62 protein-coding genes (1 of these 62 cut by a window edge) are annotated in these 54,475 nt (G+C 60.6%); 35 read left to right on the top strand and 27 right to left on the bottom strand.

The features are described 5' to 3' along the window. Window positions 1–70 carry the 3' portion of a hypothetical protein gene (locus tag RQI43_RS08180; RefSeq protein WP_311274837.1) on the top strand. 80 nt of this gene lie to the left of the window's left edge, so the window shows 70 of its 150 coding nt (coding positions 81–150); its start codon lies beyond the left edge, outside the window; it ends in the stop codon at window positions 68–70. Between the two features lie 40 nt (window positions 71–110). On the opposite strand, the gene RQI43_RS08175 is transcribed toward RQI43_RS08180, so the two are convergent. Beyond that, on the bottom strand, window positions 111–851 hold the full coding sequence (locus RQI43_RS08175; protein ID WP_311274836.1) for a hypothetical protein: 741 nt from the start codon (window positions 849–851) through the stop codon (window positions 111–113). A gap of 105 nt (window positions 852–956) precedes the next feature. On the opposite strand from RQI43_RS08175, the gene RQI43_RS08170 reads away from it, so the two are divergent. After that, complete coding sequence (locus RQI43_RS08170; protein WP_311274835.1) at window positions 957–1,337, top strand: hypothetical protein; 381 nt, start codon at window positions 957–959, stop codon at window positions 1,335–1,337. Here the strand turns inward: RQI43_RS08170 and RQI43_RS08165 are convergent. Further along, a complete protein-coding gene (locus RQI43_RS08165; RefSeq protein WP_311274834.1) occupies window positions 1,241–1,492 on the bottom strand; it encodes a DUF4113 domain-containing protein in 252 nt (83 codons plus the stop codon). The two genes, RQI43_RS08170 and RQI43_RS08165, sit on opposite strands and share 97 nt — an antisense overlap. A 253-nt stretch (window positions 1,493–1,745) precedes the next feature. Here RQI43_RS08165 and RQI43_RS08160 point away from each other — a divergent pair, with 253 nt between their 5' ends. Next, complete coding sequence (locus RQI43_RS08160; protein ID WP_311274833.1) at window positions 1,746–2,279, top strand: MucR family transcriptional regulator; 534 nt, start codon at window positions 1,746–1,748, stop codon at window positions 2,277–2,279. Window positions 2,280–2,852: 573 nt separating this feature from the next. Next, the gene (locus RQI43_RS08155; protein ID WP_156467678.1) at window positions 2,853–3,077 is read left to right on the top strand and encodes a hypothetical protein; all 225 of its coding nucleotides are present in this window, start codon (window positions 2,853–2,855) and stop codon (window positions 3,075–3,077) included. A gap of 388 nt (window positions 3,078–3,465) precedes the next feature. On the opposite strand, the gene RQI43_RS08150 is transcribed toward RQI43_RS08155, so the two are convergent. After that, window positions 3,466–3,684, bottom strand: a complete 219-nt coding sequence (locus RQI43_RS08150; protein WP_311274832.1) for a hypothetical protein — start codon at window positions 3,682–3,684, stop codon at window positions 3,466–3,468. A 178-nt stretch (window positions 3,685–3,862) separates the two neighbouring features. On the opposite strand from RQI43_RS08150, the gene RQI43_RS08145 reads away from it, so the two are divergent. Next, complete coding sequence (locus tag RQI43_RS08145; protein ID WP_311274831.1) at window positions 3,863–4,015, top strand: hypothetical protein; 153 nt, start codon at window positions 3,863–3,865, stop codon at window positions 4,013–4,015. Between the two features lie 61 nt (window positions 4,016–4,076). Here the strand turns inward: RQI43_RS08145 and RQI43_RS08140 are convergent, their stop codons facing one another. The 7 genes from RQI43_RS08140 to RQI43_RS08110 all read right to left on the bottom strand — a co-directional run bounded on the left by RQI43_RS08140 (window position 4,077) and on the right by RQI43_RS08110 (window position 8,877). After that, window positions 4,077–4,349: a hypothetical protein gene (locus tag RQI43_RS08140; RefSeq protein ID WP_311274830.1), complete on the bottom strand. Its 273-nt coding sequence runs from the start codon at window positions 4,347–4,349 to the stop codon at window positions 4,077–4,079. Between the two features lie 171 nt (window positions 4,350–4,520). Next, window positions 4,521–5,105, bottom strand: coding sequence for a hypothetical protein (locus RQI43_RS08135; protein ID WP_311274829.1), 585 nt, complete (start codon window positions 5,103–5,105; stop codon window positions 4,521–4,523). Beyond that, window positions 5,102–5,392, bottom strand: coding sequence for a hypothetical protein (locus RQI43_RS08130; RefSeq protein WP_311274828.1), 291 nt, complete (start codon window positions 5,390–5,392; stop codon window positions 5,102–5,104). Before RQI43_RS08130 ends, RQI43_RS08135 begins: the two co-directional genes overlap by 4 nt. Window positions 5,393–5,409: 17 nt before the next feature. Then, complete coding sequence (locus tag RQI43_RS08125) at window positions 5,410–5,811, bottom strand: hypothetical protein (RefSeq protein ID WP_311274827.1); 402 nt, start codon at window positions 5,809–5,811, stop codon at window positions 5,410–5,412. 3 nt (window positions 5,812–5,814) lie between these two features. Then, window positions 5,815–6,357, bottom strand: a complete 543-nt coding sequence (locus tag RQI43_RS08120) for a hypothetical protein (RefSeq protein WP_311274826.1) — start codon at window positions 6,355–6,357, stop codon at window positions 5,815–5,817. Window positions 6,358–6,653: 296 nt separating this feature from the next. Continuing rightward, window positions 6,654–8,279 carry a terminase gpA endonuclease subunit gene (locus tag RQI43_RS08115; protein WP_311274825.1) on the bottom strand — a complete coding sequence of 542 codons (1,626 nt, stop codon included), beginning with the start codon at window positions 8,277–8,279 and terminating at the stop codon, window positions 6,654–6,656. Continuing rightward, the gene (locus RQI43_RS08110; RefSeq protein WP_311274824.1) at window positions 8,221–8,877 is read right to left on the bottom strand and encodes a hypothetical protein; all 657 of its coding nucleotides are present in this window, start codon (window positions 8,875–8,877) and stop codon (window positions 8,221–8,223) included. The genes RQI43_RS08115 and RQI43_RS08110 overlap by 59 nt, the downstream gene beginning before the upstream one ends. 277 nt (window positions 8,878–9,154) lie before the next feature. Between RQI43_RS08110 and RQI43_RS08105 the strand changes: the two genes are divergently transcribed. After that, window positions 9,155–9,796, top strand: a complete 642-nt coding sequence (locus RQI43_RS08105; RefSeq protein WP_311274823.1) for a hypothetical protein — start codon at window positions 9,155–9,157, stop codon at window positions 9,794–9,796. A 262-nt stretch (window positions 9,797–10,058) separates the two neighbouring features. Continuing rightward, on the top strand, window positions 10,059–10,265 hold the full coding sequence (locus RQI43_RS08100; RefSeq protein WP_311274822.1) for a hypothetical protein: 207 nt from the start codon (window positions 10,059–10,061) through the stop codon (window positions 10,263–10,265). Window positions 10,266–10,376: 111 nt separating this feature from the next. Here RQI43_RS08100 and RQI43_RS08095 read toward each other — a convergent pair whose 3' ends face one another. Beyond that, the gene (locus RQI43_RS08095; protein ID WP_311274821.1) at window positions 10,377–10,622 is read right to left on the bottom strand and encodes a hypothetical protein; all 246 of its coding nucleotides are present in this window, start codon (window positions 10,620–10,622) and stop codon (window positions 10,377–10,379) included. Window positions 10,623–11,143: 521 nt separating this feature from the next. Here RQI43_RS08095 and RQI43_RS08090 point away from each other — a divergent pair. Both RQI43_RS08090 and RQI43_RS08085 read left to right on the top strand, forming a co-directional pair. Further along, window positions 11,144–11,899 (top strand): hypothetical protein, encoded by a 756-nt coding sequence (locus RQI43_RS08090; RefSeq protein WP_311274820.1) that lies wholly within the window; start codon window positions 11,144–11,146, stop codon window positions 11,897–11,899. Between the two features lie 221 nt (window positions 11,900–12,120). After that, on the top strand, window positions 12,121–12,276 hold the full coding sequence (locus tag RQI43_RS08085) for a hypothetical protein (protein WP_311274819.1): 156 nt from the start codon (window positions 12,121–12,123) through the stop codon (window positions 12,274–12,276). A 244-nt stretch (window positions 12,277–12,520) separates the two neighbouring features. Here the strand turns inward: RQI43_RS08085 and RQI43_RS08080 are convergent, their stop codons facing one another. The 7 genes from RQI43_RS08080 to RQI43_RS08050 all read right to left on the bottom strand — a co-directional run bounded on the left by RQI43_RS08080 (window position 12,521) and on the right by RQI43_RS08050 (window position 17,447). Then, window positions 12,521–13,234 carry a transcription termination/antitermination NusG family protein gene (locus tag RQI43_RS08080; RefSeq protein WP_311274818.1) on the bottom strand — a complete coding sequence of 238 codons (714 nt, stop codon included), beginning with the start codon at window positions 13,232–13,234 and terminating at the stop codon, window positions 12,521–12,523. Window positions 13,235–13,273: 39 nt separating this feature from the next. Then, on the bottom strand, window positions 13,274–14,815 hold the full coding sequence (locus tag RQI43_RS08075) for a DnaB-like helicase C-terminal domain-containing protein (protein WP_311274817.1): 1,542 nt from the start codon (window positions 14,813–14,815) through the stop codon (window positions 13,274–13,276). A gap of 207 nt (window positions 14,816–15,022) precedes the next feature. Then, window positions 15,023–15,799, bottom strand: a complete 777-nt coding sequence (locus RQI43_RS08070) for a hypothetical protein (RefSeq protein ID WP_311274816.1) — start codon at window positions 15,797–15,799, stop codon at window positions 15,023–15,025. Beyond that, window positions 15,796–16,251 (bottom strand): hypothetical protein, encoded by a 456-nt coding sequence (locus RQI43_RS08065; protein WP_311274815.1) that lies wholly within the window; start codon window positions 16,249–16,251, stop codon window positions 15,796–15,798. Before RQI43_RS08065 ends, RQI43_RS08070 begins: the two co-directional genes overlap by 4 nt. Beyond that, complete coding sequence (locus RQI43_RS08060) at window positions 16,248–16,520, bottom strand: DUF837 domain-containing protein (RefSeq protein ID WP_311274814.1); 273 nt, start codon at window positions 16,518–16,520, stop codon at window positions 16,248–16,250. Before RQI43_RS08060 ends, RQI43_RS08065 begins: the two co-directional genes overlap by 4 nt. Before the next feature lie 116 nt (window positions 16,521–16,636). Further along, window positions 16,637–17,065 (bottom strand): hypothetical protein, encoded by a 429-nt coding sequence (locus RQI43_RS08055; RefSeq protein ID WP_311274813.1) that lies wholly within the window; start codon window positions 17,063–17,065, stop codon window positions 16,637–16,639. Between the two features lie 157 nt (window positions 17,066–17,222). After that, window positions 17,223–17,447 carry a hypothetical protein gene (locus RQI43_RS08050; RefSeq protein ID WP_056424110.1) on the bottom strand — a complete coding sequence of 75 codons (225 nt, stop codon included), beginning with the start codon at window positions 17,445–17,447 and terminating at the stop codon, window positions 17,223–17,225. Window positions 17,448–17,542: 95 nt separating this feature from the next. Between RQI43_RS08050 and RQI43_RS08045 the strand changes: the two genes are divergently transcribed. The 10 genes from RQI43_RS08045 (at window position 17,543) to RQI43_RS08000 (ending at window position 23,010) form a co-directional block, all read left to right on the top strand. Beyond that, entirely contained in the window at window positions 17,543–17,788 is a 246-nt protein-coding gene (locus RQI43_RS08045; protein WP_311274812.1) for a hypothetical protein, read from the top strand. A 63-nt stretch (window positions 17,789–17,851) separates the two neighbouring features. Then, window positions 17,852–17,998: a hypothetical protein gene (locus RQI43_RS08040; protein ID WP_311274811.1), complete on the top strand. Its 147-nt coding sequence runs from the start codon at window positions 17,852–17,854 to the stop codon at window positions 17,996–17,998. 11 nt (window positions 17,999–18,009) lie between these two features. Next, on the top strand, window positions 18,010–18,636 hold the full coding sequence (locus tag RQI43_RS08035) for a hypothetical protein (protein ID WP_311274810.1): 627 nt from the start codon (window positions 18,010–18,012) through the stop codon (window positions 18,634–18,636). Further along, window positions 18,633–19,106: a hypothetical protein gene (locus RQI43_RS08030; protein ID WP_311274809.1), complete on the top strand. Its 474-nt coding sequence runs from the start codon at window positions 18,633–18,635 to the stop codon at window positions 19,104–19,106. Before RQI43_RS08035 ends, RQI43_RS08030 begins: the two co-directional genes overlap by 4 nt. After that, on the top strand, window positions 19,103–19,306 hold the full coding sequence (locus tag RQI43_RS08025; protein WP_311274808.1) for a hypothetical protein: 204 nt from the start codon (window positions 19,103–19,105) through the stop codon (window positions 19,304–19,306). The genes RQI43_RS08030 and RQI43_RS08025 overlap by 4 nt, the downstream gene beginning before the upstream one ends. Further along, a complete protein-coding gene (locus RQI43_RS08020; protein ID WP_311274807.1) occupies window positions 19,303–19,761 on the top strand; it encodes a hypothetical protein in 459 nt (152 codons plus the stop codon). Before RQI43_RS08025 ends, RQI43_RS08020 begins: the two co-directional genes overlap by 4 nt. Then, window positions 19,758–20,285, top strand: a complete 528-nt coding sequence (locus RQI43_RS08015) for a hypothetical protein (RefSeq protein WP_311274806.1) — start codon at window positions 19,758–19,760, stop codon at window positions 20,283–20,285. The genes RQI43_RS08020 and RQI43_RS08015 overlap by 4 nt, the downstream gene beginning before the upstream one ends. 23 nt (window positions 20,286–20,308) lie before the next feature. Then, window positions 20,309–20,929, top strand: coding sequence for a hypothetical protein (locus RQI43_RS08010; RefSeq protein ID WP_311274805.1), 621 nt, complete (start codon window positions 20,309–20,311; stop codon window positions 20,927–20,929). Further along, window positions 20,926–21,222 (top strand): hypothetical protein, encoded by a 297-nt coding sequence (locus RQI43_RS08005; RefSeq protein ID WP_311274804.1) that lies wholly within the window; start codon window positions 20,926–20,928, stop codon window positions 21,220–21,222. Before RQI43_RS08010 ends, RQI43_RS08005 begins: the two co-directional genes overlap by 4 nt. Window positions 21,223–21,636: 414 nt before the next feature. Beyond that, window positions 21,637–23,010, top strand: a complete 1,374-nt coding sequence (locus RQI43_RS08000; RefSeq protein WP_311274803.1) for a calcium-binding protein — start codon at window positions 21,637–21,639, stop codon at window positions 23,008–23,010. Here RQI43_RS08000 and RQI43_RS07995 read toward each other — a convergent pair. Beyond that, on the bottom strand, window positions 23,000–23,848 hold the full coding sequence (locus tag RQI43_RS07995; protein ID WP_311274802.1) for a tyrosine-type recombinase/integrase: 849 nt from the start codon (window positions 23,846–23,848) through the stop codon (window positions 23,000–23,002). The two genes, RQI43_RS08000 and RQI43_RS07995, sit on opposite strands and share 11 nt — an antisense overlap. Window positions 23,849–24,181: 333 nt before the next feature. Then, a complete protein-coding gene (locus RQI43_RS07990) occupies window positions 24,182–25,465 on the bottom strand; it encodes an AAA family ATPase (RefSeq protein ID WP_311274801.1) in 1,284 nt (427 codons plus the stop codon). On the opposite strand from RQI43_RS07990, the gene RQI43_RS07985 reads away from it, so the two are divergent. After that, on the top strand, window positions 25,464–27,080 hold the full coding sequence (locus RQI43_RS07985; protein ID WP_311274800.1) for a hypothetical protein: 1,617 nt from the start codon (window positions 25,464–25,466) through the stop codon (window positions 27,078–27,080). The genes RQI43_RS07990 and RQI43_RS07985 overlap by 2 nt on opposite strands. 63 nt (window positions 27,081–27,143) lie before the next feature. Next, complete coding sequence (locus RQI43_RS07980; protein ID WP_311274799.1) at window positions 27,144–28,163, top strand: hypothetical protein; 1,020 nt, start codon at window positions 27,144–27,146, stop codon at window positions 28,161–28,163. Window positions 28,164–28,324: 161 nt separating this feature from the next. Here RQI43_RS07980 and RQI43_RS07975 read toward each other — a convergent pair whose 3' ends face one another. Then, window positions 28,325–29,815: a calcium-binding protein gene (locus RQI43_RS07975; protein ID WP_311274798.1), complete on the bottom strand. Its 1,491-nt coding sequence runs from the start codon at window positions 29,813–29,815 to the stop codon at window positions 28,325–28,327. A gap of 1,006 nt (window positions 29,816–30,821) precedes the next feature. On the opposite strand from RQI43_RS07975, the gene RQI43_RS07970 reads away from it, so the two are divergent. The 4 genes from RQI43_RS07970 (at window position 30,822) to RQI43_RS07955 (ending at window position 35,233) form a co-directional block, all read left to right on the top strand. Then, window positions 30,822–31,922 carry a N4-gp56 family major capsid protein gene (locus RQI43_RS07970; RefSeq protein WP_311274797.1) on the top strand — a complete coding sequence of 367 codons (1,101 nt, stop codon included), beginning with the start codon at window positions 30,822–30,824 and terminating at the stop codon, window positions 31,920–31,922. Between the two features lie 82 nt (window positions 31,923–32,004). Further along, window positions 32,005–32,397: a hypothetical protein gene (locus RQI43_RS07965; protein ID WP_311274796.1), complete on the top strand. Its 393-nt coding sequence runs from the start codon at window positions 32,005–32,007 to the stop codon at window positions 32,395–32,397. A gap of 96 nt (window positions 32,398–32,493) precedes the next feature. Beyond that, window positions 32,494–32,784, top strand: a complete 291-nt coding sequence (locus tag RQI43_RS07960; RefSeq protein ID WP_311274795.1) for a hypothetical protein — start codon at window positions 32,494–32,496, stop codon at window positions 32,782–32,784. Next, window positions 32,738–35,233, top strand: coding sequence for a hypothetical protein (locus tag RQI43_RS07955; RefSeq protein ID WP_311274794.1), 2,496 nt, complete (start codon window positions 32,738–32,740; stop codon window positions 35,231–35,233). The genes RQI43_RS07960 and RQI43_RS07955 overlap by 47 nt, the downstream gene beginning before the upstream one ends. A gap of 670 nt (window positions 35,234–35,903) precedes the next feature. On the opposite strand, the gene RQI43_RS07950 is transcribed toward RQI43_RS07955, so the two are convergent. Then, a complete protein-coding gene (locus RQI43_RS07950) occupies window positions 35,904–37,550 on the bottom strand; it encodes a polysaccharide pyruvyl transferase family protein (RefSeq protein WP_311274793.1) in 1,647 nt (548 codons plus the stop codon). A 353-nt stretch (window positions 37,551–37,903) separates the two neighbouring features. On the opposite strand from RQI43_RS07950, the gene RQI43_RS07945 reads away from it, so the two are divergent. The 4 genes from RQI43_RS07945 (at window position 37,904) to RQI43_RS07930 (ending at window position 43,692) form a co-directional block, all read left to right on the top strand. Then, window positions 37,904–38,629, top strand: a complete 726-nt coding sequence (locus RQI43_RS07945) for a hypothetical protein (RefSeq protein WP_311274792.1) — start codon at window positions 37,904–37,906, stop codon at window positions 38,627–38,629. Between the two features lie 90 nt (window positions 38,630–38,719). Continuing rightward, a complete protein-coding gene (locus RQI43_RS07940) occupies window positions 38,720–39,991 on the top strand; it encodes a tail fiber protein (protein ID WP_311274791.1) in 1,272 nt (423 codons plus the stop codon). A gap of 64 nt (window positions 39,992–40,055) precedes the next feature. After that, on the top strand, window positions 40,056–42,437 hold the full coding sequence (locus RQI43_RS07935; protein WP_311274790.1) for a hypothetical protein: 2,382 nt from the start codon (window positions 40,056–40,058) through the stop codon (window positions 42,435–42,437). Window positions 42,438–42,579: 142 nt separating this feature from the next. After that, complete coding sequence (locus RQI43_RS07930; RefSeq protein WP_311274789.1) at window positions 42,580–43,692, top strand: hypothetical protein; 1,113 nt, start codon at window positions 42,580–42,582, stop codon at window positions 43,690–43,692. Window positions 43,693–43,755: 63 nt separating this feature from the next. Here the strand turns inward: RQI43_RS07930 and RQI43_RS07925 are convergent, their stop codons facing one another. Beyond that, the gene (locus tag RQI43_RS07925) at window positions 43,756–44,940 is read right to left on the bottom strand and encodes a GSCFA domain-containing protein (RefSeq protein WP_311274788.1); all 1,185 of its coding nucleotides are present in this window, start codon (window positions 44,938–44,940) and stop codon (window positions 43,756–43,758) included. 221 nt (window positions 44,941–45,161) lie between these two features. Next, entirely contained in the window at window positions 45,162–46,439 is a 1,278-nt protein-coding gene (locus RQI43_RS07920) for a GSCFA domain-containing protein (protein WP_311274787.1), read from the bottom strand. Between the two features lie 266 nt (window positions 46,440–46,705). Here RQI43_RS07920 and RQI43_RS07915 point away from each other — a divergent pair, with 266 nt between their 5' ends. From RQI43_RS07915 to RQI43_RS07900, 4 genes are all read left to right on the top strand, one after another. Next, window positions 46,706–47,350: a lysozyme gene (locus RQI43_RS07915; RefSeq protein ID WP_311274786.1), complete on the top strand. Its 645-nt coding sequence runs from the start codon at window positions 46,706–46,708 to the stop codon at window positions 47,348–47,350. Beyond that, complete coding sequence (locus RQI43_RS07910; RefSeq protein WP_056428909.1) at window positions 47,350–47,607, top strand: hypothetical protein; 258 nt, start codon at window positions 47,350–47,352, stop codon at window positions 47,605–47,607. The genes RQI43_RS07915 and RQI43_RS07910 overlap by 1 nt, the downstream gene beginning before the upstream one ends. Then, on the top strand, window positions 47,607–48,017 hold the full coding sequence (locus RQI43_RS07905) for a hypothetical protein (RefSeq protein WP_311274785.1): 411 nt from the start codon (window positions 47,607–47,609) through the stop codon (window positions 48,015–48,017). Before RQI43_RS07910 ends, RQI43_RS07905 begins: the two co-directional genes overlap by 1 nt. A gap of 85 nt (window positions 48,018–48,102) precedes the next feature. After that, window positions 48,103–48,462: a hypothetical protein gene (locus RQI43_RS07900; protein WP_311274784.1), complete on the top strand. Its 360-nt coding sequence runs from the start codon at window positions 48,103–48,105 to the stop codon at window positions 48,460–48,462. Window positions 48,463–48,577: 115 nt separating this feature from the next. Here the strand turns inward: RQI43_RS07900 and RQI43_RS07895 are convergent, their stop codons facing one another. Both RQI43_RS07895 and RQI43_RS07890 read right to left on the bottom strand, forming a co-directional pair. Beyond that, window positions 48,578–49,141, bottom strand: a complete 564-nt coding sequence (locus tag RQI43_RS07895) for a hypothetical protein (RefSeq protein WP_311274783.1) — start codon at window positions 49,139–49,141, stop codon at window positions 48,578–48,580. A gap of 165 nt (window positions 49,142–49,306) precedes the next feature. Then, entirely contained in the window at window positions 49,307–49,561 is a 255-nt protein-coding gene (locus RQI43_RS07890; RefSeq protein ID WP_311274782.1) for a hypothetical protein, read from the bottom strand. Between the two features lie 593 nt (window positions 49,562–50,154). Here RQI43_RS07890 and RQI43_RS07885 point away from each other — a divergent pair. Together RQI43_RS07885 and RQI43_RS07880 are read left to right on the top strand one after the other, a co-directional pair. Continuing rightward, entirely contained in the window at window positions 50,155–51,816 is a 1,662-nt protein-coding gene (locus tag RQI43_RS07885; protein WP_311274781.1) for a calcium-binding protein, read from the top strand. 1,244 nt (window positions 51,817–53,060) lie between these two features. Next, window positions 53,061–53,873: an IS5 family transposase gene (locus RQI43_RS07880; RefSeq protein WP_311274780.1), complete on the top strand. Its 813-nt coding sequence runs from the start codon at window positions 53,061–53,063 to the stop codon at window positions 53,871–53,873. Window positions 53,874–54,236: 363 nt separating this feature from the next. Here RQI43_RS07880 and RQI43_RS07875 read toward each other — a convergent pair. Further along, window positions 54,237–54,475: hypothetical protein (locus RQI43_RS07875; protein WP_311274779.1), on the bottom strand; the 239-nt coding region annotated here is incomplete at its 5' end.

Below are 54,475 nucleotides of genomic sequence, written 5' to 3'. Positions count from 1 at the left end.
TCAGGTTGGGGTGTATGCTGAGGCGCTGAAGGCCTTGGCCGAGAAGATGGAGAGGGAGAAGGCCAAATGAAAAGGCTAGGGCTTTCGACGAGATAAAGCTAAGTCGTTTGCTATTTCTTGCAGCCTTCCTTACTTATTTCGCGTATCATCTCGGCAAAATAAGCTGAGTTGGCGTCATAATGCCTGCATAGCAGCGGACTTCTTTTAAATATGCCTACAAAACTTTTTCTCCAATTAATTCTTGTTACTTCGTTTTGTGGTGTAGTATCGACATCCTCGGAGTAAAAATCCATAACAGCTGCAAAATAATCAATCATCAATGTCGCTATGGCTGATGCTTTCTCAAAATTTACGTCAGCATCATTTATATCTACATTGCTATAGAAATATTTTTGCATATGAGGTTCAGCAATAAATACTTTATTAACCTCTAGACTCTGAGTGACGATGGCAGCCCAGATGGTTCCATTGATTGCTCTATTACTTGTATCTAAGCTCTCTGATATTTTTTTAGTTTGATAAAGTGAGATGAGAAAAGATGCGCCGATTATAATAAACGTTAATGTTTCAATGATTGCCTTGGCTCTGCCGCCATGTTGATGGGCCGCATTATCGCTATGCTTGTCCAATGTTTGCGCGTCCTTGTTAAATAATTTGATTGACATCAATAAATGCATCGATAGTCGCTCGACAAGTGTCGGCGCCAGACTTAACTTCGTTCTGCGGGTACGTTTAGCACAGTTGTTGTATGGTACGTAAAGGAAATAATCATCAACCGCAAAGGCCTTCGAAGACTTGCTATTGCTAGTTTTAAGCGCGTGCAACTCTAAACCTGCCGCTCCATTGGTCAAGTCGCATGTCCCACCCCAAGATGCCGAGCGGCTTCGTTTCACCCCCTCGCCGCCTGTGGCATCCCAGACATAGCGACGGGGCTCGCCCTCCCCTATCCCGTGGCGATGTCAGCTTCGCCCGCCTTCAAGATCGAACCGAACTCGCCCCAGGCATGGCGTGAAGCCTTCCTGAACCTGAAGCCGAGCGTGGTGCCATGCTCTGGCCTGACGCCTACCACTTGGCCGGCCATTCACGCTGCGTCCCTCCACTTCCTCGACAAGCACGCCGACGAGGCTGGGCGGCTGGGCTGGACGACGCTGCAGTTATTCGGCGTGCATCCTGACCTCGGCGTGATCCGCTCCGACTTTTGCGGGGCCATGGTTCTGAGTGGCGACCTCGTGACAGAGGTTCATCCCGACTTCATCCGCTTCGCGCGGACGCGGTATTTTCGGAACGTCCCCGGCCGGCCGATTGGCGCGGTGCCGATCTGGGCGAAGAGGCGGTAGGCCCTGGCTGTCGGCAATTCTGACACTCGCGTCGTGTAACGTGGGCGGCGCATCTCGAACTTAGTTGACCAGGTCCGCTTCTTTTCCAGACCCGCCTGGGCCGGCACGATAGCACCGCGACCGAAGCACCGATTGCACTCGTCCATCGCCGTCATCAGTGGAGCGCTGCGCCTGCGGTGGAGCTAATCGATAAGGGCGCGAGAGCCCTTTTCCGGCAGCGCAAAAGCGGTCGCGATGACGCCGGCCTTGCTGAAGCGCCGTGCCATGTCGATTTCCGCAGCTCTGACCGGAGTTGATCGCTTCAGGGAGCCGCTATCCAACAAACTACGTGAGTTCTGATCGTTAGAAATGTTGTGTTTCATACCAAACTTACTGTAAGGGGCGTCCACTGTCCTCAGAGAAAACGTTATGGCTGACAACACTCGAGATTTTCAGGCAAATTACATCGAACTCACGGCCGACATCGTCGCCGCCTACGTCTCCAACAACTCGGTCCCAGTCGGAGCGCTGGCCGACCTACTAAGCAGCGTGCACGCCGCCATCAGCGGCCTTTCCAGCGGTGGATCTAGCGCGCTGGAGGCGGACAAAATCCAGAAGGCAACGCCGGCTCAGATCAAGAAGTCGATCACGCCAGACCACCTCATCAGCTTCGAGGATGGCAAGCCCTACAGGACGATGAAGCGGCATCTAACGCTCCGCGGTCTGACCCCGGAGACTTACCGCGCGAAGCATGGCCTGCCTGCCGATTACCCGATGACCTCAGCCGGCTACTCGGCTGCAAGGTCTGCCCTGGCTAAGCAACTCGGTCTCGGGCAGCAGCGTAATGGTGCGGCCAAGTCGAAGGCTGTCGCGCCGGAAGAGGCCGTCGTTGAAAAGGCTACCCCCGTCCCAGAAAAGCCTAAGAAGGTCGCTCGGCCTCGCAAGACTGGCACTGCCAATTAACCCAGGCCATAAAAGCGGGTCGGGCGAACGTTCGCGGCGCGTACCCGACCCGTCGCGCCTCCGAATGACGGTTGAGGCGGGTCGCAGGGCAACACGGGCTGGTTCCGCTGGTCGGTTACGACAGCTGCGGCGCAATCCGCGGGCAGTATCTAAGTTTTAAAACCTGACGGAATTAATCCGGCCTAGGAGCAGTCACGCGGCCGTGGCATGGTGCGACGATGAACGAGACGTCGATCCACCCATACACTATCGAGATCCTTCCACCGAAGGCGGAGGGTGGTTCGTATCAGTGGGCGCTTCGCAAGAATGGGAAGCTTGTCCAACGCTCAGATCGTAGCTTGCCAACGGAAGCCAAGGCTCACGAGAATGCCTTGGCAACGGTCGAGAAGCTGCTTTCGGGAGCGGGAGAGCGATAACATCGCCTGTCTTATTGAGCGTAATGCTCCAACGAGCGGCAATGACCTCTGTGCAGATCCATACTTAATGGCTAAGGTTGCCCATCACCGGCCTCTACCCTTGGCTCCGATGACTGAGAGAGTCGTGCGCTCCCGCCTCCACTAGGAGAGCGATGCGATGCCCGACACACTTGGATCCCGCATGGATGCCCTTAGCGAGCGACGGCCCTCTGCCTATCGCGTGCTCCTGCTTGCAAAGACCGGAGCTGTGATTGGCATGGTTCGCATCTCCGTTCAGGATGATGACGAAGCCATCGAACGCGCAAAGGCGATGGTAGACGGTCACGCGGTCGAGCTATGGGACGGACTGAGGTTTATTGAGTTGTTCCGGCCCGTCGATTAGGGGGGCGGTGGTGTCGGGCGGCGCTACCGGAGAGTATTCGTAGTTCATCTTCAGACACGAGATTTCACGAAGGATCTCCCTCGACTCCCTTAAAAGCGCGCGGCTCTGCGCTACTCCTGCACGAATGTCGCAACGTAGTTTGACTACGTAGCAGCGGATGTCTTGAGGTGACTCTGGAAAAGGGTCTTTTCCCAGATTGGATAGACGGAACATAAGCTTACCAGATTAGTGCGGGATAAATCCGCAGCGATTTAATCACCGGTGCGTAAATTCTTCGCATTCGAAGTCGGCTTTATGAGGCCTTTCCTGATTATTTACGATCACATTAATTGTGATCGCCAATATTATTGTTGGTCAAATCAGAAACAGTGTTCCCTGATGTCTGCTTTCAGATAATCCGCGCCTCGCCCGGCTTGAGCCGCATACGCTTTACGCTCATGGCGCCGAGTGTGCCGACGATGCGAGGCTCCGTCCTGCCGGGCTCCTGCGCTTCCGCTATCTCAAGCGCGTCCGCCACCGTCTTTGCTAGGATCGCCCACACGTTGTCAGTGCCGTCCGGCTGCTGGTTCGCCACAAGGTAGGCGGTAAGGGCGGGCTTCTTCGGCATGGCCGGGGAGATGCCAGAATGCCGCAGTCCCGTGAAGGCCCCGCGTCAAAACAGAAACGGCGGCACCTGGGATGCCGCAGCAATCTATGGATTCGGGAATGCCCAGCTTAGCGGCCGCTGACACCCCTTCCCCGCCCTGACGGCGGCCGGGCTTGAGGAGAAGACGGATGGAAACCCAGTGAACCTGTACGTGGCTGCGATCATGGTTTCCACAGCAGCCGTCTACATCGGTCTGCTGGTCGTCGCACTTACCAACGACATGCCCTGGCTACTCGTGATACTGGCACTCCTCGCCGTCTACGGATTTACGCCCCGTCGCTGGTTTGATTGAAAACGAAAAACCCGCCGCGGCGTGAGCCGGGCGGGTTTATGCCTAGGCGGATGTGGTTGGCTCAGTACCCATAGCGGCGAGCGCGGCGGTAATGCTGATCCTGGCGGCGCAGGTGAGCACCATACCGACGATCCTGTAACATCTGACGGCGAACACGCTTGCGATACATGTGCTGCGGAGAATGACCATAGCCGTAGCGGTACTGAACCGTTTCGACCGCAGCAGGCTGCCCGAGAGAGGCTGCGTTAGGTGCAAGCGGCGCGGCCTGAGCCGTTGATGCCAAACCAGCGCATATGAGCGAGGCGGCAAGCGCCAGGGAACGCAGGTCTTTCATTCGATGTCCTTCCTTGTGACAGGACGCTGGCATGTAGGTCGGCAGAGCTTGTCTTCAACGAGAAAAACCCCGCTCCAGCTTTCGCCGGGCGGGATCCGGTGGCCATAGTTTCTCGGGACGCTGGACGCTATCAGGCCATATCGGTCTGTCGCCTTCCTATGTTGGGGTGGGCTACGCTGGCGATCCTCCAGGCACCCCAGCCGAGCCGGTCTGGAAGAAGTCCGAGATGTACGGCCGGGTGCGTTCGAGAAGCGGCCCGATGTCTGGACGGGTCCAGAGTAGCGCCAGGACGAGTAGGACGGCCCCTCCGAGCCCTACACCCATCGCCAGCCGGTTCTTCCTCGGGACCACACCGTCCACCGCGCCAGGGGCGCTGATGTGGAGCACGGCGGCGACCACCGACAGAAGACGGATCGGCGCGTAGATCTCGGAATTAACGAACCAAGCCGGCATCCCGGCGAGCCGGAAGACGACCGCCAAGATCGCCTGTCCGTCCGTCGAGAGCCACGCCAGGACGATCCCGACGATGAGGAAGTCCGTTCGCTTCGGCTGCTTGGCCTTCAGCGCCACCCAGGCATCCCTGCCGTAGATGTAGACTACCATCGTCGCTGCAGCCGCCTGCATGACGCCGATGGCGATGTTCATGTCCGAGTTGGGGACGAAGGCGTTGATGATGCCGTAGATGACGGCCAGGAACAGCACCGTCAGCCAGATCGCACCGCGGATCTGCTCAGGTCGGTCGTCGTTGTAGATCACGATCCTGCATCCCTACTGCGCTGGCGCTCCATGCCTCGGAGCATGTCGTCCACCAGATGGACGACCTCACTGGTTTGGCCGGTGTGGACCTTGGCCTGTTGCTCGGCTGTGCGCTGCCGAATGGAGACCTGATCGACCTTCAGCCGCTTGGTCTGGGCGTCGGCGACGCGCTGGACATCCTTGCCCGCGGAGCCGGCACGGTGCTGCGCCGAGTCGTAGCGGGCAAAGGCTGCATCGACCCGATCCGAGGGGTCGTCTCCACCAACGCGCCAGTTGAACAAGAGCATGATGCGCCTCCACCATTTCATGGGGCGCCCCCGTTTGGGTCGCGTTTGACGGCCCCGGCGATCATCGAGACGGCCTGGCTCAGGTTGGCGAGCTTGTGGCTCGCTTCCTGGCCCTGAAGCGCGATCTGATGAGAAAGCTCGCCGACAGTCTGCCCGCGAGCCTCGAGCGTCGTCTGGACGCCACGCATGGCGGCGGTCAGGCCATCCACGGCCGTCTCACCGGCCTCGATTGCCTTGATCAGGCGATCCCGGTCGGCGAGCGTCACGTCATTGAGCTTCTGAAGCTTCCGGTCCTGCGCTCGGATGACGAAGCACAGCCCGATGATAGCGAGGATGAGCAGGACACAGACCAGGCCGAGGACGCCCCGGTCGAAGAACTGATCTGCGCCTTTGGCGGCGACTTGCTCGACAGCTCCCACGGGCTAGCGCCGCGTCGCCGCCGGCAGAAGCGCCGTGATCTGGCTCTCCTTGATCTGCGAGGAGCGCGAGGAGCCGAGCCAGAAGGCGATGGCCGTGCCAAGCGCGAGGTTCGATGCGCCGTAGGCTTGGCTGAGAAGCTGATAGACGCGCTCGGGGATCTCCGCCTGAACGAAGTAGAGGGCCACAGTCAGCGTGATCCACGCGACGAAGATGAGCAGCGTCACGATGGCCGGCATGTTCGAGACCCAGGAATGGGTCTGAGCGAGCGCGATCTGCATCGTGCGCGCATTGGCGATGTCGGCCAGTTCCGCATCACGCGCCCTGGTCTCCGCTTCGATCTGCGCCAGCTTCACGGCGGCAGCGCCGGGGTCAGCCTCGATTGCGCTGGCTACGGCCTGTGGGGTTGCCTCTACGCCCAGGGCAGCGGCGATACCCTTACCGACAAGCCCGCCGATGGTGCCGCCCAGCGGGCCACCGAAGAGGCCACCGAGGGCCGGAAGCCCGATCTGTGCGAGCTGTCCCGCGATGGATTGCCAGCCGTCCATGTCACGATGCCTTTTTGGTGAAGAGGGAGCGAAGCGAGGCCCAGAAGCCGCCTGTCTGGACCGTCGGCTCCGGCAGCGGCTTCGCAGGCGTCAGCACGCCACTGTTCCGAGGCGCGGGCTGGACGAGGGGGCCGGCAGGGGTAGAGGCAGTGGCAGAAGCGACCGGCGACGGAGCGTAGGGCTGGGTCGAGAGGTCGCCGGGGGTTCCCTGCGACCGCGGCACCTTCACTGTCAGCGGAGCCGTTGGCGCATTGGTGATTGGTTGGATCGGAACCGGCTTGCCGACAGCATCCTGCTCAGGCGTCCAAGCCGTGTCTTTGATCTTCGACCACTTCGCGAAGGCCGCGGCGAGCTTCGTGTGGTAGCCGTGCTTCGCGTAGGACGCGCCGTTGGACGTTGCCACGGCCAGCCTGAGACCGGACGAAGGCGTAGACCTCGGCAGTGAACCCGCTCGAATCGATGCCCCAATCCCGAACGGCGATCTCGGTGCCGCTGGCATGGTCCCAGGTCTCCGAGAACATTGCCTCGAGCTCTTTCCAGACCTCAGGGCGATTAGTTGCGCCGATCAGCACGCGATGCTCGATCAGCCAACGCTCCCGGTTACGGCCGAAACCCCAGACACCAACCTCCAGCCGGTCCTTCTGAACGTCGACGCCGCCGAATAGGACCAGAGCGGCCAACGAGACCGTCCCGGAAGGATCCGGATCGCGGCGAGCGTAGACATCCTCCCATTCAGGAGCTTCGGCGCCTTCCTTCCACGTCCTGGCAAGCTGTGTGTTGAAGAAGGTCCCCAAGGCGCCCGGCCCTCGCCGTAGTGCGCGCGCGAACTTCGCCACGGTTTGAACGATTGATTGCTTCGGTGCGTACAGCTTCGACGCCTGAAAGCCGGCGTGCTCATTCGGCACTGCCTCTCCGCCGCAATGGGCGCACAAGGCCCTCCGGACCCCAAAGGCTGTTGCCGCCCAGCGCTCAGGGGCCTGTCGCTCCCCACAACAACTGAAGGTCTTGGTCTGACGCCACTCGATCCGGCGCAACGCTACGAGGCGCTGCGACTCGGTCCAGGGCTTTTCACATGACACACACTCGATGCGGGCGGTTGAAGAATTGATCTTCCCGCCGTCGTCTTTCTCGAAGCGGACCCGATCCCATTCGAGGCTCTGCCAGGTCTGGCAATGCGGGCATTCGACGAAGGCCTTACGCTGATCGCCCTCCTCGTAGGAGGCTTCGATCGCACTCCGGCCCGCCACGGTGGGCGAACAAGCGAGGACGGTAAGGCTATTCGTCGAGAACTCGGCCTGGCGCTCCTCGGCGAGGTCGATCGGAGGGCCTTCGCCGCCGGCGGAGAGCGGATATTTGTCGATCTCGTCACACACAAGTAGCCGAATCGGCCGCATCGCAAGGTTGGTTGGGCTGTTCGAGCCGACGAGCGTGATGTGCCCGCCGGGGAACTGCTTGTGCGTGAGGGTCGCGCCGGCGTCCTTGGCCTTGGCGTCGCCGAACAGCTCGCGCAACACCTTCGTGTCGCGGATCATGGGCGCCAGCCGGTCCTTCGAAAAGGTCTCTGCCGCATCGTCCTTCGGCAGGACCCCAAGGATGGGGCAGGGATCGACGTGAATGAACCGTCCGAGGATGTTCTCGATCACGGTCGTTTTCAGTAGCTGCGTACACGCCATCAGCGTGATCTTGCTGACGCCGGGCTCCGTCGCCGCGAGCATCGGACCACGCGCCACCTCGACGCGCGAGGTGATGAACTTGCCGCCGTTCGACGATTCCTTGCTGAGCTTGCGGAACTCCTCCGCCCACTCGACCACGTTGACCTGAGGGGCGGGCCTCGTGCCTGCCCGCCAGTTTCGGAGAAGGCTCTCAAGGTCGAGGTAAGGTTGCTTCCGGCTCTCCGAGCTCGTCGAGATGCTTCTGGACATACTCGGTCAGAACCATGGTGAGCTTGCGCGCATCTATCTTAAGCTCATCCGCCATCTCAACTGCGACACGCGCCGGCCATGACTGCCAGGCGTCGCGGATATCACGAGCAGTGTCGAAGAAGAGTTTCTCAGCCGCCTCGCGATTGACGAGGCTTCCCTGCTTTAACTCGTACTCCTGCTTGCGCTGCAGTCCGAGGAAGTTCTCCTTGCGCCGAACCGCCTCCTGAAGGTCGAGGTTGGGATCGTCTGGGTCGAAGTCGAGCGGGTCGTCTTCGACCTCGGATGCCGCCGGCGGTGCGAGTGGAATTGCTGCTGCAGCCCTCGACGGAGGGCTTGCGCTGGCCTTACGAGGCGCTCCCGTCTGGGCGTTACCGGTGTTACCGGGGGCGGCCCGGATTGGTCGGTGGGTAACACCGCCGCGATAGGTGGCAGGGCGCTGATCCAGGCTCCATTCCGACGCTTCAACGTCGATCAAACCTACATCAGAAACTACCAGTAACCCTTTCTGTTTCCAGCCAGTTACCGCCTTACGGGTGACCCCGCGCCTACGGGCAAAGTCGGCTTGACTGAGAAATTTCGGGCCGCTCGCATCGCTCATCCCGGCTGTTACCTGTTACCGCGTTACCGGGTTTTCGGACCCTGGCGCTAGGAACATTGGGGGCCCCGACCACCCGTATAGGGTTAGAGGCCACAGGGTCCCCGCCGCTCGGAGCGGCGCGGTTTGATTGGTCCTACTGGTCAGCGCTATTGGGGGAGCCGCTGGCTACGGCATCTTCGCCTTTATCTTGCCCGCTGGCCTCACCGCCTACCTCGCGGCTATGGCCGCGCAATTCGCTAGGGCGCATCGAGTTAGCGCCCGAAGGAAGTCCGCATAGATGGCGAGCGGTGAGGCTCAATCATTCCGCATCTCGCTCATCCGATGTCTTGATGCGAGGCTTAATGGAAGGGAGGGAGCGATGCGATCTGATCCCGAAACGATGAACGAGCAGTTCCGGGCGGACTGGTCACGGTTCCATCCAAACCAAGAGCCAATAGGATGGCTTCTGAGGGCCAGACCAATTCCCTGGGTCCGATTTCATGCTCTTCCTGAATCCAAGCGCTATGCCGAGGATGCAGCCGAACGCGCGACGATACTCGCCCGAGCATATATTCTTGCGGCCGAGGTGCTTGGCGAGGGCGCATCTTGTTGGATGATCGCGTCTTATTATTGGTTCGGAGAGAAAGCTGCGGAGGGCGAGCCTACCTTGGAGTGGGTGTATGACGATGATGATGAGGATCTCGGCATATTTCGTAGCGAGGTCAGCTTGACCGAATGGCGTTCAGGTGCACACGACACGTCACTTAGGGCGATTGCCGAAGGGCAAACAGCTCATGAGGTTTGGATGGCCAGAGCCACGGGGGAGATCTTTGCGCCATACGATGGCGGCTTTGACCTTTTCCTCTCTGACTGGACGCGCGTGGCCGTCCTGAAGACAAAATGGGCCAGCTGGCTTTCCTCATATCCTGGAGGTTTATGAGGTCGATCTGCCGCCCATCTTTCTCCGGCTTCGCCACACAGCAGGTGCCGGAATGGCCGTGCGAGTGTCTAGGGTTCCGAGGCGAGGCTTTAGGGTGGTGAGGCGGGGCATCACTCGCGCCCGTTCAGCGCTTGGCCCGCATCACATCCGATGTTGATGCCGAACTCGATCTCTGCCGTGATCGGTACCTGCGGTGCGATGGGCCACTTCCGCCAACGCTGCATGGACTGATAAGTCAGGGATCAACGAGGAGAAGAGTTTTATGAAGAAGCTGATTCTGATGGCTGCTGCCATGGTCGTGATGAGCTCGGCCCCAGCGCTGGCAATGGATTGCTGCGGCGGAGCCAAGGGTAAGGCGCCGATGTGCGGCAAAGGCTCGATGGCGATGGGCCATAGCGGGATGAAGGCCAGGAAGGGCAGCTGCTGCTGCGAGGGCATGTCCGGTGGCATGAGTAGGAAGCGTGCCTAGTAGCGGAACCCCGGAGCTCAGTGCCCTTCCTGGATGACGTCAACGGGTGATCAAACGATGCCTGCTTCCGAAGAACGGATAGAGGAAGCGTAGGTTCGCCTGCCGGCCAGATCAGCCCTTCTTCTTGTAGGCCTGGATCGCGTTCTGGCATCCCGGCGACAGCTTCGACATGTTCTTTTGGAAGCAGGCCTGCGTCTCGGGGCCATCCTCGGGGGGCATGCCGGCGCAGAAGGTCGTGAAGTCGCCAGCGCATTGCATCTGTAAAGCGGCCTTGTCCTCAGCGGACATTGGTGCGGCCATCGCGGCACTGGCCGCAGCGGTCGCGAGTATGAGGCTCAACCCAAAACGTCCGATCATGTTCTGCTCCCTCGACCCCAGATGCTGAGGGTCGAAGCTAAGAACTCTGACTTGGGCTGAACCGTTGCACCTCCGATAGCCGCCAGCCCTTTGACCGCGCGAGACACGGTCAGGCCTGCCTTCTCGGCTCTGATCGCATGCACTCCTTTAAGCGAGCGCGCCGGGGAAGATCCTCGGCCTCACGCTTGCGTCGCTGCTCATCCTCACGGCAGCGGGTGAATATGCCGAACATGCGGCCTTACGAAGATGTAGCGTTCACTTTTATACTTAAGTACCGTGCGGTGATCGTGGCATTATTACTACGCGTCGGTAAAACTTCAGTACCAGGAACGCGCTCGCCCTACGAATTTCCGGTGCTCACTCCTGACGACTGGATAGAGTACGGCGGATGCGTTCTAGGAACGTGCGGGAATTTGTGGCAATCCTCGAATGCTGTGACCAGGCGGTGATTCGCTACATACAGCAGGTAAACAGGCGCGAAAGACTGTAAGCCTCGCTGCTTTCAAAGGGGGGGTAAAAACATGGCGACAGTGATTTCTTATATCGCGGCCGACGCCAGGACGTTTAATCTATACGAATTTATTGACGAGAATCCGATCTTCTCGGCTCAGAAATCAACAAGCTATAAAATTGCTTTCGGCGAGAGCCAGCAATCCATCGTAACTGGCGTGGGCTTTGAGTTCGATCCCACCTTTGGCTATCCCACTGCAGGTACCACTACAGCTGCATCGACTTATGTGGGAGGCAAAATCGCGGCCAAACTCACCGGCTTAAGCATAACGACCGAGCAGGCGAACCAGTACATTGCCTCCAACAATCCTGCTGCCGTCAACAAGGATTTGTTTAAGGGCGCCGATACAATTGTTGGGTCAAAGTTCAACGACTATCTCGATGGCTTCGGTGGCAATGACTCCGTCACGGGCGGCCTGGGGCGTGATTCTTTGAAGGGCGGAACCGGCGCCGATACGTTCATTTTCAAGACGCTGGCCGACAGCACCGTGTCGAGCACCGGACGCGATACCATCCTCGACTTTCGTCAAAGCCAAGGCGATAAGATAAGCGTCAAATCTATCGACGCGATGTCCAGCTCCACTATCAATGAGGCTTTTCACTTCATTGGCGACAATGGTTTCACCAAGCACGCTGGCGAGCTGCGAGCTGTGATATCGGGTACCAATACAATCGTCAGCGGCGACGTCGACGGCAACGGCCAAGCTGATTTCTCAGTTCTGGTTAAGGGTATTGCGGAGCTTCACGCGGCTGACTTCATCCTTTAAATAAAATCTTCTTCGCCTAAGCTTAATGAGATGTCCATGCTGTCTACAGCATGGACATCTTCGCGAGCTTAGTGACCTAACCCCAATGCTCCACTCAGCTTAACGCTTCGATCTACCGCGGCCCTGAACCTGGAGAAACGGGGTGGAACCGTCCTCGACATATTTAAGCAACGCTTACCGGCTATCGAAGACGCGAACTCACTCCTGATTGGATGCATGAGATGCGAACGATTGCCCATCCCTTCCGATGGCTGCTGGCCCTAATCGCCCTGATGATGTCGCCAACGATGGTGGACAATCAAAACGCAGCCGATGATTCAGAAACGAGCGCTATCGAAGAGACCGTGGGCGAGGTCGTTTTCCGCCATTACATCTGAGGCAGCCGGCGCTTCCGCATCGAACTCTGATGATTGCCAGAGCGGCGTTCCTGCGGGCACAGTGCGTGCCGGCATGATGGTTGAAGCGGTCGAACTTTGTTCGAATTCGAGTAGTACCCCAATGGGGTCAGAGATGTTGAACCAGCCTCCAAAGTGGAGAAGCGGTCTCACCCGTCTCCGTCGCGGCTTAACATCGATCCCATAGTGGGAGAGTACAGCGGCGTCTGTTCAGCAAGTTGGAATACTACAATAGTTGGACTTGCGCAATGTTCAACTCGATGGGCGAGGCCCGCCCAAACAGCGAAACTGACACGGCAATCCGGTCATCCGGCAGAATCCGCTCCACAGTTGCGGGGAACGAGGCGAACGGCCCGTCGGTCACCATCACGCCCTGTCCGATCTTAATCCCGACCGGCTCTACGATCTCGCCTTTGGCGATCCGGTCTACGAACCGCTGTAGGCCCTCTGCATCGAGCTGGGCAGGCTTGAGCACCGGTCCAGAGACATTCCCCTCCAGTGACTTGTCCTCGACCGGGTAGCAGACGATCTCGGCGACGCCTGGCCGGTCTCTGGCGATCGCGAGATGAGGTTCATCCTTCACCCCAATGAACACCGTGCGGATCAGCATCGGCGTGCGCCGGACAACGCGCCGGCCGCGTCGCACGACGACCTCCGAGGCGCGTGGCTGATACGTCACCACCTCAGCCGCCTGTAGCGCCTCCAGGGCCCGCACGCCCATGCGTGGCACCGTCTTAGCGATGTACCAGCACAGGGTGGGGTCGATCGTCGGCGAGGCCACACCGCAGATTGGATCGGCAGCGCTGCGTGCGCTAGCTGCGGAAGATCCCATGCCCAGGCCTGCAGCGGTTCCAGCTGACGCACGGCGTTCAACCCTCCGTTCCTGTCGAAGCTGACGGCGCTGTCTCTCACGCTGCCGCTTTCCCTTGGTGCGAGCCATGGAGTTCTCCCTTGGAATCGGATGGGGTGCGTTTGTGGCTCAGGCCACGAACTGGCGGAGCTCGTCGTCAAACATCAGGGACACGTCGCCGATCTTGCCGGTCTCGTGAAACTTGACCTTGCGGATGCCGACATTGGCGATGCGGTCGTGCGGCGAGGCACGGTGGATCACGAGACCGATCTCGGCCTTGTTCGCCCAGGTCGCACCGTCGGCGATGTCGTAGAGAGACATCGGTTCTCCGCTCCGGACCGAGAGGCCGGCAGACTTGGTCGGGTGAGCCACCACGACGGTGCAAACGTCGTAGCTATGCGCGAACCGCTTCAGCAGCCGGATGGCTCTGTTGGTGTAATCGGCGACGTTCTCGCCGGGCCGGCGCTTGTGCTCGACCTCGTTCCAGGGATCGAGGAGGAGCATGGAGATGCCCTCGCGGACCACAGCGTCCGCAGCCCTATCGATTACCCACTGAACGTCGGCCTCGGTGTCCTCATCGTCCGGAGCAAGGGCGATGAAGACGAAGTGCTCATCGATGAAGCGGCGGCAGCCATCACATTCAGGCTTGGTCCAGAGGTTGCGCGGCTTCTGCAGCATGAAGCCAAGCAGCATGTTCTCCAGGATCGGCCGGACATGCATCTCGAAGGAGGCGATGGCGATCCGCCAGTTATGCCCCGTCGCCATGTTCATCGCGATTTGGGTCATCAGGGCAGTCTTGCCGCCACCGGGCAGTCCGCTGACCACCACGAAGGCTCCGCGGTAGAGCCGCATGTGATGGTCGAGTTCGCGGAATCCGGTGGTCAGGGCAAGGAGGGGAGGACGCTCCGGAAAGTCGGAGAGCTTGTAGAGGCCTTTCACCGGGAAGGGCTTCGCCTGTTCGATACAGGCCATGACGGCGTCGGCCCCGAAGTGCTGGAGCACCTCGTTCAGATCCTTCACCGGCCGGAGCACGCCGTCTGCATCCGCCACGCAGGGCTCGGCTGGATAGCTGACGAGGCAGCAACGGGAGCGGCCGAGCCGGCGGGCCAGTTCCTGTCCGAGGCGGCGGCCCGGCTCATCGTTGTCGACGGCAAGGACGAACCGCTTCACCCGCTTCAGGCGGTCCCAGTTGTTGAAGACGTAACGGTATTTGTCGTCGTGTTCGGGCACCACGTCGTCAGCATTGTCTGGCACCTCGACGAGGTTGCCCTGCTCGTCCCGTGCTGGAGGGGCGCCGTCGGGCACGGAGACGCTGAAAGGGTGACCAGACTGAACGGCGGCGACCGTGTCCAATTCGCCCTCGGTGATGACCACCGGTGCCTGACCGTTCTGAACGGCCGGGTCGTCGAGTACGGCGACGTTGAAGAACGTCTTTCGAGCACCGGCACGCTGCCAGAACCGTTTCTTGCCGGCGGTGTCCCGCCCCCGGTACTTGGCGTTCACCTCCTCGCCGCCGTCGATGTACGGGAAGACCAGGATGTTGCCGGCGGCGTCAGGAACCGGATCGCCACCCTGAGCGCGCTTGGCGCTGTAGATCCCCAAACGTGAGGCGGTCTCGCTGTCGAGGGCCCGGCTTTCGAGCCAGGCGATTGCCGTTGGGTTGAGGCTCATCGCTGAAATACTTTCCGCCGCTCAGATCGCAGTTGAGGCATCGAAACCCGACGCCACCGGCGTCGATCGTGACGCCCAAGGAACGGCGTCGGCGGTTGGCGGCGTGCTTGGCGCTGACTGAACAGCGAGGGCAGATCGCGTAGTGCCGGCCGGGGGATGTCGACCGCAGGATGATCCCGAATTCTCCGAGGATCTCATCGACCGATCTCACGGCACGTAGCCGCAAGGCCTCGGCTTGGGCGCGTTTGCCTTGGCCTCGGCATCGGCCCTGAAGCGCTCGACCGCGAGCCGCGCCTCCCGATCTCGCTTGGCCAGTGCCCCTGGCACGGCGAAGAACCAGCTCGTCTGGTCGCCGGCCCACCCGGTCAGGCCCGTCAGCTCGGCTCGAAGGTTGATGCTGGGGAACGCGGCTTCCCATTTTCGGAAGTCGGGCTCGTTGAGCCGGATGACGCCACTCTCGAAAAAATATCGTTTCGCCCCCGGCGCCGATCGCGAAGCGGCGGCGCGAGTGTCAGGCTCAGGTTTTTCAGGAAGAGGCAGAACGGTAGTACCACCCTCCTCTTCTATCTGGATTCTGGCTTCTGGATTCTGGGCTTTATCCTCCCCCTTATCCGGGGGGTTAACCCCCTGGTTAAGGTCGGGGTTACCCCCTCTTTTACCATTCTCCTTATCTTTCAATGCCTTGGCATTGTCCCGAACCATTCTGCGGCTGTAGATCGTTCCGTCTGCCGTGACCGAGTAGATGCCGTGCAGCGCCAGAGTTGCGAGAGACTTCCGGCATTCTTTGAGGCTCATGCCGACCATCCGGGCGAGGTCGGAATCGGTCAAAGGACGGCCCATTACGACGAGATGGCCGTATGGTTCGGCGTTGTGCATGATGCACAGCATCTCCATCCAGAGGCCGCGCGCAGCCATCGGGCAAAGCCTGAGCGCCGGCTTCGAGAGCCAGTCCGACGGATAGAATTTGATCCAGGGGGCGCTCATCGATCCGCTCCCGCGTAGCTGGTGAGGAATTGGAGCGCTTCTTGCGCATCGCTTCCCGCGTCGAGGAAATTCAGCAGCGTCAGACGTTCTTCGTCGGACACGTCATTGAGGGCCAGGACGGCGTCCAGCTGGGCCAGCAGGCCTGTCAGCGCCTCGGCCGGGGCAATGTCGTACCAGCCCCTGCCCAACGCCTTCGAGAGGTGATGGTCCGCGAACTTGCCCTGAAGCAGGTGGGCGATGATGAGACCGTCCGGAAACCGCACGGCATGGATCAGCGTGGCCTCAAACGGACAGCAGGCCTGGATGGTCGCCATTTCGCCCGAGATATCGTCGGTGACCCCGATTCGGACGGGAGCATGCATGGCGACGCCGACACGGCGCGCGATGAGATAGACATGCGTGGGTCGCCGTTCCCGCGTGACGTCGGTATCGGGGGTGGATCCGATGCTCATGCCGGTCCTCCACCACGCACGCGTCCACGGAAACGGATGTTCTCGGCGCTGAGCCGGGCGATCTCGTCTTCGAGGTCGAGCTGCTTTCGTTCGTCGGACGCCAGATGCGCCCGCATGAACGCGGTGTAGGCGTCGACCGCCGCGCGATGGTCAGCGATGTCCTCGCTCTGATGGGCACGCCGCTTGGCGTCGACCCAACGATCGAAAAGGGCACTCCGATACGCCTTCACGCGCTCGGGGATGGGGGGTGACGAGACAGCAAGGGGCATCGGCCAAAGCTCCGAGGTTCGGGAGCGCCGTGTTCGGGCGTGAGGGATGAGGACGGCGAAGCGCTACGAGCGGGTCAGGCCGGCGGCGGCTGGGCGTGGGTCAGTGGGATCACCGCTCAGTGTCCCTGATCCAGGGGGCGATCATGATCGCGAGGCCCGAAGCCCAGCGCAGGATCATCCGAGCGATCCACGTCCGGGCCCTGAAGGCCCAGGGCCGCGTCGGCGGTGGCGAGGAGGGAAAGGACGGACCTGTGCTCATTGCGCGCCTGCTCCGTTGCACGAGCGTCTCGCGCTGCTTCTCTGAGGCGATCCATCTCTTCGGAGCGGATCGAGCGGGCTTCGTTGTGCCAGATGCCCCGCACCCGGCGGTCGTTCAGTCCCGTGGTGCGGGCCACACGGGATAGCGCAGCTTTCACGTTCTCGCCGAGCCGCATGGGGCCGGCGATCAACTCCACCAAATAGCGGGCTTCAGCCTGAGAGCTCATGGCGACAGCCTCGTCGGCCTTGGGTGATTTACCCGCGTTCTCGGGTGACTTGCCCAACATCTCGGGTGGCTCCTCTGGTCTTGTGGTGTTCGACCACGACGGGAGACCAGAGGATGAGAAGCGACGTTGGGGGTCGGAACGAAGGACAGACTGACGGACGCGGCGCCTTGGCGGGAGAGCGCGGACGGCAGGAACAGGATGGGACGAGCGGAAACGATCACGACACGGCCTCCGCGGGAGCGCGGCGGTTCGTCAGCGGCTGCAGATCAGCGGATCTGACCCTGCCGCCGGTGACCTCCTCGATACGGGCGGCAACCCGCACCGAGGGGCCACGGGTCCGGAAGCGCAGCTTTCTTACGCCGTACTCGGAGATGTCGCCGATCTTCTCGGCCATCTCCGAGTCGGACAGGTCCTCGGACCGCATGAAGTCCTTGAGCAGCATCAGGCAGCGAGCCTCCCTGCAGGGGGAGAGGGCAATCGAAACAGACGTCCACGTGACGAGGAAGGAAGGCCCCAATGGGCACGCCGGAAGAAGAGATGTTCGATATCCAGCTGGAGAGTATCGAACGGGAGTTGGACGTCGATCTCGGTGGGGAGACGCTGGAGATCGAATTCGCGTTCAGCCGTACTGGCTGCCGGGGGCATGCGAGGGTCAGCATCGAGGCGGATTCGGTGACCACCACCGAGATCGTCCCGTTCGGCATAAGCGACCTGCATCTGGCCTTCGCTGCCCTGGCGGAACAGACGAAGGCGTGGCGGATCGAACCGATCGCGCGTGGGTGACCCAGGCGAACACGTGCGTAGCTGCGTTCCGAATCCCGCTCCCTCCGTTAGGATACTGACGCCATGGATGCTCTGAGCGAACCGTGGACCACCTATCGAAGCGGAGATCGTGAGGAGCGATCTGCCGGAGCCAACACCGTGACGCGAGAGACCGTCGCCGACGCCCTGGCGGTACTGATGGTGGACTTGGCCAGGCACGACAGCAGGTAAGTGACCTAGGCTTGCAGTCCGTTCGCCCGCTTGATGGTTCCTGGTCCAATCAACGGGCTTGGACGGCACCTGCGCTTCGCACCGCCATACTTGCAGCGGTCCCGGTGTGCGGTCGCGGCGGAACGACCCCGTTCCGGATCCGCCGGTACCGGTCACTGCTTCCCATCGCTGAGGTATTCGACCGACGTCGGCGTGAGTGTGAGGACCGGTTCTGGGTCAAAGAACTCTCATCCGCGCGCGCCGAAGCTCGGGAAGCACAATCTCTCGCCGAACTACGGCTCCACTCGCTAACCGCCTCAACACTAGATGGCCTTGCGACGATCGTCCGTAACATCAACGCCCCCAACTGGGATGGGCTGCCCAAGATTTGGGTTTCGCTTCTGCTCAGCGCAGCAAAGATCACCGGTACCAATCTTGGCATCCCAGCATTTGACGTGAAACGCTGGGTCTCCGAGTTCGAAGCCATTGGTGGTCGTATTGTGCCCCCCAGTCGATACGGCGCTGGCGGAACTTCCTGGCCGGTCGACAGTGCGCACACGCCCGAAATCAAGCAGACGTTCAAACGTTTGTCGGACGAGCGGGAAGCCAACAAAATCCGAATCCGCCTTTTCATTGAGCGCGGCGAGGTGGTGGCATGACCGCCTCTCCCGTCATCACTCAGGAACTACGGGCTCTCCTCGTCTATGATGCTCTTCCGAACGGATGTATCGCCAAGCCGGTGAAGGATGGGGGCCTTGCCCCGCACCTGCACCCCGGCGAATTTGCAATCGTCGACACGACCGACTGTGACCCGGTTCACGGCGAATTGTACTTCGTCGCATGGATGGGACGAGCGGCCGCCAATGGCAGCGAAGACGGCGATCTCGCTCAGGCTTACCGCCGCGAGCTGAACAGCGATGGCACCGCGTGGTGGGTCGGCTCGATGCGCCGGCAGATATCAGCTGAGGATCGTGCCCGTGCCATCGCTAATCACGACTGGAGCGCGTTCGGCTGGTCGAATGGCCCCTATAAGGAAGGTGCTTTGGAGCGCCAGATAAGAGGCCGCGTCATCGGCATCTTGGCTCCATCATTTGAAGAACCCCGCAGGCTGACGGGAGGCGTGGCATGAGCGCTCAGACATCAGACCGGGCCATCGAACTCGCGCAGGCCCTATTGGAGGAAGACACCTCCGAACTGTTCGGCGACGACGGCGGGGCCGCCTTCCGCACGTTTCTTGATATCCGGTTTCGCGGGATCACCAGGGAGGACGTACGTCGCGGCGTAGAGATCGCGACCGAATGCGTTTTGGTGGATGGGATGCCGGCATGAACGGGGCCCGCTCCCTCCCGACCACTGACATCCGCGGGGTGAACACCATCTTGCTCCGCGACGGCTCCGAGATCCGGCTGGAGGACATCCAATCCTCCGCGCAGGGCCGGGCCATTCTCGACGAGATCGATGGCGCTATCCTCGCGATCGAGGACCAGATCACCCTCGGATTCGAGAGCGATGATCCATCGTGGAAGACCCGAGCCGAGATCGCTCTCAAGAGGAAGCGTCGGAGCCGGCCAGTGCTTCAAGCCCGCATCGGTGAACTCCGGCGCGCTGAGAAGGCGTTGGCGATCAAGGACACCCACGCCAACGCGACGACAAAGGTTGATGCCAAGCGGCAGGCCTTCGTCCACGCGGCCTACGAACTTCTCGGCCACGAAACCTGTGTCGAGGTCTGGGCCCTGGCCCAGGAAAAGCAGCCTGCGCTGTTCATGGAAGGGGGATCGTCATGATCCCTCACTCCATCCAGCCGAAGCTGATCAAGCTGCTCCCGCTCCTCGGCAGCGACAACGACGGGGAGGTGGTCTCGACGGTGCGGGCGATCGGGCGGACGCTCGCCTCGGCAGACGCAGACTTCCACGACCTCACCGACTCCCTGGTGAGGGCGAAGGTGGTCAACAAGCCGCTCTCCTCGGCCGAGGGCTACAACTACGCCGACACTTACCGAGAGGCGGCCTTCGACGGCCGGGATGACACCCATCCGAGATCACCCACTCGTCGTTTCGGCCTTTCCATCTGGCACCCGGAACAGGTGATCCCGTGGTGGGAGGTCGCCAAGCACTGCATCACCGAGAGTAAAGCGCTGCCGAGGAAGGTCGGCGGAAAATTCCTGCGGCCCGATGAGGTCGTGCTGCTCAAGCGCATCGAGGCGCACGAGTTCTGGCCGACCAACCAGGACGCCTCATGGATGGAGACCATTGTCGCTCGCCTCCATCAAGCGCGGGACTTCACGAAGCGGGAAAGGGCAAAGCCATGACGGCTCCCGATCCGATCCTGGCGGTGATCGCGGATCATCGCGCCGCCGACGACGCCCTGACCCTCATCCTCGAAACCTTGGATGAGGACGACGAGGAGGCGATGCGAGCCCATAACCGGGCAGCGGACCGGTGCCTCGACGCCCGCCGGGCCATGAACACCTTGGTGCCAGTGACGATGGGCGGCCTACAGGCGCTCGTCGCACACTACGTCCGATACGAGGAATACACCGACGGCTTCGAGCGTATCGGGGCAGCCCTGGAGGGCTGTGATTCCACCTTGCGACTTTCGATGCTGCGGGTCGAAATTATCAAGTCTGATCAGGATGTTGAGGTCGCGAATCGGCCGACCGTCCCTGACGTGATTTTCGCTCACCGTACCGCATGGGACGCCTTCCAAATAGCGCCTCACGAGGATGTCGATCTGGATGCCGCCTACGAAGCTCAGAGCGACATGCAAGCCGCCTTCGACCTGGTGCTCACCGCACCATGCACGGCCCGTATCGAGGCTCTTGCCCTCCGCGCTCACCTTCAATGGTGGCTCGCGGAGGAAGCCGAGCTCGCAGCCGATTACCAGCCGCAATACGCTATCGCGCAGGCTCGTGCGACGGAACTCGGCATGCTGCTTAATGGAGGCGTTCCATGACGGTGCCGACCCTTGACGACATCCGCGCCGCGTGGATGCGACTGCCGGCGAGCCAGCGCGACGAGATCGGCCTGCTCGCGGCCGACCTTGTCTTCCAGGGATACCTCTACGGCGATCTGGTGCCCGAGAAGGATCAGGTTCTGCCGGACCAAGACGCCCGCGATGCCGCCGGTGACCGGGAGAACGATCGCCTCAACGAGATCCACCGCACCGTGACAGGCGCGCTGCCCGACCTGTTCGGGCCGGATGGCGATCACCCGGCATGGGCGACAAATTCACATGGAGCGCGCTGATGCAGTCCGCCGAGACCGCCCGTCACATCGTACCGTTCCAGGTCGCCGCGCGCGAGCTAAGTCTTAGCCCGACCACCCTCCGTCGTATGTGCAAGGAGGGGCAGGGTCCGACCCTCCTACAGATCAGCACCCGCCGACTCGGCGTTCGTAGGGGGGACCTGGATGCCTGGGTCAAGACGCGCGAGCTGGGCGGCCAAAGGTGACGGGGATCCGACGCTTGGTATCTGTGCCTAATACATCCGAGCGGGATGGTTTGCGACGGTCCGCTTCGAATGGTTGCGCAAAAACAACACAACAACCGAACTCTGGTTGCTCGGTACTCCATACGAATTTTGGCAGAGCGTTCTCCGCAATTACGCCATATGATCCGTCAACGAGGTGGCGGTCTGTTCATAACAAATATGGGGTTGGGACGTGGTAGTTATTTCCAAGAGTGGGAATTATACGATCTCTAGCAGCTTCGGGCGAGAGGTTGTAGAAGGAAGCAGCTCAGCAGGAACCAACGGTCAAATTGTTTCATTTCAAATTGACCAAACAAATACCGTTTACAACAGCTTTTTTTGGAAAATTGTACCGATATCTGGCCAGTATAGTGATTTTTGGGAAGACTTTTTCAGCAACTATCCCGGAGGTGAGCCGGGAGACGCGTTCAGCTCTAGCGGATTTACATACGAAGGTTACTTGGATTTCAAAATTAATCCTGACCTCTTCGCAGAGCTGGATGAGAAATTCGCAATCAATTTTTATCTGTCTCCCGTCGATCCCAGTCGTGGCGTAGCTCCCGTTGCCTCAGCGACATTCACGATCATTGACGATGACCCCATTCGCGTTGTCGGTAACAACGCGGCAAATGTCCTGAAGGGGCAGAGTGGGTCCGATACTATCCTGGGCAAGGGCGGCGATGACACCCTCAGCGGAGGGCGCGGGGACGACCTCCTTGATGGCGGCACGGGTGCTGACAAAATGACCGGCGGTCTCGGCAATGATACGTTCGTTGTCGATAGCGTTCTGGATCAGGTCATCGAAGCGGCCAAGCAGGGAACTGATCTAGTCAAATCTTCTATATCGTTCACGCTTGGAGCGAACGTCGAGAACTTGACGCTGACTGGCGCTAGCGGTCTCAGTGGATACGGCAATGAACTCGCCAATATCCTAATCGGGAATGCCGGTAAAAACATTCTCGATGGTAAGGGCGGCATCGATACCATGCGCGGTGGTGCTGGGAACGATGTATATTATGTTGATCACGCAAAAGATCAGGTCATCGAAGCGGCGACGCAGGGAAGCGATAAGGTTATCAGCAGTGTAAATTATGCGCTAGCAACCGGGCAAGCGATTGAAACGCTTCAGGCTGCAACTGGAAAGGCCACCGTCAGCCTGACTGGCAACGAAAAGGCGAACGCGCTCGTTGGCAATGCCGGTGCGAACCGTCTCGATGGTGGTACAGGCAAGGACGTGCTGACCGGCGGAGCCGGGGCAGATACGTTCGTGTTTTCGACTAAGTTGAGCAGTACAAACGTAGATCACATAAGCGATTATGCGGCTACTGGTGATACCTTCGAACTTGCACAAGGAGTGTTTAAGGCGCTCGCGCTCGGTGATCTTGCCGCTAGTGCGTTCAAAGATATTGCTTCTGGCACTACGGATGCGTCAGACCGCCTCCTTTACAATCGTGGAACGGGTGAATTGTTCTACGATGCCGATGGGAATGGTGCTTCCAAGGCTATCCTTTTTGCCGTTGTTGATACAAAGGTCGCTCTAAATCACCACGATTTCTTCATCGCTTAAGACTGATATCGCAACCAGCGTCCGTCTCGGGAAAACCGGGGCGGACGTATCTGCTTAGTCGTGCATTCCTCTCGATTGCGGAAAGGTGTGCCGCCCACATATCCAGCGCGATCCGCTTCTCTGTTGCGTAGATCGCGCGATTGTAGATCCCGGCCACACCCGCGCGGTGGCCGGAAATGTGGTTCAGCACGGCCTCGACCACATGAGGCAGAACGCCGATCTCGTTCATGCCGGTGGCGGCCGTGCGGCGCAGATCGTGGAGTCGCCAGCCGGTGACGCCTGATCGCTTGTCGTGCGCAGCCTTCGCCCGTGAGAACCCCTGGAAACCGCCCTCCCCCTGACCGAACACTAGCGTACGACCTTCGAGTCGTGGTGCCTTGGTCAGCAGGCCCAGGGCAGCACCGGACAGTGGCACGTCATGCGGCAGACCGTTCTTCACCCGCTCCGCCGGTAACTTCCAGACCGCTCCGACCAGATCGATCTCGGCCCAGGCCATGCCAGCGACCTCGTCGCGCCGCTGGCCCGTCAGCAGTAGTAGCCGGACAATCCGACCGAAGTCGTCGTCGCGGCACGCGCCGAGGACGGCCTTGATCTCGTCCTCTGTCAGAATTCGGGCCCGCCTCTCCTCTGGCGCAGGCTTCGGGACGCCCACGACGGGGTTCATGTCGGCGGCGCCGGTCCCGATAAGCCACGCGAAATGAGCCGACAGCGCCGCCCTCGCGCGGTTGGCCGCGTAGGGGCCGGCATCCCGAGCGATCTCGGCGAGACGCGCCGCGACCTGCTTGCGGTCGATCGCGTGGAGCGGCGTCCGGTGGAGCGGCTTCCAGACCACCCGCATGTAGCGTGCGGCTTCGCTGAGGCTTGGCGTCCTTCGTGCGGTAATCGTCGGCGTCGATCACGACGACGTCGGCGCCCTGCCCGAGGATGAACTTATGGGCGACGCTGCCGATCTCCATTGTCCGGGTCGGGTCGCGCTCGTCCTCCGGCTGCTTGCCGAGGCGCGGATGTTCTGCCCATGCGTGTTCGGGGCTGTGCGTGATGAACAGCTTGGCGATCGACGACGAAAGGCTCGGCGCAGGTGCCGGGTCCGCGTGGTAGACCTTGGCCTCCATCCGGTAGAGGCCGGGCCCGGGCACCAGACCCTCGGTGTGCTCGATGATCTGCATGGCGATCACTCCGCAGCCGCGAGGAGACCGCCAGCGACGGCGCCGTCCTCGATGACGATGGCGGCCGACCGGCCGGACTGAACGACCTCGATCCAAACCTGATAGTCGGCGGCGGCGGCCATCTCCGCGAGGATGCGCATGGCGTCCTCGTCGAGGAGCGATCCATCCTGGACGCGAATCACGCGCAGCTTCGGGTTCATCGCGATGGCGATCGCCACCGACGTCCGCAGCTGCTCGGCGCTCGACGCCTGGTCGAACGGGATGCCGTCGAGGAGGATCTCGTCTTCCCCGAATCCGATGCCGGGCACGGGCATCTCGGCCTTGGCGATGGCCTCGCGACGCTGGGCGGTCCGGTCCTCGATCGCCTTGGTGAGGGCGGCGGCCTGGGTCTCGACGTCCTTCGACTGCGCCTCGATGCGATCCCGCTGCTCGCGCTGGGCGACCAGGGCGTTCACGCGACCGGCGTCGGCGATGCGCTGGCGCAGATCCAGGGTGTCGATGGGCTCGGGAAGCTGCTCGGCCTCGGCGAGCTGGCGACGCTTGCCGGCGGCGAGTGCCTCCGCCTCGGCGGCCTGGTCGTAGAGAGCCTGGGCCTGCGCCCGAAGATCAGCTCCGCGCGCCTCCATGCGCTCCGTTTCGGCGACGAAGGCCTCTCGGCTCGCCCGACGGCGCTCCACCAAAGTGTTGTGCTCGCCGGCGCGCTCCAACTCTTCGACGAGGGCCGCGTCGTCGATCCGCTCCGACGGGGCGTTCTCGGGCACGCTGATCCCGGCTGCCTGCGAGCGCAGGGTGCGCACCTCGCGGTTCACCTCGGTGCGCTTGGCGAAATCGGCCTTGTTCGCCTTGTCGATCGCGTCGAAGTCCACGCCGGGGACGAAGCGCTTCAACGCCTCGAGCTGGTCCTTCCCGTCCATGCGGGTGAAGCCCAGCGGGTCGAACGACAGAGCGCCGAGGAGGCTGTCGAGCATCCGCTGCGGCGAGGGATAGCGGGCCCCCTCCGCGCTCTCGACGAGGATCTTCGTGGGGAAGGTGCCGTCGTCCTGGCGCTTAAACGTGCGGGTGACCTTGATCTCGCCGAGGTCCAGGCGGATGCGAGCCTCGTTCTCGCCCTTGCGGATCGGCACAGCCTGGATGTGCGACGTGCCGGCGAGCGCCCACCAGATCGCGTCGAGGACGCTGGACTTGCCCTGCCCGTTGCGGCCGGTGATCTCGACGATGTTGCCGTCGGGCGTGATGGAGACGGCTTTCAGCCGCTTCACGTTCTCGGCTTGGAGTTGAAGGATCTTCATGGCGGGGCTCACTCAGCTGCGTCGGCATGGGGGGCAGGCCGAGGCGGAGGACGAGGAATCGGACGCCTTCGTCGACGTCGCGATTACCGGCATGGGCTGGGTCGAGATGCGGCTCGATTACGAGCTCGATCCCGACGGCGCCTATGTCGAGGACCGCGTCGACCCTCTTGAGATGGTCTGGGACTCGACGGCACGGAAGCGGAACCTCGCCGACGCCCGCCGGATCTTCCGCGCGAAGTCGATGGACCGGGCCGAGGCCGAGGGGCTGTTCCCCGATGCCGACCCGGCCGACCTCGATGCGGCCTGGGCCGAGGACCGCGACGGCGACCAGCATGCCGGCCTGCAGCCTGGTGACAGCCGCATCGACCGTCCCGGCTCCGCGCAGGACGGCACGTCGCGCGTGACCATCGTCGAATGCCAGTGGTGGGAGCGTCGCCGCGTCGTCGCCGTGACCGATCCCGGTACCGGTGAGGCGACCGAGATGGAGCCGGGCAAGGCCTCCGTCCTGGTGCGCCGCGCGGCCGCCATGGGCATCACCCTGCAGACCCACAGCATCACCAAGCGCGTCTATCGCCGGGCCTTCATCGGCGGGACTGTGTTGGAAGAGGGCGAGGCCCCTGCCGGCGACCGCTTCTCCTACGCCTGCATGACCGGCGACCGCGACCACAACAAGGGGACCTGGTTCGGCATCGTCCGGATGATGAAGGACCCCCAGCGCTACGCGAACAAGTGGCTGTCCCAGACCATGGACATGCTGAACCGCCAGGCGAAGGGCGGCATCCTCATGGAGACGGGCGCGGTCCCGGATCAGGGCGAGTTCGAGGCGAGCTACGCCAAGCCCGGTGCGGTGACGTGGGTGGCCGACGGCACGCTGATGAGCGGCCGGATGAAGGAGAAGCCCCTCCCGACGCTGCCCGCCGGCCATTACCAGCTCATGGAGTTCGCGATCATGTCGATCCGCGATTCCTCGGGCGTGAACCTCGAACTGCTCGGCCAGAAGCAACAGGAACAGGCCGGCGTGCTGGAGTATCAGCGCAAGCAGGCCGCGATGACGATCCTCGCCACCCTGTTCGATTCCCTGCGCCGCGCACGCAAGCATATCGGCAGGGTGCGCCTCTACTTCATTCAGAACTTCCTCTCGGACGGGCGCCTCGTGCGCATCGTCGGCGATGGCGCCACCCGCGTCGTCCCGCTGATCCGGGATCAGACCCTCGGCGATTACGACGTCATCATCGACGACATGCCGTCCTCGCCGAACCAGAAAGAGGTGATCTGGTCGACGTTCACCAGCGTCTTCCCGGTCATCAAGGACATGATCACTCCGCAGGTCCTTCTCGAGGTGCTGCCGTACTCGCCGTTCCCGGCCTCGTTCGTCGCCAAGATGCGCGAGCTGCTCGCACAGGCTCCGACCGATCCGCAGGCCGAGCAACAGCAACAGGTCGCCATGCAGACCGCCGTGGCGAAGATCCAGGACCTCACCGCCGGCGCCAACCTCAAGCAGGCCAAGGCCGAGCGGGAATCGGCGCTGATCCAGCACGATCACATCGACGGCTTCGCGAAGGTGGCGGCCATGGCCGCTCCGCCTGCCCAGCCTGTCGGCCCTCTCCTGGCCTGATCCTGATCGCCTAGCCGGCGGCGTCATGCCGGCTTTCGTACCCTTCACGTCACGAGGACACCCATGAACGACGATTTCAACACCTCCGCGGACAGCGGCGACGCCTTCACGGCTGAAGAGCAGGCTGCCTTCGACGCCTATGCGTCCGGCGAGCCCGCTCCCGAGGCCGCTGGCGCCGCTGAGCCGGTCGCTGGTGGCGATGCCGCCCCTAATGCCGCCGCTGCCGCTGCGGCCCCGGCCGAGGCCGCTGCTCCGGGCGATGTCGTCGACACCGATGCCGAGGACGGCAACGCGGACGAGAACAAGGGCAAGTTCGTCCGCCATGGCGCCTTCCACCAGGAGCGCGAGCGCCGAAAAGCCGTCGAGCGCGAGCGCGACGAGGCGCGCCTTCAGTACGCCCGCATGGAGGAGCGCCTGAAGGTTCTGACCGAGGGGGCAAGGCCCGCTGCCGCCGCGCAGGCCGCTCCCGAGCCCGAGACGCCCCCGGACCCGAACGAGGACATCTTCGGCTACGCCAAGTACCTGGAGAAGCAGATCCAGGATATCCGCACCGGTCAGACTCAGATGACCGAGGCGCAGAAGGCCGAGCGCGAGGCGCAGGCGCAGGAAGCCGAGCGCGGCCAGGTCCTGAACAGCTACCGCGGTGACGTCCAGCGCGTGATGGCGGCCCAGCCCGAGTTCGCGCAGGCCTACGAGCACCTGTTCCAGGGCCGGATTGCCGAGCTGAAGGTCTACGGCATGTCCGAGGCCGATGCGGTGAAGGCGGTCCGTGACGATGAGTTCGGTCTCGTCCAGGCCGCTATTGCCGCCGGCCAGTCGCCGGCCGAGCGCATCCTGCAGCTGGCGAAGGTCCGTGGGTTCGCCCCGAAGCCGGCCGAGGCTGCCGCTGCCCCGGCCGAGAGCCCCGCAGAGAAGGCCGCGCGCATCTCCCGCGGTCAGGCTGCGAGCAAGTCCCTGTCCGTCGCTGGCGGAGCGGCTGCCGGCGAACTCACCCTCGAGATGCTCGCCAATATGTCGGAGGCCGAGTTCGACAGGGTCTCCGCTCAGAACCCGGTGCGCGTCCGCGCCCTAATGGGAGGCTGAGACTATGCCACCCTTCGTGGAGGAGGACGTATCAACGTCGGTAGTTTAGCTGACTGCAACTCGGTTCGCGCCTAGCGTTGCAGACACCTAAGTTTTCCCACTGCAAGCGTCGAAAATGCCTTGGCCAAACGCGGAAGGTCCTGCCAAGGCCTATTGTGGGTTTAGGCGACCAGGAAGTCGAGGTGGGTCAGCGTCGTCGTGGCATGATTGTCAATAACGGCGAACTGGATCGCCTTGGCGGCGGTGCCGCTGCCATCGGCATCGTAGGACACAGCACCAGTTTTGTGATCGTAGAGAACGCGGTCGTTCGCATCGATCTTCGCGCCGGTGACGCCCAGGTCCTTGAACGCAGTCGAGGCGAGTGGACCGACCGAGAGAGCTGCGAATACGCTCTTCGAGAGCTGGATCGTATCGTCCATGGCCGAGAAATCGGTGATGTGGTCGATGTTGGTTGTCCCGAACTTTGTGCTGAACACGAAGCTATCATTGCCGGCTAGGCCTGTCAGCGTATCCGCCCCGAGGCCACCGTCGAGATGGTTGGCGCCGGTGTTACCCTTAAGAACATTGACGAGCGTGTTGCCGGTGGCGCTGAGGTTGCCGGCCCCGGTCAGCGTCAGGTTCTCCACGTAGAAGCCTGCCAGGGAGTAGGACACCGACGCCTTGACGAGGTCAGTACCGGCGGAGGTGCTGAGTTCGATGGCTTTGTCGCCGGTGTTGTCGACGATGTAGGTGTCAGAGCTCACTCCGCCGACCATGGTATCGGCGCCGGCCTTTCCGTCGAGGACGTTGGCGCCTGCATTGCCCCTCAGAACGTTGGCGAGCGAGTTGCCGGTGGCGCTGAGGTTGCCGGTCCCGGTCAGCGTCAGGTTCTCAATGTACTGGCCTCCCAGACCAAATGAGACGGAGGACTTCACTACATCCGTGCCCTGCTTGCTCAGCTCGATGACCTTATCGGCCTTGTTGTCGACTACGTAGGTGTCATCGCCAAGACCACCATGCATCACGTCAACACCGACTCCACCATAGAGCCGATCGTTACCAGCACCCGAAGCGAGAACGTCATCTTCGACACCACCCACAAGAGAGTCAGCGTCATTCGTTCCAATTTGAGTATTCAAGGTATTGAGTTCAATAATGAAGTTCCCCGTGGCATCTTTTACCTTCGCAACTAGATTATGTTCGCCCTGCGCAAGCGAAGCAGAAACAGAAAAATTTCCAGTTACCGCATCGGCAATTGTGTTAGATATTTCATTATCGCCATCGAAAAGAACAACTTCTGAACCAGCCAGCGCAATACCGCCGATGGTTGCTGCCAAACTGTTAAATGTATCTCCATTGATGCCGGTAAAAACTGTCGTTGCAGACGTGTTTAATATAGCATTATAGTCACTATAGCTTATTATTGTACCCATAATATTGAGTGTTGTGTCTTCCCCTATGATGCTGAGTAGACTTTTCCCGGCTATCTCTGATCGCTTAGCCCCTGGATCGTTAGTCTCAGGATCGCGGAAATCTGCGGTAAATACGCCCTGCTTTGCCGCGGTGGCGAAAGTAGCATCGAAGTTGTAGCCCCCTTCATAGTGAAAAACTGAGTAATAGGTAGGAGCCTGATCGGGGCCGCCTTCGTCAACAATGTACACTTCCGTTGGCACTATGCTCGTGAAGAAATTAGATCCAAAGAAGCTGTAGCCATCAAATTGAGGGCTAACATGCGGATAATAATCAGTAGCGGCTAAGCTATTTGTCGTAGTGGTTATAAGGGCTGGGTATGAATTTGAATAATTGGGGTATGAGATCGATTCTATAATTCCTATTGGAACTACTTGTGTAACCCTGAGAAGGTGCGGGCTAATAGGTTGATCTAGGTTGAGAAAAGATGCTATCGCGGTAGTCATTCGCCGATTCCCATAAAAATCAGTAACCACTAGTAATCGGAAAAATAAATATGTGTCAATACCGGATGTAAGCTGTCGACTGTTGAGGATTGGGTGTGACCGGACTGGCTGGCTTTAGCTTGTCGCAAACGGAACCGCGTCTGCGTTCACCTTACGTTGAGCATACGGTCTACATGGCGCTTCTAGTTCTGGAGACTGCCTGATGGTGTAAGCTGATGCTAATTTAATAACTCGATTATGCGAACCGCAATGTTTCTAACGCCCGACCCGCGAACGTCCGCTTCCGAGGACAGCATAGACCGGCAGCTACGGCAAGGTTGGGTCGGAAGCGGAACGTCCGCTTCAGGATGAAGGGTGAGGGTCCGCTCCCCACCCTGAGGAAGCATTTAAGGCCGTGTTGCTTCCAGCAACCGAGTACACTTCACTCTTGACCCGACGGGCAAAACCCGCGCATTAGGTACGCTGTCGCCAGCGCTGTGACGGTCCGCCCCGGACCCTCCCGCCGGCCTTTCTCCGATACCCCGATCCGACGTCTGTCCGAAGCCCGCATCTCGCGGGCTTTTTGCGTTCGCCGGCCCGGTTCGCCTGATCGCACGGCACGCGATCCGTTCGGCCTCGTCACGGTCTTCGCCTGATCCCCGGTAAGGATCCCGTCCGACCACCGTCCCCAGCGGCACCATGGGGCCCGGCTTCCGTCCGCGCGGCGACGCACAGCCCGCAACGCACCCCACTCCCCCCGGACACAAGCCCAGAAGGCACCCCCATGTCTTACACCGCATTTGCCGTGAACGACCCCCTGGCCATCAAGCTCTGGTCGAAGAAGCTCGCCACCGAAGCGAACAAGTCGATCGACATCGACCCGCTCATCGGCGAGGGCGACGGCGCCATCATCCAGGAGAAGACCGAGACCAAGAAGGGCAATGGCGACCAGGTCACCTTCGGCCTGCGCATGCAGCTCAAGGGCGACGGCTTCTCCTCCTCCGACGTTGCCGAGGGCAACGGTGAGCAGCTCGGCACCAACTCCGACAAGGTCACCATCGACGAGCTCGGCCACGTGGTCGGCTGCAAGTCCGAGCACACCATCGACGCCCAGCGCGTGCCGTTCAACCTGCGTGAGCAGGGGCGCGCCGGTCTCGCCGACTGGTTCCAGACCCGCAAGACGGTGTCGTTCTTCAACCACGTCTGCGGCTTCACCCCTGTGAACGGCCTGGCCAACGGCAAGAAGTTCAGCGCCAACAACGCTGTCACCGCCCCGTCCGTCGGTCGCATCTTCCGCCCGAACGGCCGCGCCAACGATGCCGCCCTCGTTGCTGGCGACATCATGACCCTCGACCTGATCGACAAGGCTGTCGAGCTCGCCAAGACCGGCGGCGCCACTGGCAAGGTCATGATCCGTCCCATCGTGGTCAACGGCCGCAAGGTCTACGTGATGTACCTGCACTCGACGCAGGTCACCTCGCTCCGGACCAACACCGCCGCGGGCCAGTGGCTCGACATCCAGAAGGCTGCGATGGCCGGTATGGAATCGTCCAAGTCCCCGATCTTCTCGGGTGCGCTCGGCGAGTACAACAACGTGGTGCTCCGCGAGGCGCAGGACGTCACCGCCGGCGTGTCGCCCGACGGCAAGACGGCTGTGCCGCTCACCCGCCGCGCCGTGCTGCTCGGCGCGCAGGCCGCGACCATCGCCTACGGCAAGGCCGGCGGCGAGACCCGCTACCGCTGGAACGAGGAGCTGCTCGACCACAAGCGCAACCTCGAAGTCTCGGCCTGGGCGATCTGGGGCATGAAGAAGACGACCTACAACGGCGACGACTTCGGCACGATCGTCATCCCGACCTACGCCAAGCCCGCCGACGCCGCCTAAGCGGCCTCTCCTGACTGAACCGGTGCGCGGGGCCTGACGGCTCCGCGCCTTCGTCTCATCCCGCATCCTGAGAGGGCCCGACATGGCCACCAACGTCACCCCCGTGCGCCCCGCCGCGCGCGAACTGCGTGAGCAGGTCGTTCACACCGTCCGCCGCACCGTCACCTTCGCCGACGGCGCCTTCGCCTTCCCGGCCTCCCTGCCGGACGGCGCCCTGATCAGCCGCACCCTCGTGCTGATCGAGACCGCGTTCACCGCCGGCACCACGCTCACCGTCGGCACGACCGTCGGCGGCAACGACATCGTGGCCGCAGCCGATTCCGCTGCGACCGCCGCCGGCGCCAAGCGTCCCGACACCGGTACCGTCAAGGGCCGCCTCGTCGGTGACACCGTGCTGTACGGCACCGTCACCGGCGCCCCGGCCGCCGGCGTCGCCACCATCGTCATCGAGTACGTCCCGAACAACGACGCATGATGCTCACGGCATCCTGGCTGCATCTCGCGGCCTGCAACGTAGCGGCGGAGCCCACGGCCCCGCCGCCGCATCCATCCAGTAATCCGAGGGTCGCCAATGCCGAACGCGCAAGGGAAACCGACGCTCGGCGACCTCATCGACGAGATCGCGGACGACATCGAGCGGGCGGACCTCGACCGTCAGATCGAGATCGCGATCAGTCGGGCGATCCGGCACTACCAGCCGGAGCGGTTCTTCTTCAGCGAGCGGATCCTGACCTTCGAGACCCTGGCCGGGACGGACGTCTACTTCGGCGGTGATGCACCGGACATCCCGGAACCGGGCGACCGATGGCAGGGCCGTGCGCGCCTCCCAGCTGGCCCGCGTCGTCGCCAATTCCGGCGGTGAGGGCGGCCGGCTCATGAATGAGTTCTATGCCGCCCGCCCAGCCTCGATCGACAACGTCGCGCGGTCGGCCTTTGACGCGATCGGTCCGCAGAACCCCGCGCCGTCCGGCCTCGGTCTCGACCTTCAGTCCGCGGCACGTGCTGGTGTGGCTCAGACCCCCGAAGGCATGGCCCTGGCCGAGGCCCGCGCCGCCGTGGGTCCGCGTGTGACCGACGATGCTGCCGGGCGGGTCATCCAGCCTGAGATGCGTGGTGTGGTCGATGCGCGCGAGGCCGCCCGCAAAGCGCAGGCGGACATCGACTATGCGACCGCTCGAAACGTGCCTGAGAACTTTGGGATCGAGCGCACGATCCAGGTGGAGCGCCCTGGCGAGCCGGTAGTCACCCAGCCGGCGTTCTCACGTCCGCAGTTCGAGGCCAGTGCGCCTCGTCCCGCCGAGGCTTTCGAGCGGCCCAGCGCGATCGGGAACGATCCGAACGGCGTCAGCCTCGCCCGCTTCATCGCGCAGAACGGCGGCTTGCGCCTGGATGGGGATGCTGCGGCGACCGACCTGCATCGTTTCATGGTGCCCGGCGTCGGCAAGGTCGCGCGTCCGGACGGTAAGGGTCTCGACAATTTCTGGCGCGAGCGTCTGATCGAGGAGGGTTACTTCCGTCCCGACGCCGACGGCGGCATGGCGCGTGACATCTCCTCCGAGCTGTTGCGCAAGCTGCAGAACGAGCAGCGTGGCGTGCCGTCCTACCCGCTCGATAGCGCCGGACGTCCGAAGGGACGCGCGCCTGGTGGTCAGGCGGCAGACGAATATGCGAACGCCCGGTCGCTGGCCGAAACCCGCTTCGACGAGGATCTCGCGCGCGTCGAGGTCGACCCGAAGGGCATTCACCCGGACATCCGCGAGCGCGTCGTGGGCGCGCTGATGCGCGGCGAGGAGACGGACCCGCTCGCCGCCTACGAGCGCACCGTCGGCGCGATGAAAGGGCCGCTCGACCCGTATGTGAAGTCGACCACCGTCACTGAGGCGATCCCCGACGTGCGGTTCGGTCAGGTGAACTCGCAACCGGCTCTCGACGCCATTGCGGAGCAGAGCCGCTTCGCCAAGGGCGACGTGCGCGGTGCGCTCAGCGGCACACGCAAGGATCTGTACGAGCCCGGCGGCGCTCAACTCGATATGTCCGTCGAGGGCAACCTGAAGGCTCGCGAGCGGCTCGACCACCGCATTCAGGCGGCGGTCCGCGATGGCGACGCTACGCAGGTCCGCGATCTGCAGATCTCGCGCTCGGCCCTCGACGCCCAGCTGAAGGCTGTTCCGGAGGTGGCGACGGCCGACGCGAACTTCGCGGCGAACTCACGCCCGTTGGAGCCCTTCGCCCCCAACACCCCGCTCGGCCGCGTCGTCCAGCAGGATCCGCTCACCGGTTGCATGGCGACACCGACGGAACAGGTGCCGACCCATATCCAAGGCGACTCGGCGGCGCGCGAGTTCCTGGCCAACGCGACGCCGGCGGCTCGTCAGGCCTACGAGGGCCGTGTCGCGACGAAGATCCTCGACGGCGCTTCGGACGCGCGCGGAAACATCGACCCGGATAAGCTCAGCGTGCTCCTGCGCGATCAGGCGGACGTGCTCGAGCAGATGCCGGACGTCTTCCACCGCGTCGAGGCGGTCGTTCGTGCCCGTGACGGGCTGGCCCGCGTCGAAGCCTCGCCGCTCGGACGCATTGCAGATCGTCCGGACGTCGATGCGGCCATTCGGTCGGTGTTCGCCTCGAACCCGAAGCCCGGTAGCCACGGCGAAGTGGCGCAGGCGATGACGGCGCTGGTCAAGAACCGGCCCACGGCCGCGCGCGACCTCGCCCGCATCTACCTCGAATCCACCTTCAACGAGGCGACGCAACAGTCGAAGGGGCTGGCGGCGCAGTACGGCGGTGCGGGCTTCGCCTCCGCCGTGCGCGGCAATGCCCAGCAACGCCAGAACCTCGAAGCTGTGCTCCGCGCTCTGCCGGAGGGCGACACGCTGGTGAAGGGGCTGGATAACCTCCTCATGACCTTGGAGACCACCGGGTACCGCCCGAACAAGGGGTCGGACACTGCCTTTAACCAGGCGATCCAGGTCCAGTTGAAGAGCGGGAAGACGCAGCTCGGCCAAGCCGTGGCGGATGTCGCCACGGGCGCGGCAGCGGGTGCTGGCGTCGGTGGGTGGAGTGGGGCCGCCGGTGGCGCTGTCCTCGGTCTGAAGCGCGGTGTCGGTGACGCCATGCTGCAGGCTCGGATGATGGGCAATGGCGAGGCCATCGCCCGGATGCTGACCGATCCGAAGGCTCTGCCGGACCTGCGCGCCCTGGCGCGTTCGCCCGTCGGCAGTAAGAACGCGGAGGCCTTCACGCGCCGTCTGCTCACGCTATCGAACGGTGGCGCGGCTCCGACGCGCGAGGGCTCATCGACGCAGCGTTAGTCGCTTCATCCGACCAGCCTGATCGCGAGGCCGAAGCGCTATCATGAGTGCGGCGATCGCGATGACAACACCACCGGCAAGCAAGAACCCTGAACCAGTATACTCGGCAATTGGTTTGAGCACCGCTGGAACGGCTCGTTTCGCGACCCATCCAACCGCCAGCATGATGGCAGTGAACAGGACGAGCGTGAGGGCGACTTGGAGCCAGCGCGGCATCAGCGTCTTCCCCAGGATCGCGGTGGGGCCCAAAACATCACCGCCGCAAAGGTCGCGCTGGCTATGGCCGCCAATGCCCCGACAAGGGTCAGGTCCCCGTCGAACCCAGATGCCAATGGCCTGGACGTGAACGCCGGCCAGATCAGCATGATGAACCCCGCGCACGTGGGCAGGAAGATCAACATGCTGATTAGGAATGAGGACCAGCGGGGCATGCCGGGACGATAGCAGGCGAAATCCGCGCGAATGTGGTGCCGGGATACCATGCGATCCTGATAAAGGGTATTAGTTCCGTATCGCTGTTGTGCTGCTAAGGTCGAATAATCACAATTGTTAGTGCGGCTCTCAATCGATATGCACCAAGCCCTCGTTGCGCTACAATATCATCCATTGAAAGCTGCCTGTGTCGGCAGCTTTCTCATGTCAAAGCAGCATAGTATCCGGCAAGTGCGGATTAAATACTATTAGAAGAAAATAAATCTCTTAACGCGGAAACTGTTGCGGCTAATCTAGTTTTTGCCGCCTGCACCGTTGCTGCGCGTCCTTTCATGTAGATTCCTGATCTAACAGCATTCACAACATCATTGGTTGACTCATAATATGATGTTGTGAACTCTTTGGACATTTTTGCGATCTTCACGAATTTCATAGGGTCAATATTTTGCATGAGCGGGGGGCATAGTTGAATAATGGGCGTTTGGGTTGTTGCTGCGAATATCATCGGATGAAGACGTCCGATGCTGATTACTAAACCGGACTGATCAATCAATTGCTTTACTCGACGAGCGTTCCACCACTGCACTTCTGAGGGCATGAGATAATCAAGACTTAAGGTGCGAACAAATCGATCATCCTCGTCGCAAAAAGGTAGAAAATAAGGCTCATAACCCATCTCGCATAATTCTCTATGTAGATATTGAATCTGTTCTACATAATAATTTTGAGCTAATCTTAGTGGAAATTCCCTTACGACCAGTAATACTCTCTTTTTGTTTTCAGAAACATCAGGCGAGTTATCGGCTTGTAGATTTAGGGCCCAATCAGCCCCGTAATTAGCCTTTATTCCAATATCTGACGCCTTGGCAACGGAATCCGCCGATCGGAATGCGATATAATCAAACATTCTAAGGTAGTTGTATTCAGATATAGTGCTTGCTTTGCTGTCTAGCATTGCGTTGCGAGGGTAGTCTGTTCCAACTAGAGCAATAGGGGTGTTAGCGCGCTTCGCTGAGTAGATCTGGTCCGCAGCAAACCCGATAGGTAGTCCTCCGCCACCTACGATCATTCCCGCCATAGGGCGCGCAGGAAATGCTAGATTACATTGGTGAATGCGATTGCAGAGATTGTATGGATACCAATCCCAATAGCCGGGCATCGCTCCATGCTCGTCTAAACTAATTACAATATCGTATTCCGCGGAAAATTCCTCATAGATAACTTGCAGCAATGCCTCGTCGCCACAGTTGCCTCGCCCGTAGAAGCCCGCAACTAGGATGCATGGCCGCTTAGTAATATGCTCTGATCGGAATAAGTCCGTATCAGCCGTTGCGGCTAGGTCTGAAATATTCTTTGAGTAATTACTCGGGTATATAAAATATACCAGCTCATTACCACTGTAGGCATATCTCCACTGGATTAAAAAGCCGCACTCTCTGATAAGGCTTTCAAATTCTTCGACTGTGCATGAGCTAATCCAAGTGTGGCTTCGCTCTTCCAAATCTGGATTGCGGTTGGTTGGATGGTATGATGTGATTATAGGCTTGCCAGCATCAAATATGGCTCGCAGCACTGATGCAATATCGGCTATGTATTCCAGTACTCCGAGCATTACGACGACATCAGCACCCGCGAACCACTCGCCGGGAATTGGTTCAGCGTTCAAGTCGATGACTTTTGTTCTATCGTCACGCTGAACAACGTCGCAAGGAACGTATGAAGAAGCAGAAAAGATACCTTCAACGGCCATTGCACCACAGCCTATATCAACTATAGATAGGCCGGGTCGAACAAATTGGGCGGCAAATTTAGCTCGATTGTTCCAACGAAGTGAAAGACCGTCCGTATTGGACCAGCGCTCATAATCCGTAATGTCCGATTTCAACAACTCAATCTCCATTAAATGACGATGTTTATGATGATTTTAAAGACGTAGTAAAGAAATAGAACCTTGCAGATGATTCATATCTTCACTGATGCTGCCTTAAATTATGATCCACGATCGTTACATTTTGCATCCCGCACAGCTTCTAGGATGATAGCAGTGCGCACCGTCCCGGAATAGCGGGTCGCATGATAGTTTTGACGCAATCGCCCCAGCCCCCTTCTGTAGACCTTGCGTGAATTTGCACTTGACCCGTCGGGCGAAACACCCGAAACAGCCACTGTCAGGCGCTACGCGCGCCAGACCCGAGGGCCGCTCCGCAAGGGCGGCCTTTTGCATGTCTGGAGCCTGCCATGACGGATTCACGCCGCGACGCCCTCGTCGCCAGCGCCAGCCGTTTAGGCCTCTCGCCGGTTGAGTGGGGCGGCCTGATCTCCTTTGAGAGCGCGGGCACCTTCAACCCTGGCATTCGAGGTGGAGCAGGCAACCGTCACCTTGGGCTGATCCAGTTCGGACCGAACGAGCAGAAGCAGTTCGGTGTCACCGGCTCGGAGACCTTCGAGGAGCAGCTCCCGAAGGCAGAGGCGTTCCTTCTTTCGCGGGGCTACGTGCCCGGCTCGGGGCTGATGAACGCATATTCCACGGTCAACGCTGGCTCGCCCGGCCGCTTCAACGCGTCCGATGCCGGCAATGGCGGCACGCCCGGCACGGTGGCGGACAAGGTCAACGATCAGTTCGGCCCGCATCTGAAGAAGGCAGCGTCGTTCCTGGGGGGTGAGTTCAACGCGACGATGCCGGGGGGAGCCGCCAGCGCGCCTCGCGCGCGCTTCGACTTGTCGGGCCCGGTCGGAAGTTCCACTCCGGCCCCTGCGATCCCTGCCGAGCCCGTGAAGGCCGATAGCGGCCCCGATCTCGCGGGCATCATGAAGATGCTGGCGGCGGCGTCCGCCGAGGGCGCGCCGGCGGCTGGTGGTCAAGCACAGGCCGCAGCCGCCTTGCCCCCGCCGCCACCGGCACCGCCGCGTCCGGTCGCCTTCGACGCCACCAAGTTCTTCGGCCTGCTGCCCACGCGGCGCTGACGCCTTAACCGCATCGCCTGCTCGATCCGACCCGGACGCCCCGCGCGTCATCGGGCCCGGACGCATGCGTGCTTGCCTTCGGGGAATGCCATGGTCGGTCTCATCGACTTCTCGACCGATGCCGCGTCGAACGACATGGCAGCGCCGCCCATCCTCTGGGTGGAGGGGCAACCTGCCAAAACCGTCAACGACTCGATGCGTGCCACGATGGCCGCGCTGGCGAACTGGCGGGACGATAACGTCGGCTCCCTCGGTGCGAGCCGCGGGGCCGGCGACGTCTACAATGTCTCGACCGCACAAGGTTTCCTGGCTGCGTCCGTTGCACGGCCTCATACCCTGCGGTTCCGTGTTGCCTCGGCGAACCAGACCCCGGCTTCCCTCTCCCTCGACGGGTTGCCCGCCAAGCCGCTCCTGCGCGCAAGGGGACGCCCGGTCGGGCCCGGCGACATCGCTCCCGACACCGTCTACGCGGTGTCCTACATCCCCTCCGAAGGCGCCTATTTCGTCACGTCGCCTGCGATCGAGCGCCCCGGCCGGATCGTCGCCCAAGCCGACGCTGGAGTAGAGCCGGGATGGCTCCCCTGCGATGGGCGCGCAGTCTCGCGGGCGGACTATTCCGCGTTGTTCGCGGTTATCGGCACGACCTGGGGCAACGGCAACGGCTCGACCACCTTCAACATTCCCGACCTGCGCGGCCGGGCGATGTTCGGAGCCGACAACCTCGGCGGCACGGCAGCGAACGTCCTGACAGGAGTGGGCGGGGCGGCCGGTATCGACGGCTCGCTTGGCAGCTCGGGCGGTGTCCAGGCAGTTACGCTCACGACCGCACAGATGCCCAAGCACTCCCATACCGGTACCGCTGCGGAGGCCGGCGGGCACAGTCATGGAGGCTCGACCGGGTCGGGTGGATCTCATGACCACGGGGGCTCGACCGGCTCAGTCGGTAACCACACGCATTCCGGCACGACTGTCGCCGGCGGCTCGCACTCGCACACCGGCTCCGCGGCCGAAGCGGGATCGCACTCTCACAACGTCAAATTCTCGACAGCTGTCCTGGCCGGCGGCAACGACGTCTTCGCCACCATCGCAGTCGGCAGCCCGGGTGCAAACGGGAACACCGACGCGGGCGGGTCTCACACCCACTCGGTGACCATCAACGCGGGCGGCGATCACCAGCACGGGTTCACGACCGATAGCGCCGGCGGGCACACCCACACCATCCCAGACGCCCCGAACCACGCCCACACGATCACGGCGGCTGCGGATCACACGCACGCGCTGAGCCTCAACGACACCGGCTCCGGTGCCGCGCACGCGAACATGCCTCCGGGCGCCGTCGTCGCCTTCGCCATCAAGACCTGACCGGCTCCTCGCCCTCATCGCTCGCCTCGACAGGGGCGACCTCTGCACATCTGGAGATACCCCAATGGGCGTGAACGACTGGTCGCGAGACCCGGAAGCGAACGCGGTTGCCGATCCCACGATCGTCGCAAACGATGGCGCGTCGGCGCGTCAATTCCCACGATCGCTCCGCGGTGCCATGGCGAGCGTCCGAAAGCTCGCCGACGACCAGAGCGGCGCGATCACCTCGACCGGCGGACCCAACGCCTATGTGGTTCGGACCTTCTCGGGACTGACGGATCTGCGTGCGGGCCTGTCGCTGTCCTTCGTCGCTCACAGGGGCAACAGCGGCCCGCCGAGCCTGTCCGTCGATGGCCACGGGGCGCTTCAACTCCTCAATCGCGACGGGATCGACCTCCCGGCGGGCTACCTGAAGGCCGGACGTCTTGTCCGGGTCATCTACGTGGCCTCGCCGCCGTCATGGCGCATGATCGACCTCGGTGTCGTCGCCAACGAAGACCTCGTCCAGGCGCCGGCCAGAACGATCAAGGGCAACGCGGGTGACGGGCTGGATGACATCCCCGTCGCCGACGCGCGGGTTCTTCTGGCCGTCGACAAGCTGCCGAACAAGACGGAGGCCGAGCTCGTTGCTTCCGGCGCGATCGCTGATGCCCTGGCCACGAAAGCATCGCCGGAGCTTGTCGGTCAGCTACTGCCTTCGATTGCGTTCTTGCCGGACATCGGTACGCAACCGGTTGGCCTAGGGAGTTTGGCCGCAGAGATCGTGTCTCTCCGTCGATGGATGGGGCCGGCGGCGAACGGGGCCGATATCACCGCAGCGCTCACAGCCGCCATTGCGGCGGTGCCGATCTATGGCGGCGAAATCATCATCCCCGCCGGAATCTGGAGGTGCGGCCCGATCGAATGCAACAAGGCGGGTGTCGTCATCCGCGCTTGCCAGCAATCCTGTGTGATCGACGCGCGCGACGAAAATCAGCCGTACATCTTCAACTTCACGGGGACCGGCATCCGCGCTCTCCGCGACCTAACCCTGCGCGGCAAGAACAACCTCACCCTCGCCTGCCGGGTCGGCTGCGTCGTGAATGGACCGCGCGTCCATTTCGAGAAGATCCGTATGCTGCAGGTCAAAGGCGGCTACGACATCATCTCCTCGAACGGGCCCAAGATCCTTCACGGCTCCATCGAAGGCCACACCGAATTCGGCATCCGGTGGGGAATGAACATCACCAACGCAGACTACAAAGTCGCCGAGGCGATGGTTCTGGATATGGACATCTATACGCAGGTGTCCGACCCGGCCCAGTTCACTGCCAACGGGATGGAGTTCGGCCCTCGTATGGGCGCGGCCTACATCGAGCAGATCCGCATGGGCGGCCACGTCTATGGCTACCTCTTCGATGCTACAAGCGAGGTCGGTGGGCAGAATGGCCATCTGAACTTCACCAAAGCCATTAGCGGCATCGCGGGCGTCGCCGGTTGGTATTTCAAGTCCGTCAGCGCCACCGTCATCGCCATGGTCGATTGCAGCGCGTCGGCGGGTCAGGGCATCGGTGTCAAAATCCAGAGCCTCGACTTCTCCCTTCGCTGGATCGGTGGCTCGATCCACAAGTCTGCTGTCGGCGTCGAGCTGGACGGTGGGAACCCCACGGCTCGCATCCGCTTCATCGGCACCGCGATCCAGTCAAACACGGGGTTCAGCTCGAACCCCGACAGCGTCCTGCAGAACGGCTGCGCGATCCATCTGCGCAGCGGCGCGGCCAATGTCGATCTGGAGGGCTGCTATCTCGGTGACCAGGCCGATTTTGCCATAAGCCCCGGCAGCCCCAGGCAGAGCTATGCCTTGGTCAAAAGGGCGCCTTTCACGGGGCAGGTTTCCCGTATGGGTGGGGATTGGAGCCAAAACGGCCTGGGCGAGACCCTGATCGGCGGCACCCACCCGTTCATTTCGAGGTTCCTCAACCCGGCTGACTATGAGATGGGGGCAAACGGCATCCCTAAGCTCAAGCTCGGCGGCGAAGAGTTCAATTGGACGCCGGTGCTCTCGTGCGCGGTCCCAGGCGACCTATCCGTTGCGGTGACGTCGGTCTCCGGCTTCATCAACAAGCAAGGCAAGCGCGTCCACGCCGAGTTCGCCATGACGGTGACGCCAACCTACACGACCGCGTCCGGAACGTCCGGCGCGATTGAGATCCAGGGGCTGCTCGACACATCGAATGGGCGGTCAACCCTCGGCGGCGGGCAAATCACCGCGATCTCCGCCATCACATGGCCGACGATCAACACGAGGGTTGCGACGCAAATACAGCCTGCGGTCCCGCTCAGCTCCACGAAGATCAATATCCAGGCGCTGGTGACGAATGGGACGGTCGCGCCGGTTCCGATCACCGCCCTCCCGATCGGTCAGCCTTTCACGATCCGTGGGTACGTAGACTATCTGACGGTCTAGTCTTGCGAATTCAGGCCGAAGCATTCCCTTTATTCTTCGACGATCGTAAAATTTGATCCGGGCGATGGAAATTTTGCCGTGCGGTTGAACTCACGGCAATGCTTGCGTACGGTCGCGCGACCCTGACTTAAGCGACCGGGACGTGATCAATATGGTGGCCCAGCGTATCGCCGAGGCGGGTGCCTTGCGCGCGTTCTTCAATCAGGGCGACACTCCCTATCTTCTGATCACGTTCAACGACGCTGGTGATGCGGGGAGAAGCGACGGATCGTCTTATTGGGGAGCAAAGCTCGTAGAGAAGAACTCCATTTCATGCATTGGAATTGTTTCAACCAAACGCGATTGGTACGATCCAGATGATATGGAAAGCCTTTGTGTTCTGTTGCGGCCTTATATTGAGCCGCACACACAGATTATAACTTATGGCAACAGCATGGGAGGGTATGCTGCGCTTAGGTTTAGCGGCCTATTGAAAGCTACACACGTTATTGCCGTTGCGCCACAGGCAAGCATTGACCCTGAAATCGTCAATAGCTTTGACATCAGGTTCCGTAAGAACTTCATAGGTCGTGGCGGAAAGCTCATAAAAAGCGATGATATCTCGGGGAAGGTGTGGGTCGCCTATGATCCGCGCCTTGCGTTAGATGTCGGTCACGTCGAACTCATTTCTGAAGCATGCCCGGCCGTTCGACGCGTCGCCGTTCCGTATACGGGGCACAACTCGATATTCGCATTTCGAGGCTCACAACAGACACAAGACATCATAAGCGCGGTTTTGGCTGACGATCTCACGGCCGTAAACAAACTCGTCCATAAAACCCGCAGAAACGCCTGGCAGTATGCCTATAACTTGGCAAATTATGCCCTGGCTAAGCGCCCTAAGATCGTTCTCGAGCGCATCGCTGATAGTAAGCTGCTCAGGTCCATCCCGCTCATGCCGAGAATGGCGCTTCACATCAGGTGCCTAATCAACCTCGGCCGCCCGTCGGATGCTCAGCAGAAGATCATTGAGATTGCGGCTGCCTATCCGTTGCAGGCGGTTTGGCATTCCCGGAATATTTCATCCTTGTATGCTTCTGGCGCCTATCTGGAAGCTGAGGCGGCATTCGAAGAGGTGATGCGCTTGACCAAAGGGGCGGAGCCGGTTGCTCGCCAACAAGAGCGCATCTATCACTCGGCCAACAGAGCTAGGCGTCTATCCCTGCAGGCGCTTGGATCTGCCCAGCCGAAGAAATCATTTCCAGATGGGCGTTAGTTTGGGGCGCCATACCACGTCGTTCTAACTGAACGTGACATGGCGCAGACAAAAGGAAGCTTGCTATCCGGCGGTCGCCTCGCCAGCATCGAGTGCTCGTTTGGCCTCCCGGCGCTGATCTCGAATTTTCTGCCGACGCTCTTCGTGCTTTTCCTGGGCCCGAGTGCGCTTGTCTTTCATATTTGATACAGCTGTTGGGGCACGCCCCATCGTCAGCCATCTGTCTTTCAGCCCGGTAAGAACGTGTTGGTAATCTTTCCGGTCGCCTAGCGTTACGGCGAGATCGAGATCAAGGGCCGCTCTGATCTCTCTTTGCAGATCCGCGTCCGTCATGCCTGTCGTGCAGAAATAACGTTCAAAGGCCTTCATGTTGGCGTCGATGACGTGGAAGTGTGGGTGCCTCAAGTCCTCAACAAACGGAGTCTTGAACGCATTCAACACAATCTCATATGCTGGAAAGTAAAAGAAGTTTGGATCAGAGGCTGTGCGGTGCACTTCGTCGATGCCGGCCCGAAGAAGCGCTTTCGATACGGCGTTAGCAGCCACGCACGACACGTCGCGGAAGGTGGCGGCAAGGCCAATTGGGGAAAGTGTGTAGATGATGGTCGCCGACGGCCGATGCTTCCGGATCAGATCGTAGATCCTCTGCAGGCGCTCGGCTGTTTCAGCGTAAGTCGCTACCCGAAACTTGTGGCGGCTCTTGTCGAACTTATTTTCTGGAACAGCGCGCCAGAATGTTTCGCCGGTAGGCTCGTCGTACCAGATTTCGGAAAGCCCGAACGTCAGAACGAACACGTCAGCGCTGTCGAACAATTCTTTTGTCGCTAAACGAACTTCCTCATCGTAACCAAATTCTTCGGCCTTCCACCCATGCCACAGTTCGACCGTTGGAGTTCGGTTTTCCCAAGCCCATTCAAACTGTTGGGCGATAGCGAACACGTTCACCAAGCCGTCGGCGATCATCTGAATGTACGCCTTGCCTTCCCGTGCGGTGGCAATGTCGTAGCCGAGGTTCTGCATGTATTTGCCGATATTGGAGGCAAAGCAGGAACCGAACGCAATAATATTGGACTTCGGCCCGATGAACGGGGCCTCCGGCATCCAACCTTTCAGGATCAGGTTCGGAATGGCGGTTTCGCTCTCTAAATCCTTCCGGCGAGGAGCTAGGTTGAGCGTATCTCCGCGATAGAATGACCCGCCCGCCTGATAGATCCGTGTTCTCTTAGTACCCTCAGTTTCCGCGGTCATATCGTCATTCCCTCTTTGAAGTTTGGGCGCTCAGACTCGGCGGCGCGCGATTGCGGCCGGACTCTGCCCGGCGACTTTCGCACTGGCAACCCCGCTTTCGCAGGTGCGTCAAGGAACATGCAGGCCTGTAGCGGGCAGGCATCAGACCTGCCGGACCACCGGGGCGTAGGCATAACCACTCTCGCGGAACCGCTGCGAGGGGGCCGTCAAATGAATATAGCTCAAATCTTCATTGCCAAACTAGACTGAGAGCGGCTTTCCAGCTTAGCGATACGGCGCTGCTCACGTATCTCGTCTTTTCTTGCTTTGATGCGGTCAAGACGGATCGCGGATCGTTTTTCCGCAAGGGGATCGCTTGCACTTGCACCCGGTTCTGCCTTGTCCGTCAGCATATCGATTGTCTTGTTCTTTTGAGCGCCGCGAGAGAAATCCTCTATCCTAAGCTCAGCTAATTCGGCCTTAATGTCTGCGGTATTCTCATAACCAAGCCTTTCGTCGATCATGACAGACTCAGCATAGGTCTGGTCGATGTCTTCGTCGGTCACGCCAGATTTGCAGTAAAACCGCTCGAATGCCTTCATGTTCAAATTCAGAACATGGGGGTAGACGTGACGCCGGTCGTGACCGAACTGGTTCCGGTAGCATTCCAGAACGATTTCATACGAGGGAAAATAGAATAGCTTGGGGTCTGCCGGCGACTTCTCGCGGTAAAGGCGGTCAATTGCAGCCCTTAGGATGGCCTTCGACGTCGCGTTCGACGTGATGCAGCTTTGGTCTCGGAAAGTGGCAGCTAGTGCAATGGGAGAAAGCGTGAAGATGATGCTCGACTCGGGGCGGTGCTCTCGGATGATGGCATAAATCTTACGAAGGTTCTCAATGCTCTCATCATACTCGGCAACGCGGAACTTGTGCCTCGAAGGGTCGTACATCTTGGCGGGCACGGCACGCCAGAAAACCTCGCCTGTAGGCTCGTCGTACCAAACCTCAGACAGCCCAAGCGTGATGATGAAAACGTCCGCTACATCGAAGATTTCTTTCGTCTTAAGCCGAACCGCCTCATCATAGCCGAACTCGGCAGCCTTGTAGCCGTGCCAGAGATCGGTCTGCGGGGTCTTGTTCTTCCACGCCCACTCAAACTGCTGAAGCAGGGCATAGGTGTTGACGATGCCGTCGCCGAACTTCGAGATGTAGGCGAGGTTGTCTTTTTTCGTTGCGACGTTGTAGCCAATATTGTTCAGATAGTTGCTAATGTTTGCTGCAAAGCAGCTACCGAAGGCAACGATGTTCGTCTCGCCATCTATGAATGGCTCTTTCGGCATCCAACCATGAGCAAGGTATTTTCGAAGACCATCGCTCGCCGACAGATCCTTCTTTAATGGCGAAAAATTCATTGTCTCGCCGCGGTAGAATGAGCCACCGACAGACTTTTTCTTTCCGTCGACAGTAACGGATGCGCGGGCACCATCGTACTGAACGAGATTAACGCTTTCTTGGCTCATTTTGCCTCCGAAAACTGCTCTGGATAATTCTCAAACGTACGCTGGCGGCTAACGATCGCCGATCCATTACCATGCTCAGCATAACGAACTCGTTACCGGGCTTTCTTCTGCCGCGATAGTGCGCTGACGACACGACCCTCGCGTGCAACGTCGACGCCGAATGACTGCGAGGCCGGCGGCCTCAAGCCCTCCCGAGCCGGCCGGTCGCCGCGCAACCGCTTCGCCGCCTTCTGGGCGGTTTTTTTGTGCCCGGAGGCACCCTCATCATGGATATGTCCCCCATCGGACGCGCGGCCCTTCTGGCGCGCGAAGGCGAACGGCTGACCGCGTACAGGGATTCGGTCGGCGTCTGGACGATCAGCGTCGGCATCACGTCGGCCTCGGGCCTCATCAAGGTGACGCCCGGGCTGAAGATCACGAAGGCGCAGAGCGATGCGCTGTTCGCGAAAGGCGTCGCTCAGTATGCGGGCCCGGTCTCGTCCGCGGTGAAGGTGCCGCTCGCCGACCACCAGTTCGACGCCCTCGTGTCGCTCTGCTTCAACATCGGGGCGCCGTCCTTCGCGAAGTCGACAGTCGTGCGCCGCCTCAACGCCCGCGACTATGCCGGCGCGGCCGAAGCCATCCTGATGTGGAACAAGCCGGCGGTGATCGTCCCGCGCCGGCAGGCCGAGTACGACCAGTTCCGCACGCCCTACTCGGTGAAGCGGCCGAGCCGGGTGCGCGGTGAGGCGCCGGTTCTCGACGTTGTGTCAACCGGAATGGCTTCCGGGGCAACGAAACAGCCCGTTGCGTCAACTAAACCGCCCGTTTCCGCAACGAAACCGGTCAATCCTGCAACCGCAGCGCCCGCTCCCGCCCCGCTCGGTTTCTGGGCCTGGCTGCACGCCGCTCTCTCGCGAAAGGCTACCTGATGCCCCGTCGCCGGTTCCGAACGCGCGTCCGCGCCTGGCTGTCCAAGCTGAAGGGCTGGCGGGTCTACCTCGCCGCCCTCGTCCTGGCGCTGCCCGAGATCCTCGATGGTCTCGGCGTCGTCGACTTCGCCGCCTACCTGCCGCCGGCGGTCGCCGCGCGCGTCGGACTCGGACTGGCGGTCGGCCGCCTGGTGCTCGCGCCCTACCTGCGCACCCTCGCCGCCGCGAAGGCGCCGCCTGCCGGAGATCCGCGCTGATGTGGGGCTTCCTCGCCAAGCTGCTGCTCGGTCTGCCGGGCCTCGCCGACGGCTTGTTCGGCTACCTCAACAAGCGGTCGGACAGTGCGGTCCTGGTCAATGGCCAGAACGTCGCCGCCGACGTCTCGGTCGGACAGGCGCAGCTCGCCGCCTATGTCGAGGAGCGGAAGGTAATCGCGGCCGAGCGCGCTGCGCAGCATCTCTCACCATGGACCGCCTGGATGATCCCGACGGCGTTCGGGCTCTGCATGATCCACTTCGGCGCGATCGTCCTCGACTCGACCTTCCTGTTCAACTGGCGCGTGGCGAAGCTGCCGACGCCCTATGATCAGATGGAATGGTCGATCGTCATGGCGGTGATCGGGGTCGCCGGCATAGCCGGGGCCGTCCGCAAGGTCTTCTCGAAGTAGCACCCCTACCCTGAGGAGGGGGAGGGTCATTGATCCTGCGCGACCGGAAAACCGGCGCGCCACCGCGCCCGTGGGGGCTTGCATCATGGACACCTCGTTCCTCTCGGGCGGCCCCATCACGTGGGCTACCCTTTTCGCGTTCGCAGCCTTCGTGGTTGGACTGCTGAAGGCGGTCGACTGGATCGCTGGCAAGCTCAAGACCCGAGAGAAGGAGGCTGTCAGCCCGCTGGTGCTCGACCTCGCCTCGGTGAAGCTCAACGTCGAACGTCAGGGCGACGCCCTGAATGCCTTCAAGGTCGAAGTCGCGCAGAAATACGTGACCGGCGACGTCATCACCCGGCTCGAAGGCCGGATCGACGGCATGGTGTCCTCGGTCCGGGAGGAGATGCGCGCGACGCGCTCCGAGCTGCTCGAAGCGGTGCTCCACGGACGGCCGCCGAGGTAGCCGTCCCCGCTATCCACACCCCTGTATAATCGCCCATACCCGCCCGGCTCACGCCGTGGCGGGTTTTCGCTTTAGTACATCGCAGTTACGTCTGCGCTGCGCCAGGAAGAGCGAGTTATTCTTCGCCAATTAAGTATGAAACGAACTCTTCGGTAAATTTGTATCGTGGAACGTCGTTTACTCGGGAGTCGTAAATTGCTCCCACATGTTCCATAATTGTCATTATAGATAGTATGTATTCATGATCCTGATAATAATAAGTGAATAGTGGTGTAGGTCCATAATTGAAAGAAACTCCTTTAGGTATGATAATGAACTCTCTAACTAGTGGACCTTTTGTTAGGTCCTCCCGCATCTCGGCAATTAATATGGGAGCCTTTTTCCCCAAAGTATCAAACGGTGCAGCCCGCCGAACCGAATAGCCTCGGGATTCCAACGCTGCCATGTGTTCCGCGATCTCTTTCCAATCGCGTAAGATGGCGGACGTATAAGTAATTTCATCATCATCGATCAGCTTTGCGTCAGACTGACAAAGCCAAATACCATTGCTAATACTGCTTCGCGTTTCGCTGGTCATTGTCTCGTCATAGCGAGGACCACCAGGTGACGCCGCTGCTATGTGAGCGGCCACACCCGTATTGGTTACTCCATCACCTCCATCAGGACCTGAAGTCGGCACTCTGCACTCTGGCCGAGAGCATTTCATTCCCGCGCGCTTCGCCATCCGATCGATGGTGGTTCTGCTGAAATCGTCCCTTGCCAACGTTTGCCCCCTTTATAGGTCGAACGCGGATCCTACGCGCTTAGCCCGGCCGCCGTCACGGCGCGCCGGGCTTTTTCGCGTTCACGCCGCCTCAAGGCTTTCGGCAAAGTCGTCCGGGATCTCGCCGAACTGGCCGAGGATCGCCACGCTCTCAAGCTCGCCCGTCTCGTCGTCGGCCATAACCTTGATCGCGGCGGTTCCCGGCATGCGGCCGGCCATCGCCTCGGCTTTCTTCATTGCCCCGAATTCCGTCGGCGCGAGCTCGCGGTCGCCAGGAACGAGGCGCTTCCGCTTGATGGTGAAGGTCTGCACCAGGAACGTCGTCTTGATCGCCATCTCGCCGCCGCCCGCTGCGATGCCGCCCTCGCCGCGAGAGCAGGCCGCCGTGCAGGCGCAGGAACGCTAGGCTCAGCTTGCGAAAGCACAACACGAGCTCGATGTCGCCAAGCTTCAGTTGGAGCACCAAAAGCTTCAAGCTGAGGTGGAGTAGGCGCAGCTCGACCACGAGGTGCGCAGGTCCGAGGCCGCACGTCCTACCGACCCTGTCGCCGGTGCCGCTCCGTCCGCTCGCCTCGAAGATCCGCGCATCGCTCTATGAAATCAACGCTTCAGCAGCTCGGCGACATGCTCACGACGCTGATGGAAGAAATGACGCCTCCGGAAGTTGGACCGCCCGACGAAGGAATGGGCGAACCCACAGACGGAGACGCTTCAGTTGTAAATTATAGCGACCTGCAATCTATGGGGCCAACAAGCTAAGCCGATGCAGCACAACGCTGAGGTACGGTAGCAACAGACGGGTTTAAAATCCGTCCAAACCATTCTTTTCAGTTTTCGACTGACTGTAACTCTCGCATTTTGCCCGTTATCCAATGTAGGCTGTCGGCAGCGGCTAATCATAGTAGCCGAGCAAAAGGGATCAAACGGCGATGGGCACGAGGTACGTACGTTCCGACGTTGAAGCGACTGCAGCTGGGGCTGCGGGGGTTGAGCTCACTACTTCAAGCACTGGCCTTACTGATGTCTACGTCTATGGAGACGTCAATATCACGTCAAGCGATGACGACGGTATTAAAGGTCTCGGAAGTGAGCATGATGCTCTAATCGGAGGCTTTATAATTGGTGATATTAATGGCGTTCGGTTAGGTGACAACAGATCAACTGACCACGATAACCGGGTCATTATATATTCGGGCGCCGCCGTAGTCGGCATAAACAGCGCGGGAGTTGCAGTAAATGGCTACAACAGCATTGTGGATGTAGAGGGAGAAATTCAAGGCGACCTCTATGGCGTTCTCATGTCGGGAGTGTCAACAAAATTCAAATCGACCATTATCAACGATGGCGAGATATACGCCAATAGTTACGGCGTTGCCCACTCACTGACTGGCGGAGATACTGAGGGGCTTGTACTCAGGAATACGGGACGCATCGAAGCAGAATTGTTCAGCTTCTATGGTGGCGATACCAATTCGGCAGCAGATAGGATTGTAAACAGCGGCGTCATGATCGGCGATGTCGCAATGGGCGGTGGTAACGACGTTTATGACGCTCGAGAAGGAGGAACAATCGTTGGTTCGGTATATGGCGGCCTAGGGGATGACCGATTCGTTGGCACAGCCGGTAGACAGACATTTGCGGGAGACGCGGGCAACGACCGGTTGGATGGCGGGCGCGGTTATGACATCCTTATTGGTGGCATCGGCGATGACACATACGTCGTCAATAATACAATTAATGAAAGCAACCCTGACGATCCCGAAGCGCTCGGCACAATTTATGGGGATCAAGTAGTCGAAGGAAAGAGTCAAGGCATTGATACGATACTCGCTAATTTTGCTTTTGACCTTAATCGGTATGAAAATGTTGAGAACGGAACTCTGACCTCGCTAAGTCAAGAAAATAGCTTCGGCGGAAGCGTGTTCGGCAATGCACTTGCCAATGTCGTTACGGGAAACGGTGGACAAAACGTTATCGACGGTCGCGAAGGCGCAGACCAAATGATTGGTCTCGGCGGTAACGATACTTATTATGCAGATAACATCGGCGATAGGATAGCCGAAGAAATAAATGGTGGAATAGACGAAGTGCGGTCATCCGCGACGTTTAGTCTAGGCGGCTCTCAAGTTGAAAATCTAACGCTTACTGGAGAAGGCGCAATAAATGGTACCGGTAATTCATTGTCAAATATTATATATGGTAACTTTGGTGCGAATGTTATAAACGGCGGAGCTGGATCAGATGCTATCTTTCTAACAAATCTGTATGGAGCCGATGACGATACAATAGTATTTAGTTCTACCCTCGGAATTAATAACGTTGACACGATATCGGCGTTCAATGGAAATTTAGGCGATGTCATCCAACTAAACAATTCTATATTTACTACGCTTTCGGATGGCGCCTTATTGGCGTCAGCCTACCAAGCAGGCAATAGTGATGTAGCGGCAAATGCTGATGTGAGAATTATATACAATCAGGCTTCACAGACATTGCTTTATGATCAAGATGGAAATGGGTCTGCAACCGCGATTGCTTTCGCAAAGATGTCCAGTAGCTTTATCGATTCTGCATCATTTTTTGTGATCTAGTTACAATTCAGATGCTGCTGGTTGTTGCTGGCTAGGCTATGTGGGGCTGGGTATTTTGCTGCCCGGCCCCGCATTTTTGTTTAAGTTTACTGTAGCTTAAACGAGAATTACCTTGCTAGGCTGAATTATGCGGTTAGGTCTCCTATGGCCACGCATTCGGTTTCTCATTTGACCAGACGGGCGAAACTCGCGCATTATCTACTCTTCGTGAGACTCACGTGTCGCAACAGGCTCCGTCCGCACCAATTCTTAGGTTTTGACGGCCGCGCCGTCGCCTCCTGCGGCTGAACACGCGCGTCCACTCCCTTTCACGCAGGCCAGCGATTTGCATAGCCCGCGCTATTACGCGCAGGTCTCAGAGCTCCCAACTGCCATGACTATCTCGCCTTCGCTCAAGCCGCCCGGGCACGAAAGACGAACGCCATCCCCGTCATAGTGGGTGATTGGCTGGTTCGGACTTGCGGCACCAATTTTCTCAATAAATTCAATGATACTTTTTGTTGAGGCATGGCCTCGGATGCTTTCTGTACGCGCCGGGGGCGCGCTGGGGGCACAAAATATCTCACCTACCTGTTTTGTGTGCGGGGGCTCGCTCTATGTGCTCCGCCAGGGGTCTACGCTCGTAGCGAATGCTGGGCACCGCCCAGGTCGAGGAGCGTTGAATTTTGGTGCCCCCTTAAACTTCGCTATCTAGTGGGAAGCAGGCTTTAGCTCTCTGCCCGGAAGCGGACGGATGGCTCGCGGCCCAAGTCTGACGTCGGGATCGTCATCGACGCTGCCCGTAAGCGGTCATTCGTTAGTCGTCCGGCAACTTCGGCTCGGGGTAGGAATAGAGAGCGGACCTTAGCCTTTGGACGAGAAGCGATCGGTCCACATCTGACCAACTACGCCATTCAGACCTTTTGTCCCGTTCGCACACAAGCGAACGTTACAGCGGATCCCCATTACCACTTAGACTTACCGATAACGACCGTTTCGCTCCGGGATTCAAGCTGTGTGTTAGCAGATGTTCTGCGCTGCTTAGGTGGCAGCCTCAAATGACTCTTCTCGGTCTGTAGGCGTCCACAACAGGGGGACCACAATGGCGGCCCAGGGCATGCGGTGGAATTCACCGCCTCGGAAAATCTCTGTCGATTGACGTAAAGATCGTTGGCTCAGAGCCTGTCCGATAACGCCTGATGGGGGTTGAGTGGCCAGGATGGCGGTGATTCCAAGAGGGTGCTGAAGCCTGATTTGGAAGTGCCATGTGGACCCCGACCACTCGCCGGCAGCATAGCCGCGCCGGCCTGCGCTACGAAACCGACCTAACGGATAGCGAGTGGGCCGTGATCGCGCCGCTGCTGCCGGTGCCGGCCTCGTGCGGTCGTCCGCCTGTCTGGACGATGCGCGAGATCTGGAACGCGATCTTCTACGGGCTGCGCGGCGGCATCGCGTGGCGGATGATCCCGAAGGACCTGCCTCCGCGCCGCACAACGTTCGGCTACTTCAGCCGCTGGCGGGACGCGGGCCTGTTTGGCCGGATCAACCATCACCTCGTCATGGCCGACCGTGAGCGGGTCGGTCGAGAGGCTTCGCCGACGGCTGCGGTGCTTGACAGCCAGAGCGTCAAGACCACCGAGAGCGGCGGCCCGCGCGGCTACGACGCTGGAAAGAAGATCAAGGGCCGCAAACGTCAGGCCCTGGTCGATACGGACGGGCGGGCGCTCGTCCTCGATCCGCAGGCTGCGGACGTACAAGATCGGGATGGGGCCGGACCGGTGTTGCGCCTATCGCGGCGGACTTTCCCGTTCATCACCAAGGCCTTTGCCGATGCGGGCTATGCCGGCGATAGGCCCGCGACCGCCACGAGCATCACCGTCGACATCGTGCGCAAACCCAAGGATCAGGTCGGCTTCGCCGTGCATCCGCGCCGATGGGTGGTGGAACGCTTCTTCGGCTGGATCAGCCGCAACCGCCGCCTTTGGAAGGACCCGGAGGCGACCCTCGCCTCGGCCCAGGCCTTCCTTTACGCCGCCGCAGTCATGATCCTCGTTCGAAGGTTAGGTCGAGCAGTGTGACTTATCGGACGGACTCTTAGAGACTGAGGGTTCGCCGAGGCCTGGATCTGATGAATCAGTGCCAGCGAAGCTGGTCTGTCCCCACCTATCGCTCAATTCGCCCCGGTTTCACGAGGTAGCCCACTGTATATACTCGGCTGACGCTTTGATGAGGGGAAGGTTTTCGGAAAGATATCCCAGTCTAATTTTGTGTTACTTGTTGTGAGCATGCAGGGGCGACGACATCCCGAATGGTCGGCTAAATCCTCCCCCTCCGGGCGTTCTCCCCTGGCCGCGTCCCTGAAGCGGACGTTTCGTGATAAATTCATCAATGCTGCCGATTCGAGCTTCCTCGCGCCGAGGAGCGCGAGGAAGCGGATCGTGTCACGCCAGGTGGAAGTCGGTCTGCGTGACGGTGGTGGCGTTGACGCCGAGGAGCAGGATCGTGTCGACGCCGATCACGACGGTGGTGTTGGCACCGGCCTGAATGATCGAAACCTCGCTGGCGAAGCTGGCCCCCGTGATCCCGAGGCCCGTCAGGTCCATGACATCCTGGCCACCGGCCAGGTCGGCATCGAAACCGACGATCCGGTCCGATCCGAACCCGGATGCGAACACGAACG

Source organism: Methylobacterium sp. WCS2018Hpa-22 (assembly GCF_031843785.1).
Lineage (GTDB): Bacteria > Pseudomonadota > Alphaproteobacteria > Rhizobiales > Beijerinckiaceae > Methylobacterium.
Note: the sequence above shows the minus strand (reverse complement) of the source record. Positions and strands in the feature narration are given on the sequence as shown.

Coding starts and splice junctions, on each gene's coding strand:
- RQI43_RS08170 (WP_311274835.1), top strand. CDS start 957: ATGTCAGCTTCGCCCGCCTTCAAGATCGAACCGAACTCGCCCCAGGCA.
- RQI43_RS08165 (WP_311274834.1), bottom strand. CDS start 1,492: ATGACGGCGATGGACGAGTGCAATCGGTGCTTCGGTCGCGGTGCTATC.
- RQI43_RS08160 (WP_311274833.1), top strand. CDS start 1,746: ATGGCTGACAACACTCGAGATTTTCAGGCAAATTACATCGAACTCACG.
- RQI43_RS08155 (WP_156467678.1), top strand. CDS start 2,853: ATGCCCGACACACTTGGATCCCGCATGGATGCCCTTAGCGAGCGACGG.
- RQI43_RS08150 (WP_311274832.1), bottom strand. CDS start 3,684: ATGCCGAAGAAGCCCGCCCTTACCGCCTACCTTGTGGCGAACCAGCAG.
- RQI43_RS08140 (WP_311274830.1), bottom strand. CDS start 4,349: ATGAAAGACCTGCGTTCCCTGGCGCTTGCCGCCTCGCTCATATGCGCT.
- RQI43_RS08130 (WP_311274828.1), bottom strand. CDS start 5,392: ATGCTCTTGTTCAACTGGCGCGTTGGTGGAGACGACCCCTCGGATCGG.
- RQI43_RS08120 (WP_311274826.1), bottom strand. CDS start 6,357: ATGGACGGCTGGCAATCCATCGCGGGACAGCTCGCACAGATCGGGCTT.
- RQI43_RS08115 (WP_311274825.1), bottom strand. CDS start 8,279: ATGTCCAGAAGCATCTCGACGAGCTCGGAGAGCCGGAAGCAACCTTAC.
- RQI43_RS08110 (WP_311274824.1), bottom strand. CDS start 8,877: ATGAGCGATGCGAGCGGCCCGAAATTTCTCAGTCAAGCCGACTTTGCC.
- RQI43_RS08105 (WP_311274823.1), top strand. CDS start 9,155: ATGGCGAGCGGTGAGGCTCAATCATTCCGCATCTCGCTCATCCGATGT.
- RQI43_RS08100 (WP_311274822.1), top strand. CDS start 10,059: ATGAAGAAGCTGATTCTGATGGCTGCTGCCATGGTCGTGATGAGCTCG.
- RQI43_RS08095 (WP_311274821.1), bottom strand. CDS start 10,622: ATGATCGGACGTTTTGGGTTGAGCCTCATACTCGCGACCGCTGCGGCC.
- RQI43_RS08090 (WP_311274820.1), top strand. CDS start 11,144: ATGGCGACAGTGATTTCTTATATCGCGGCCGACGCCAGGACGTTTAAT.
- RQI43_RS08085 (WP_311274819.1), top strand. CDS start 12,121: ATGCGAACGATTGCCCATCCCTTCCGATGGCTGCTGGCCCTAATCGCC.
- RQI43_RS08080 (WP_311274818.1), bottom strand. CDS start 13,234: ATGGCTCGCACCAAGGGAAAGCGGCAGCGTGAGAGACAGCGCCGTCAG.
- RQI43_RS08075 (WP_311274817.1), bottom strand. CDS start 14,815: ATGAGCCTCAACCCAACGGCAATCGCCTGGCTCGAAAGCCGGGCCCTC.
- RQI43_RS08070 (WP_311274816.1), bottom strand. CDS start 15,799: ATGAGCGCCCCCTGGATCAAATTCTATCCGTCGGACTGGCTCTCGAAG.
- RQI43_RS08065 (WP_311274815.1), bottom strand. CDS start 16,251: ATGAGCATCGGATCCACCCCCGATACCGACGTCACGCGGGAACGGCGA.
- RQI43_RS08060 (WP_311274814.1), bottom strand. CDS start 16,520: ATGCCCCTTGCTGTCTCGTCACCCCCCATCCCCGAGCGCGTGAAGGCG.
- RQI43_RS08055 (WP_311274813.1), bottom strand. CDS start 17,065: ATGTTGGGCAAGTCACCCGAGAACGCGGGTAAATCACCCAAGGCCGAC.
- RQI43_RS08050 (WP_056424110.1), bottom strand. CDS start 17,447: ATGCTGCTCAAGGACTTCATGCGGTCCGAGGACCTGTCCGACTCGGAG.
- RQI43_RS08045 (WP_311274812.1), top strand. CDS start 17,543: ATGTTCGATATCCAGCTGGAGAGTATCGAACGGGAGTTGGACGTCGAT.
- RQI43_RS08040 (WP_311274811.1), top strand. CDS start 17,852: ATGGATGCTCTGAGCGAACCGTGGACCACCTATCGAAGCGGAGATCGT.
- RQI43_RS08030 (WP_311274809.1), top strand. CDS start 18,633: ATGACCGCCTCTCCCGTCATCACTCAGGAACTACGGGCTCTCCTCGTC.
- RQI43_RS08025 (WP_311274808.1), top strand. CDS start 19,103: ATGAGCGCTCAGACATCAGACCGGGCCATCGAACTCGCGCAGGCCCTA.
- RQI43_RS08020 (WP_311274807.1), top strand. CDS start 19,303: ATGAACGGGGCCCGCTCCCTCCCGACCACTGACATCCGCGGGGTGAAC.
- RQI43_RS08015 (WP_311274806.1), top strand. CDS start 19,758: ATGATCCCTCACTCCATCCAGCCGAAGCTGATCAAGCTGCTCCCGCTC.
- RQI43_RS08005 (WP_311274804.1), top strand. CDS start 20,926: ATGACGGTGCCGACCCTTGACGACATCCGCGCCGCGTGGATGCGACTG.
- RQI43_RS07995 (WP_311274802.1), bottom strand. CDS start 23,848: ATGCGGGTGGTCTGGAAGCCGCTCCACCGGACGCCGCTCCACGCGATC.
- RQI43_RS07985 (WP_311274800.1), top strand. CDS start 25,464: ATGGCGGGGCTCACTCAGCTGCGTCGGCATGGGGGGCAGGCCGAGGCG.
- RQI43_RS07990 (WP_311274801.1), bottom strand. CDS start 25,465: ATGAAGATCCTTCAACTCCAAGCCGAGAACGTGAAGCGGCTGAAAGCC.
- RQI43_RS07980 (WP_311274799.1), top strand. CDS start 27,144: ATGAACGACGATTTCAACACCTCCGCGGACAGCGGCGACGCCTTCACG.
- RQI43_RS07970 (WP_311274797.1), top strand. CDS start 30,822: ATGTCTTACACCGCATTTGCCGTGAACGACCCCCTGGCCATCAAGCTC.
- RQI43_RS07965 (WP_311274796.1), top strand. CDS start 32,005: ATGGCCACCAACGTCACCCCCGTGCGCCCCGCCGCGCGCGAACTGCGT.
- RQI43_RS07960 (WP_311274795.1), top strand. CDS start 32,494: ATGCCGAACGCGCAAGGGAAACCGACGCTCGGCGACCTCATCGACGAG.
- RQI43_RS07945 (WP_311274792.1), top strand. CDS start 37,904: ATGACGGATTCACGCCGCGACGCCCTCGTCGCCAGCGCCAGCCGTTTA.
- RQI43_RS07940 (WP_311274791.1), top strand. CDS start 38,720: ATGGTCGGTCTCATCGACTTCTCGACCGATGCCGCGTCGAACGACATG.
- RQI43_RS07935 (WP_311274790.1), top strand. CDS start 40,056: ATGGGCGTGAACGACTGGTCGCGAGACCCGGAAGCGAACGCGGTTGCC.
- RQI43_RS07925 (WP_311274788.1), bottom strand. CDS start 44,940: ATGACCGCGGAAACTGAGGGTACTAAGAGAACACGGATCTATCAGGCG.
- RQI43_RS07920 (WP_311274787.1), bottom strand. CDS start 46,439: ATGAGCCAAGAAAGCGTTAATCTCGTTCAGTACGATGGTGCCCGCGCA.
- RQI43_RS07915 (WP_311274786.1), top strand. CDS start 46,706: ATGGATATGTCCCCCATCGGACGCGCGGCCCTTCTGGCGCGCGAAGGC.
- RQI43_RS07910 (WP_056428909.1), top strand. CDS start 47,350: ATGCCCCGTCGCCGGTTCCGAACGCGCGTCCGCGCCTGGCTGTCCAAG.
- RQI43_RS07905 (WP_311274785.1), top strand. CDS start 47,607: ATGTGGGGCTTCCTCGCCAAGCTGCTGCTCGGTCTGCCGGGCCTCGCC.
- RQI43_RS07900 (WP_311274784.1), top strand. CDS start 48,103: ATGGACACCTCGTTCCTCTCGGGCGGCCCCATCACGTGGGCTACCCTT.
- RQI43_RS07890 (WP_311274782.1), bottom strand. CDS start 49,561: ATGGCGATCAAGACGACGTTCCTGGTGCAGACCTTCACCATCAAGCGG.
- RQI43_RS07885 (WP_311274781.1), top strand. CDS start 50,155: ATGGGCACGAGGTACGTACGTTCCGACGTTGAAGCGACTGCAGCTGGG.
- RQI43_RS07880 (WP_311274780.1), top strand. CDS start 53,061: ATGTGGACCCCGACCACTCGCCGGCAGCATAGCCGCGCCGGCCTGCGC.